This window comes from Mesorhizobium sp. (genome assembly GCF_017306585.1).
Lineage (GTDB): Bacteria > Pseudomonadota > Alphaproteobacteria > Rhizobiales > Rhizobiaceae > Mesorhizobium.
Genome location: NZ_JAFKIC010000125.1, coordinates 1 through 53617, shown reverse-complemented (window position 1 = coordinate 53617; position 53617 = coordinate 1). Strand labels below are relative to the sequence as shown.

Below are 53617 nucleotides of genomic sequence, written 5' to 3'. Positions count from 1 at the left end.
CAATTTCACTTGCGCTTTTCTTGTCGGTCATCCCAGCGGCCGCCTTTGCGAATTCATCCCCGACCATCATGGCCGCGATCGACGCGGCGTTGCCGTCCGCGACCCTCGCGGAGGCCGATATGACCAAGGTCAAAGAACTGCGTGCCCAAGGCGAGAAATTGCATGCGGCCGGCGATCATGCAGGATCAGAGGCTGCGCTCAACGAAGCCAAGAAGATGCTCGGCATTTAGTCACGACGAGCCCGCCTTTCGTGGCCGCGTGCGGCCTTGTCCGTTTGTCGAGACTTCACGCGGCACGGCGTCACCGTGGACCCACATCGGAGGTATCTGGCGAATGATACCAAGAGCCACGGCGCCGCGCGGCCAGCCCGATGAAGGTCGAATTGGAACTTAATGTTTTGCGCCCGGTGGGCTGTTGCAGCAAAGGTCGGCTCAAGATTGGCAAACGGCAAGGATTCGACCCCATCCGCTGCCTGATCTTTACGAGTGGCCAAACAGGAGTCAGAAGGATTTTGGGCTGACAGTTGTTGTCTTGGATTTTGAAAGAAGGCCTGGAAACGTTACGATGCGGCAGAACTTTCATTTCCGGCAAGAACGGTCAGCGGCAGCCGGACGATGAAGGTTGTCCCGGTCCCGGCCGACGCCTTGGCAAGTGTTCCTCCGAGCTGCTGGGCGAAAGCGGCTATGAACCGCGATCCCATGCCCGATTCGCCGCCGGCCGGATTCATGCCGACGCCGTTGTCCTCGACGGTAAGGGTGACCTCGCCATCACGCCGCTGGAAGCCCAGCGTGATGCGGCCCGTGCCTTTTGGAAACGCGTATTTGATCGCATTGGTCGCAAGCTCGTTGACCATCAGGCCGAGCGGAACAGCATGATCGGCCACGATCGTGAGCGGTTCCGCATCGACAGCGATCTCGATGCCGGAATTCGCGCCAAGAAGGCTTGAGGAGGATGCTCGACGCGATGCCCTCCAGGTAGGCCTCGATCTCGACTGGCCCGAAGGCACTCGATTTGGCGATCACGTCGTAGAGTTCCGCGACCGCGCTGATGCGTGCCTGCATGGCGCGATAGCCTTCCACGCACGGGTCGGCCGCCCGCCGGAGCTCGTAGCTCACAAAGGACGAGATGACCTGCAAGCTGTTTTTGATCCGATGTGCCAACTCGGCGGCCAGAACATTCCGGTGACGATCAAACAGCGTTTCCTTGGTAGCATCCTCGAAGACGAGGAGAAGCTGCGTGCCCAGGTTGCCTGGAACCTGTATCTTGCGTGCGTACAGCTTGAAGATGCGATGTCCGAGCAGCGGAAATTCGTCCTCGAGCAGGAAGTCGTCGAATGGCCGATCGTCAGGCACGACGTGGTCGAGCAAGGCGTGCAGCGCCGCGACATCCCACTGACCCTGCTTGAGGTCTTCGAGACGCTTGCCAACAACATCTTCCGCGCTGTCCCCGAACATAAGAACGAAGTTCCGGCTGGCGGTGACTATCCGCATGTCGGAATCCAGAATGACAAGAGGATCCCGCACCGTATCTGCGATGGTCTGGCCCAGGCGCAGATTGATCGTCGCCTTGCGTTGTTCATTCCGCAGTTCCGTCACGTCGTCGATCGTCAGGAGAAAGAAATCGAAGCTGATCCCGGGACGGTGAACCTTACGGGCGTTAAGAAGCATCGTCTTCGGACCCACATCCGGGAAGACGTGCTCGACCTCGTAAGCCTCAACGGTGGTTTTCCGCGGAAGGATCTCCTCCAGCAACACGCGCAACGCCGGGATGTCCCACTGGCCATTGCCCAGATCGTAGAGGCGGCGGCCAATGGTCGTCTCGGCCGCAGTCGCGAACATCGAATAAAAGGCGTTATTGGCCGAAACGACGGTTAGTTCGGCGTCAAGAACCAGAAGCCCGTCGCGAACGGTCTCGACGATATCCTGAGCTGAAACGTCGCTCAAATTGAAATCAGAAGTTGACATGGGGCCTCCCTCTGCGCGTCCACGCCACTGATTTAATTGAACATATCAGTGCTTACGGGATTGGGATAGCTTGCCCCACAGGCAAAAGCGCGAGGTCCCTTGCTATGCGATACAGCAAACGGGATCGATCGGAAGGCTGCTGAAGCCGATCGGGATCCGCCCGAGCCTCCTATCTCAACAACCGCATTGAGCAACATTCGCGCGATCATCTCAGATTTGGCAGTGCTTTCGTCTTGCCGGACAATCTGGCTCCGATCGTCAGACTGCTGGGGGAACCAGCCGAAAAAAGTAGCGCGAATGCTATCGGTTTCCGTTGAATTGTTACGGTCGTTGCATTAGGCTGAAGCCATGGTTGTCCCGACATGGCTTCTTCTGACGTACAAGGTACCTCCGGAGCCCGCGACGAAGCGCGTTGCGCTGTGGCGGCGGCTGAAGGGGATGGGCGCGATCTACCTGCAGAACGGCGTCTGCCTTTTGCCGAAGACCGACGATCACGTGCGCCGGCTGAAAATGCTGGAGAACGACGTTTCCAAGATGGGCGGCGAATCCGTCATCCTGGAAACGGTCGCCCTTGATCGCGCTCAAGAGGACAAGGTGGTCGCCCGCTTCAAGGCGGATCGCGACGACCAGTACCGCGAGTTTCTCGGTCGGTGCGCTGGTTTCGAGGTCGAGATCGCCAAGGAGATCTCTATCGACAAGTTCACCTATGCCGAACTCGAAGAGGAAGACACCGATCTGAAGAAGCTCCAAGGCTGGCTGGAGAAGATCAAAAAACTCGATTTCTACGGTGCGACACTTGCGGATGAAGCAGCCGAACGGCTGCGAGCCTGCGAGGCTTTGCTCGACAGCTACGCTCAGCGGGTCTTCGACGCTCATGATGAAAATCGGTGAGGTGAGCGGCTAGCATGACGGTGGGGCGATGACAGCCGAGACAGTGGATCGCTCCGGAGCCCGGCAAGGGATTCCCACCGGCATTTGGGTCCTCGGCTTCGTCTCGATGCTGATGGACATCTCGTCGGAGATGATCCACGCGCTGTTGCCCATCTACATGGTGACGGTGCTCGGAACCTCGGCTCTGACCGTCGGAATCATCGAGGGCATTGCCGAAGCAACCGCCTCGATCACCAAGGTCTTCTCCGGCGCTATCAGCGACTGGCTCGGCAAGCGCAAATTCCTCGCCGCGTTCGGTTATGGCCTGGCGGCCCTCACAAGGCCCATTTTCCCATTGGCGCATTCGATCGAATGGCTCATCGCAGCGCGTTTCATCGATCGTGTCGGCAAGGGCATTCGCGGCGCGCCACGCGATGCGCTTGTCGCCGACATCGCCCCGCCGCATCTGCGCGGCGCAAGTTTTGGCCTGCGCCAGTCGCTTGACACCGTCGGCGCTTTCATCGGTCCGCTCCTCGCCATCGGCCTGATGTGGCTCACGGCCAATCATTTTCAGGCGGTGTTCTGGATTGCCGTTATTCCGGCATTCCTGTCCTTTGGTCTGATCCTCGTCGCCGTGAAAGAACCGGAGCGCCCGAAGGAGCAGCGCCGTGTCCGTATGCCGCTGCATCGCGACGAACTACGCCGTCTGGGGGCGACCTATTGGTGGGTTGTGGCGATCGCGGCAGTGTTCACGCTTGCCCGCTTCAGCGAAGCCTTCCTCATTTTGCGCGCGCAATCGATCGGCCTGCCCCTGGTGCTAGCCCCTATTGTCCTGGTGATCATGAGCCTCGCCTATTCTCTGTCGGCCTATCCTATCGGCGTGCTGTCCGATCGCGTGAACCGCCTGACAATCCTGATCGTTGGCCTGTTTTTGCTCGTCGCAGCCGATCTGGTGCTCGCTTTTGCGCCGGGGACAATCGGACTTGTGATCGGAGTGGTCCTCTGGGGGCTGCACATGGGCTTCACCCAAGGATTGCTGGCGACGTTGATCGCCGACGCGGCTCCGGTGGAATTGCGCGGAACCGCCTTTGGCGTGTTCAACCTCGTCACCGGGTTGGCACTGCTCGTCGCCAGTGTCGTCGCTGGCGCGCTTTGGGACATGACAGGGCCGCAAGGCACTTTCCTCGCTGGCGCTGTCTTCACTTTGCTGACCTTGGCGGGCCTGCTCCCTGTCCGAGCGAGGTTGGGTAAGCGGAAGGCGTCATGACAGCAGGCCGTCTCGCGATTTCTTTTCGAAATGGAATGGTGATGGAATGGAAAAACTGGATGCGCAGGTTACGGGCTGGATCAACAACCTTTCAGGGCACAACAACCTGATCGATGTGTTCATGGTCGCCGTCACGCAGGCAGGCGTGCCCCTGTTGATCTTGGCCGTGGTGGCGTCCTGGTGGTGGGGTGGCGGCGGTCGTACCGAGAGGCACGTTGCGGTCGCCTGCGGCCTGTCGTTCCTGCTTGGACTGACTCTCAACCAGATCGTTCTGCTCCTAGTCCATCGCGTACGCCCTTATGACGCAGGTGTTTCACACCTCCTGATAGCGCGCAGCGCCGATCCGTCGTTTCCATCGGACCACGCCACCGCCAGCTTTGCCATTGTCTTCAGCTATGTGTTCAACGCCCGTGTCCGCAAGGCGCTGTGGTTCTTCGCTGCCGCCCTGCTCCTTGTGATTTCCCGTGTCTATGTCGGCACCCACTATGTCGGGGACATCCTGGGCGGGATCGCGACCGCGCTTATCGCCGCCGGGCTGGTCCGGATAGCTTATCGGGAGGGCACCCGGATCGATCGATGGGTGACCGGACTTCTCTAAATGAGCGTCGACGAAATCCTTGATGTCGGGGCAGGTGCCGCAGCTCGAAAATCGAGAGGGCTCAAAAATGGCGCACGAATCCTTTTCACCGAACCGGCTCAATTGCACCCGCTTGCGTGCCGTTGCCTACGTCGTGCTTGTCCTGTCGCTCGTGATCCCGGTTTCCACCAGCGCTGCTCTCGAAGCTAAAACGGCGGGCCTCGCGGATGCGACGGTGCTGATCATACGTCATGCCGAAAAGCCCGATAGCGGGACAGGGCTGTCTCCCGCGGGGGAGGCACGCGCGCAGGCGTATGTCGGATATTTTCAGCATCTGACACTGAACGGCGCCGTGTTTCGCCCTGATACGCTGATAGCGACCGCAGATTCCAAAAATAGCGCGCGCGAACGCCTGACCTTGGAGCCGTTAAGCCGGGCACTCGGGATTCCGCTGGACTTGAGATTCGACAACAAGAACATCGCGGGCCTCGTTCACGCACTGATGACCGAAAACCACCGAAAGTCTGTGCTCATTGCCTGGCATCACGGCACGTTGCCGCAGATCATAGAGGCGCTGGGTGGCGACCCGCACGCAGTCCTGCCGGATGGGTACTGGCCCGACAACGTCTTCGACGCCGTCGTGGCGCTTCGCTACGGCCATGACGGGAAATTCATTCCGGGCTCCGAGCAACTCATTCGCGAAGATTTCGCAAACCCGCCGGGCCTGGTCAGAGGAGCGAATTCCCAATGAGCCCCTCCCACGTAAAAAGCCTCCGCCGGGTGTTGCGGATCATCGGCCAAAACGAGGGACGATAATGTCTTTTTTCTTGGCGCTCACGGACTACATCGCTTCGCACCCGCATCTGGCGTATGCGGCGATCTTTCTTCTGGCTCTGTCGGAGTCCGTTCCGGTCATCGGCGCCATCGTTCCTGGAACGGCCATCATCGTCGGCCTTGCGGCTCTTGTCCCGAGCGGCGTGCTAATGCTCTGGCCGATGTTGATCGCAGCCTTTCTGGGCGCGATCGTCGGCGACGGGCTGTCCTTCTGGCTTGGCCATCGCTACCACCGTGAAATCCTCCTGCGGTGGCCGTTGAACCGTTATCGCGAACTCATCGCGCGCAGCGAGGCATTCTTCGAACGGCACGGCGGCAAGAGCGTCTTTATGGCGCGCTTCACGCCGGGCGTCCGCGCTTTCATCCCGCTCTTGGCAGGCATGTTGCGAATGCCGGCCCGTCGGTTCTACTACGCCAACATCCTCTCGGCATTCGTCTGGGCGCCTTCGCACATCTTGCCTGGCGTGTTCGTCGGCGCGTATTTCAGCTTTGCCGGCGCTGCCGCGGGTCGGCTCGCGGTGCTCCTTGTCGCGCTGATTATTATCCTGTGGGTCATCGTTTGGGTTGTGCGTCACATGGTACGCAGGGGCATTCCCATCCTTCTGGTCTATCTGGAGCGCCTTAGACGCTGGGCAGATGCTCGCGATACCTGGACGAGCCGTCAAATCCGCTCCTTGCTCGATCCGGCCCAGAAGGAAACGAAAATACTCGCGGCGCTGGCACTGCTGCTCGTCACCGCCGCCTGGACCTTCTTCGGCATCCTCGAGGATGTCGTCAGCGGCGATCCGCTGGTGCGCACCGATGCCGCAGTCTATCAAATCCTTCAGGATCTCCGAACGCCGTTGGGCGATTCCTTGATGGTCAGCTTCACGGAACTTGGTGACACGGCTGTCGTGATTGCGATTGCCGTCCTCGTGTTCCTTTGGCTGGCCTGGAAGCGCGCCTGGCGCACCGCCGCTTACTGGGTGGCAGCCATCGGCGGCGCCTCAGCCATCAACACGGGCATCAAGGTGGCCCTCCATCGCGCCCGTCCCACCGAGAACCTCTATTCCGGTTGGAGCGATTTTTCCTTTCCAAGCGGCCACAGTACAGAAAACGCCGTGCTGTACGGTTTTCTGGCTTTCCTGATCGCACGGCGCGTTCGGCCAGCTTGGGGTCTCCCGGTTGCGCTTGCGGCGGCCGTCTTGGTGGCCCTGATCGCCTTCTCCCGGCTCTATCTCGGTGCCCATTGGTTTTCCGACGTGGCGGGCGGACTGGCGTTCGCTACGGCATGGCTGGCCCTGCTCTGCATTGCCTACTTGCATCATCAACCGACCGAAAAGGGCGCCGGAGGTCTCCTGATCGTGGCGTGCGCAGGCCTGGTCGTCGCAGGCGGTGCCAATGTCTATCGCCGTCACGCTGCGGACATGGAGCGCTACGCAGTCCAATACGAGGCACCGTCGATCCTCGCGGCGGCTTGGTGGGCGCGCGATTGGCAGCAATCGCCTGTGCAGCGGATCGATCTCGCGGGCGAGGCCGAGGAACCGTTGACATTCCAATGGGCAGGCGGCCTGGAACGCCTCGAAGCAGATTTGGCGCAAAAAGGCTGGCGCTCGCCAGCTCCGTGGACGTTGGCCGGCGCTCTCGTTTGGTTCACGCCGCACCCCGGTCCGATAGACCTTCCAACGTCGCCCTATATCGAGCGCGGGCGCTTGCCGAGTCTCACGCTGGTCCATCCGCGCGCCGAGTCGGACGGGACCAGTTCGCGCTTCGTGCTTCGCATGTGGGCAACCGACATTGACCTGCGGAACGGCCATCTGACGGAACTCTGGATCGGGTCCGTTGTCGACGAGAGGCTGGGCAATCGCTTCCCGCTCTTCACGCTGGCACAGGCGCAGCCCGACGCGAACGGGCCCCGCGACCTTCTTGCTGCGTCTCTCGGCGCCGGCCGCTTGGTGACCCGGGCCGATCATAGGTCAACCCCCGTTTGGGATGGTCAGGTCCTGCTGGCCCGTGAAGGAAGTATTCCCGCCAATCCAGGAATGGGAGCTTTGCCGGAAGGGTCTGCCAGCCGATAACCCAGAGGACTCCTGGAGGTGACGCCTCGCAATTATCAGGTGCATGAGACGGGCAGAAGATACCAGTTTCACTCCTTAGCAAGTGGCACACATATGACAGTTTTGGTTCTCCTCAATGCAGGGGCTGGCTCGATCAAGGGCGCCGACAGCGGTGACATGGAAAACCGCCTTCGCAATGGATTCCAAGCGCGAGGGATCGAGACCGAGGTGCGCCTTGCGAAGGGCCGCGAGATCGCCGAGATGGCGCGTAAGTTCGCAGTCTCGAAGTCGCGTGGCAAGAAGTCGCGGACGCTCGTGGTCGGCGGCGGCGATGGCACCCTCGGTTCCATAGCGTCGGTTGTCGCGGGAACAGATGTCGTGCTTGGCGTCCTGCCGCTAGGCACCCTCAATCATTTCGCCAGGGATCTCGGTTTGCCGAACGATCTGGAAGCGGCCATGGACGTCATCGCGGCGGGCCACGTGCAGAAAATCGATGTTGCTGAGGTGAACGGCCGGGTCTTCCTCAACAACTCATCCATCGGCATCTATCCGTTTCTCGTCGCCGAACGGACCGCCGAGCAGAAGCGGCTGGGAGTCGGAAAACTTGCCGCGCTCGGTCCGGCGCTTGTCCGCACGCTCAAGGCTTCATCGTGGAAGAGGGTCAGAATCTCAATCGACGACAAGGGGCGAGAACAGCGGACCCTCTGCGTGTTCGTTGGCAACAATCTCTACGATTTGAGCAATCTCGGCCACCGCAGCAGCCTTACCTCCGGGGAACTGTGTGTCTATGTCGTGAAGCGACAGTCCTGGTGGGGACTTGCCCTACTACCCTTCAAGATCGCCTTCGGTTTGATCGACCCAGTCAACGATGTGGAACTATTCCGGGTGCAAAATCTTAAGATCAGGGCGCGCCGACGACACATTCGAATTGCGATGGACGGTGAAACCGTCGAGGCGACAACTCCTGTGCATTATCGGATACGGCCTGGTGCACTGCGGGTTCTCGCACCCGTCTTGACGAAGGCCACCCCTCGAAACGCATGATGCTGGTGAGGTATCGGATTGATGAAGACGATTGCCCATCTTTCCGATCTGCATTTTGGCAGGATCGACCAGATCGTTTCCGATGCACTCGCTGCCGAGGTTCGAGCATCCGATCCTGACATTGTTGTCGTCTCGGGAGACATGACGCAGCGCGCGCGCAAGGAAGAATTCGCGCAGGCACGTGCTTTTCTCGACACGTTGCCATGCCCGCAGCTCGTCGTGCCGGGCAACCATGATGTCCCGCTCTACAACCTGTTCGCGCGCGCCCTCACGCCGCTGTCGCGTTACAAACGCTATATCACGGCAGATACCGACCCGTTCTATGCCGATCCGGAGTTGGCCATCGCTGGGATAAACACCGCTCGGTCGTTAACGATCAAGGGAGGCCGTATCAACAGCGAGCAGCTCACGTGGGTGAGACGAAGTTTTGCCGATCAGCCGGATGAGACAACACGGATCGTGGTGACACACCATCCCTTCGAAGGGGCCAGTGCGAATGACGATGACGGTATCGTCGGGCGGGCGAGGATGGCGATGGGAGTATTTTCACAAAGCCGCGTCGATGTGATCCTGTCGGGACATCTGCATCTGAACCGCATGGGTTCGAGTGCGGTCCGATACAATATTGAGGGCTACTCCGCCTTGCTGATCCAAGCTGGCACAGCGATTTCCTTACGCCGCCGCCAAGAGGCAAATTCTTTCAATCTCATTCGCATCGAGCGGCCAGAGATCCATCTGGAGTGTCGGGCATGGGACCTCGACGAGGTGAGATTCGTCAGAGCGACGAGCAAAAGCTTCCGGCTAGGACGGTCGGGTTGGGCGCCAACAGGCGGGACAACTATCCCTACGCTTGTACAAAACGCTGACGACGAGATTGTACGGGCCGACGATCGGATACACGGATAGCCTTTAGCGACTATCGCCAATCTCGTCAGACTCGACGCAAGGGCATCTGCAAGGGAAACACCAGTTCCGCCGACTGTCCGACAGCACCTGACCTTGTCGACTAAGGCGAGCCGCCTTCAGCAAGGTGAGGCAGGACTCCATCGGTCGCCAGGCGCCTAAACATCCGATCCACCTCGGTGGGCGGCGGCTTCGCGCCGCGGTCGAGCCACCAGGTCAACACTGCCATGTAGGCGCCAACGACATACTGGACGACGAGTTCGCGCGGAATGGCGTCCGATGATTTCTTGTCGCCGGTTGCGGCAATTTCATCGCGGACCACATCGGACAGTATTTGGCGGATGATGCCAAGGGCAACCGTGCCGCCGCCGACGAGCCCCCGGTGAAGGTCGATATGGTCGCGGGCGTGCTCGAACAATGTCAGGCTGAACCCCAGGCTTCGATGGCTACGATCTCCTGGAGTTGCCAAAGCGTCCCGCTGCCGGTCAAGGAGCACCTGGCGCAAGTTCTCGATGCCGCTTCGCATCAGATCCTCCTTGCTCGTATAATGAGCGTAGAAGGTCGATCTACCGACGTTGGCCGCGTCGCAGATATCCCGGATGGTGATCGCTTCGTAGCCCTGTTTCAGGATCAGGGACATCAGGGTTTGGTGTAGCGTGGCCCTGGTGCGGGCGACGCGGCGGTCGATCGATGGCTTTGTCATATGCATCACCATTCACGCTCAAATCGAACAGACTGCCCGGTACTAGACGTTCGTATCGATTTGTCCGGCAAAAGGATTTTGGACTGGATGCCCATTAACGTACACCTTGTCCAATTGTGCAACACCACTGTGAGTGGGGGCCCGTCCACAACAACCGACCGATCGAGGATGATGTGACGAAGGCCGCCGAGCCCTCGGCACACACGGTGTGTTATCGCGACGCAAAGGAAGACCCCTCATGGATCACGATCGCTATCGTCGCATGCATGGCCGCTCAGGCGCTTCGATGAAGCCGGCCTCATTTGAAGTGGAGTTGAGGGGCAAGACGCAGATCGCGGAGGACAGCTGGGCTTTCGTCTTCGAGAGACCGGACGGTTTTCGGTTCAAGGCAGGACAGCATGTGCGGATGACGCTCATCGATCCTTCCGAAATGGACCGCGAGGGCAACAGCCGGTTTTTCTCACTCGCCAGTACGCCGGAGGACGCCGACCTGGTTATCGTCATGAGAATGCGTGACACCGCATTCAAGCGGGTTCTGGGCCGCCTACAAATCGGGGACAAGGCTCTCATCCAGGTGCTGCTGGATGTTCCGCACGGGGCGTTTGCGCTGCATGAGGATCCCTCGCGGCCGGCAGTTTTTCTCGCCGGAGGCATTGGCATCGTTCCGGCCTTCTCGATGATCAAGGACGCAATCGAGCGAGAGCTGCCGCACAGGCTGTTGCTGTTCTACTCGAACCGGCGGCCGGAGGACGCTGCCTATCTGGCGGACCTGCAAGAGCTGGCGGCGCGAAACCCGTCTTTCAAGCTGGTTGCGACGATGACCGAAATGGCAGGCTCGCAGCGTTCTTGGACGGGCGAAACCGGGCGTATAGACCATTTCATGCTTGCAAGGCACGTCGATGATCCGCTGCTTCCGGTCTATTACATTTCCGGGCTGCCGGAGATGGTCAGCGCCATGAAGACGATGCTCGGCGGCTCAGGCGTGAGCGAGGCCAGCATACAGGCCGAGGAATTCACCGGATTCGATCTCAACAAGATCGGCCCAAATGAGATTGGCCACGTCGCCGTTCATGGGCGCAGGCGGATCATTCCGATGGTAGCAACGGCGCTGGCTGCGACCGCGCTGGTCATCTTGCACGCGGGCGCAGCCGTCTCGATATTTCGCAACGGCCTTGGTGGAGTCTCAGCGGCGAACCCGATCTGGTATGTAGTGATGGGGATATTGCTTGTTCTTGGGATAATAAAGATCAGGTATTTTGCCGGTCACCATCTCTCAGGCAGGGAGCGTGCTGGCAACGCTTTCCGCAGGCACGGCGATCATGATGAAGAACATCAGCAGGATGGCCCTATGGGACCTTTGTAGACGGGCAACACAGCACGTGGTGCACCCATCGGAAGTCGTCTCGCGAATCCCGCCAGGCTACCGCCGCAACGGGGTCGAGCGAGCCAGGTCGTTGCGGATTGCAACGGCGGCGACACCGCCTTGTCCCATTGCATAGGAGAGCTGATCAAGCCCGCGCACCACGTCGCCCGCCGCATATAGACCGGCTACCGAGGTTCTCTGGTGTTTGTCGACGATAAGACATCCGTCACGCGATACTTCGGCGTCGATCGCAGCCGCAAGTTCCGATCGGACATCGGACCCTAACGCCGCATAGACCGTCGCGAACAAGCGGCGGCCAGTCGGTGTCGCGATCGCGATGCCATCCTGCAACAGTTCAAAACCGAGACACGGGCCGTCAACTGCTTGAATGGCGCCGTTATCGAGCCGCGATCTTTGCGCTGCGTCGAGCTCATGATCGCCCGTCGGTGCGATCAACGTCACATTGGCGGTGTAACTGCGCAGAAACTCCGCTTCGTTGGTTCCGTGTTCGCCGGTTCCTATCACCGCGACCGCGCTATCGGTCACCTCATAGCCATCGCAAATTGGACAATAACGCAATAAGCCACGCGACAGAGCCTCATCGTGGACATTGGCAGGCATGCTCGGTCTCCGGTTGAAGACGCCCGTTGCCATCAACACGGTGCGCGCTTGAAACATCCCTTCCATTGTGTGGGCCACAAACAAGCCCGGCCCTCCTTTCAAGGAAACGACCTTTCGAGGCCAATGGCGTACACCGTAGCGTTCTCCCTGTTCCCGCATGCGCGCGCGTAGCTCGGACCCTGCGATCCCATCGGGAAAGCCGGAAAAGTTACGGGTGAGGGGGATCAGATCAGCCCGGCTCTCACCACTATCTGCCACCAGGACGGAGAGGTGAAACCGAGCAAGGTATATCGCCGCTGTCAAACCGGCCGGTCCTCCTCCAACAATCAGACAATCGAGCAGCTCGGCTGCGTCGGAAGAAACACCAGAGACTGGGGGCATCGATCAAAAACCTCGGCCGACGCTAGTTAACATCGATGATCATCGTTAGCCCGCCGCCGCCCTTCTCCTCGACATTGTTGTTCGTCGTGTGATGCGGGATGTGGCAATGCAGCAGCCACTTGCCAGGCCGAAGCGCCCGCCACAGGACATCGAACCTTTGCCCAGGCCCGACATTGACGGTGTCAGCCGTATACCGTGCGCTCTGGGGCAGCGTCGCGCCGTCGATGGCGGCGACCTCGAACGGGCCACCGTGAATATGCATTGGATGGCTGGCAGTGGTGTTTGATCCCACGAAACGGATCTTGAGCAACTGACCCACCTTCATTTTGATCGTGTCCGTCGCCGGGTAAGACTTGCCGTTGATGGTGAAGAAATTAGGGAAGCCGCCGTCCATCGGCATGGACGGAAAGGTCAGTCCTTCCCGTTTCAGCCATTCCTGGAGTTGAACGGTGTATTCCAGGTCGGCGGTGATTGCGTCGGCCGGATTCTTCGGGTCGATGATCAGAGCGCCATAGAGGCCAAGCGCCTGCTGACGGTCGACATGATCATGGGTGTGATAGAAATAGGTGCCGGACTGTTCAACGGTATATTCGTAGGAGAAAGTTTCACCGGGTTCGATCGGCCTCTGCGTCACGTGGGCCGGTCCATCCATCGCATTGGGCACGTCGAGGCCATGCCAGTGCACGGTAGTGCTTTCGGGTAGTCGGTTGGTGACGTTGATGCGAACCCGATCCCCTTGGGTAACGCGCAGCGTAGGACCGGGAACCTGCTTGTTGTAGGCAAAGGCCTCGACTGTCACTCCGGGCAGAATCGACCAGCGGATAACCGAAGCCTCGAGATCGAATACCTTCACGCCGTTCTCGATTCGCGGTTCGAGGACCGTGCCTCCTTGCGCCGCAGGATCAGCCTTGAAGCTCACCAGCCTGGGATCGACCGCCGCCATGTCGCGCATTGCTGCGGCAGGCGTGTCGCGGTCCATGATCATGCCGGGTGGCATGATCGCCCCGCCGACATCGCGGGCCGACAGGGTCAGGTTCAACCAGTTCGCCGGCGCCATCATACCGATCGCGAGCGCGATCAGGGACACCACGCCGAGGGCGGTGATCTGCGGCGTCGTGGCGTCCGTCTCCATTTGATGGCCACCGCTCTTTTTGCCCGCGTGGGAAGCCATGTCATGACCTTGCTGGGCGTGATTGCCAGCCTGATGCATTTCCATCCCCGCATGTTGCCCCTTGGCGGGCTCAGCCTGTGCTGCATGGGAAGCCGATGCCTTCGCCTGTGACGGTGCTTTCGCTTTCGTCGGTGCTTTCGCAGGCGCGGTCTTCCCGGTATGTCCGGCATGGCCTTCTTCCGCCATGTCGGATGCCCCGCCATGCGCGTGCTTTGTCTCCTGACCGGGTTCGGCGGCTTGCGGGCGCACCGTCATCAGCCCATGCTTCAGCTCGCGTGCGACCAGCCAGACATTGGCAGGGTAGGCGAGCGCAAAGCCGGCAATGACGCCGATCGACATCACGCCCCAGAACAAGAGCTCTGTGGGTTCCATCGCGCGCATGTCGCGGCCCATCATCAGAAAACTCATCACCGGGGCCATGCCGGCCATCATGAAATTCATGGAGATGAACTCTGGCAGGAAGCTTTTGCGGACATTTTCCCAATAGGTGCCGCCCATCATCGATTTCATGAACAGCGACTGGAATATGAACAGGCCGAAGGCGAAGCCGGCGAGATATTCGACGATGAGATCGAGCCACATCGGTAGACCAAGTGCTGCCGTGATCACGGCAGCGAGGATGATGCCCGTCGCATCTCCGGCAACGCAGTGGATGGTCGATCCGACGCCCTGCTTCCACAGAGGCTTGGTGAAGTCCTCGTGCTCGCCCGGGCGGGGTTCCTTGTCGGCAAGCACATAAAGCAGCAGTCCAAGCGGACCCATATAGAGAGTGACGAGGATGAAACCCCATTTCATCACGACCGGTTCGGGGTTGTTGCGGTACTGATCGAAGCCGACATAGAGCGTCGAGGCGGCCGCAATCGCGAACCAGGCAACGAGAAAATAATCAATCGGTTGGATGAGCATGAGGATCCGCCCTTGGTTTCTCGCGCATTCTATCAGACGGCCCAACGTACCAAGCCTTGGTACAATGAACGTGGCCGGCGCGTTTATTATCCGCGCCGACCGCGCGTGTATCTTCAGGCCGCCAATTTCTCGTTGTCGTAGCCGGCAGACTTGATGACGTCGCGGATAGCGGCGTCGTTCGCCTTGGTTTCCACGGCGACCGTCGATGCGCCGAGGTCGACTATGACCTTAGCTGCAGGATCGACACTTTTTACGGCTTTTTCGATCGTGCTGGCACAATGGCCGCAGCTCATATCCGGAACTTTCAATTTCAACATAGCAGCTCTCCTTTTGTTGCTGATGAAGACGTTATGGGGCTTCCCATCGTTGGAAGGTCAAGGGCCTATTTTTTCGTCGATGTAATCGTCGCGGTTGCGTTGGAGTGCTGATTGAAATTTATCCCCTTGACCTTCCTATCGTGGGAACCTTTATATGGAGTAGCAACCACCCAGAATGGAGTTGCAAACCCATGAACGCCGTAACGCCGAACACGTCAGCTGGACCCGTTTCGGTTCCTGGTTCCGCAATTCAGATCGGCATCGAGGGCATGACGTGCGCCTCGTGTGTGCGGCGCGTCGAAAAGGCAATCGCCGCCGCGCCGGGTGTTGTTGGGACATCGGTCAATCTGGTGACCGAACGTGCCGAGGTGACTTTTGCCGGCAAGCCGAACATTGCTCCCGTTATCGCGGCAGTCTCGGCCGCTGGCTATGAGACGCGCGCGGACTCGATTGAGCTCGCCCTCGAAGGAATGACTTGCGCTTCCTGCGTCGCGCGCATCGAAAAGGCGCTGAAGGCTGTGCCGGGCGTGACCGATGCCAGCGTCAATCTGGCAACCGAGCGTGCCACCGTCCGGATCGTCGCGGGCACTATCGAGCCCGCGGCGCTTGAAAGAGCGGTGGCGGCAGTCGGCTACGAGGCGCGCCAGATCTTGCCGGGCGCAGACAAGGACCGCGACCGCGACGGGCGCGAGGCGGAGATTCGCGTCCTCGGCCGTCTGCTTGCGCTGGCTGCCCTTTTGACGCTGCCGGTTTTCATGCTCGAAATGGGGTCCCATCTCGTGCCCGCATTCCATCACTGGGTAATGATGACGCTCGGCGACTGGAACTGGCGGCTGCAATCCGTGCTGACTACGATTGTCCTGTTTGGCCCCGGCCTGCGGTTCTTCAGGAAAGGAATGCCGGCGCTTCTTAGGGGCGCGCCGGACATGAACGCGCTGGTGGCGCTTGGGTCGGGTGCCGCCTGGGCATACTCGCTTGTCGCGACCTTCCTCCCTGGTGTCCTGCCGGAAGGCACTGCCAACGTCTATTATGAAGCAGCGGCCGTGATCGTGACGCTGATCCTGCTCGGCCGCTTTCTCGAGGCACGGGCCAAGGGGCGGACCAGCGAGGCAATCAAGAAACTCGTCGGGCTGCAGCCCAAGACTGCGCGCGTCGTCAAGGACGGCGTTACCGTCGAGGTGCCGCTCGCCGAGATACGGGTCGGTGACGTGGTGGTGGTCCGCCCGGGCGAAAAGATCGCGGTCGACGGTGTGATCGTCGAAGGATCATCCTTCGTCGACGAGTCCATGATGACTGGCGAACCGCTACCTGTCGCCAAGGGCGTGGGCGCGGAGGTCGTCGGAGGCACCATTAACAAGACCGGCAGTTTCTCGTTCCGCGCCACAAAGGTCGGCTCGGCGACGTTGCTCGCCCAGATCATCCGCATGGTTGAATCGGCCCAAGGCTCGAAGCTGCCGATCCAGGCGCTCGTCGATAAGGTGACTGCGTGGTTCGTGCCGGCTGTTATCGCGGCCGCCTTGCTCACCTTCGGGGCCTGGCTTGTGCTAGGACCGGAGCCTGCGTTGTCCTTCGCGCTGGTCAACGCTGTTGCCGTGCTGATCATCGCCTGCCCGTGCGCTATGGGCCTCGCCACGCCGACCTCGATCATGGTCGGTACGGGGCGGGCGGCCGAACTGGGCGTGCTCTTCCGCAAGGGCGAGGCGCTGCAGACACTGCGTGATGCTACGGTCATCGCTCTCGACAAGACTGGAACGCTCACCGAAGGCCGGCCCGAACTGACCGATTTCGTGGTGGCGGACGGTTTTGTCGAAGCCGATGTGCTCCGGCTCGTTGGCTCGGTGGAGGTTCGCTCGGAGCATCCCGTCGCCGAGGCGATTGTGCGGGCGGCCGAACGGCGCGGCCTCGTGCCAACGGATATCAAGAACTTCGAGGCCTTTCCTGGTTTTGGGGTGAGTGCTGTCGTCGAAGGACGCAAGATCCAGATTGGTGCCGATCGTCTGATGACCCGGCTCGACCTGGACATTTCAACCTTCACTTCAGCCTCAGTGCGCCTTGCCGACGAAGGCAAGACTCCGCTTTATGCTGCCATCGACGGCAAGGTTGCCGCGATCATCGCCGTTGCCGATCCGATCAAAGCATCGACGCCAATGGCAATAGAGGCGTTGCATGCGCTTGGTCTTCGGGTTGCCATGGTGACCGGTGATAACCGCCGTACTGCTGAGGCGATCGGGCGGCGTATCGGTATCGACGAAATTGTCGCCGAGGTATTGCCCGACGGCAAGGTCGAGGCCGTCAGGCGGCTTGGCGAGCACGGCGCTCGCGTCGCCTTCGTAGGCGACGGCATTAACGATGCCCCGGCGCTTGCTGCGGCGGATGTTGGTATAGCGATCGGCACCGGCACGGATATCGCCATCGAAAGTGCCGACGTCGTTCTGATGTCGGGCGATCTCCGCGGTGTGGCCAACGCGATCGCGCTCTCCAAGGCAACGATCCGCAACATCGGCCAGAACCTGTTCTGGGCCTTTGCCTACAACATCGCGCTCATCCCAGTAGCCGCTGGCGTGCTTTATCCGCTGAGCGGCACGCTCCTGTCGCCGATGCTGGCGGCTGGCGCGATGGCACTGTCCAGCGTCTTCGTTTTGACCAATGCCTTGCGCCTCAGGCGTTTCCGGGCACCGATCGACGTCAGGACACAGGCCGATCAATTCTCCGTTCAAGTCGTATGACAGATTTGATGCCGATCCCTTTTGCCCTAAGTTCCGGATCTGATTTCGCCGGGACTGCCAACCTGCAGGGATGCAATTATGAACATAGGTGAAGCTGCCGCGGAATCGGGCGTCTCGGCCAAGATGATCCGCTACTATGAGTCGATCGGGCTGATCGCGAACGTTGCCCGAACCGACGCTGGCTACCGGGTCTATTCGGACGACGAGGTCCATGCGCTGCGCTTCATTCGCCGGGCGCGAGATCTTGGCTTTTCGGTCGACCAGATGACCGACCTGCTCGCTCTCTGGAGCGACCGCTCGCGGGCGAGCGCCGATGTCAAGCGGATCGCCATGGAACATGTCGCCGAACTCGAGCGGAAAATGCGAGAACTCCGCGACATGTCCAAAACGCTGCGTCATCTTGCAGAACATTGCCAGGGTGATGGTCGCCCGCATTGCCCGATCATCGAGGAGCTTTCCAGCGGTCAAGAGGCCGGACCAGCCAAGTCGTCCAAGCGCCCGAAGCTAGGCGGCGAGATCGCCAGGCAACGGCAGGCTTTCTGATCATACCGCGTGCCGACGCGCGCCAGTCTTTGACTTAGGAGATAACAGATGCATCGACGCGCTTTTCTGACGGCAGGTCTTGTGACGGTTTTTGCGAGCCCGCGCGCCATCGCTCAAATGAAGATGGATGACATGCCCGGAATGGATATGGGCGGTCACGACATGGGCGCAGCGCCGCAAGGCGCAAGCATGCTGCCCGAAGGGGAGGCGCTGCGCGAACTGCGCCTGCTTGCCAACGAAGCCGGCACGCCCGGCCTATTCAGGGCGAAGCTGACCGCCGAGCCGGCCACGGCGCGTTTCGCGGAAGGGTTCGACACGCCGATCCTTGGCTACAACGGTGTGAGTCCAGGGCCATTGATCGAAGCGACCGAGGGCGACCGCGTTGAGATCACATTCGCCAACCGAATTCCTGAAGAGACAAGCACCATCCATTGGCACGGCATGCCCGTTCCGGCTGACCAGGACGGCAATCCGATGGACCCTGTCGCCACCGGCGCCGACCGTACCTACAGCTTCGACCTACCGGAAGGCAGCGCCGGCTCCTACTGGTATCACCCGCATCCGCACGGCAAGACGGCAGAGCAAGTCTATCGCGGCCTTGCCGGGGCGTTTGTGGTCAAGCCGAAAATCGATCCCATTCCGGCCGGCTATGGCGACACGGTGCTGGTGTTCACCGACCTTCGCCTTGCTGCCGACGGCACCATGCCGGACAACACGATGGTCGACCTGATGAACGGGCGCGTCGGCGATCATGTGCTGGTCAACGGTCAGAAAAATCCTTCGCTAACGGTTCCCTTTGGCACGAAGCGGCGCTTCCGGCTCTACAACGCCACCAACGCCCGTTTCCTTCGACTGTCGTTTGAAGCGTCAATGACAGTTATCGGAACGGATGGCGGCCTGTTGGAAGCACCGATCGCAGCCGACGAGATCCTTCTCAGTCCTGCGGAACGCGTTGAACTGATTGTGTCTTTTGACAAGCCCGGCCCAGCTACGCTGTACACGCTCGATTACGATCGCGGCTGGATGGGCGCGGGCCGGCCTGCCGATGCAGGCCTGACACTGCTTACGGTCAATGTTTCGCAGACGCCTGCAGAGGCGCTCCCGCCGCTACCGGACAAGCTTCGGCCGATAGCGCGACTCAGCGCCCCCGCCGTCAGCCGGCGCTTCGTCTTCACCGAGACCATGGCCATGAATGCCAACGGCATGGAGATGGGATTCCTGATCAATGGCGCCGCCTTCGATATGAACCGCGTCGATATCGTCGCCAAGGCAGGCGACGTCGAGCTTTGGGAGATCATCAACAAGGCCGACATGGACCATCCATTCCATGTGCATGGGACGCAGTTCCAGGTGGTCGAGCACGAACGCGACGGCAAGGTCTCGAAGCCGGCCTACCTGGCCTGGAAGGACACCGTCAACGTCGCGCGCGGCGAGACTGTGCGGCTCCTGTTGCGCCAGGACCGGCCTGGGCCACGCATGTACCACTGCCACATCCTCGAGCACGAGCAACTTGGCATGATGGGCATTGTCGACGTGCAGGCATAGGCCGGCGTTCGACGTGGCAGTATTGGCAATCTACGGCGGTCTGTTCATCAGCGCGTTCCTAGCCGCAACGGTTCTGCCGGTCTCATCGGAGGTGGTGCTCGCGGGCCTGATCGTCTCGGGCCGTGGCGAGCCGGCGCTACTCTTTACGGTTGCCACGATCGGCAACACGCTCGGCTCGGTGGTGAACTGGATCCTGGGGCGAGGCATCGACTCGCTCCGGACCAGGCGCTGGTTCCGCGTAACTCCTGAGCGCTATGAGCAGGCAAGCCGGACGTTCCGACGCTTTGGCGAATGGACGCTGCTGTTCGCCTGGCTGCCGGTTGTCGGAGATGCCTTCACCATTGCGGCAGGCGCGGCACGCGTGAATCTCGGCGTGTTCGTTGCTCTCGTCGCATTGGGCAAAGCGGCCCGGTACGCTGTGATCATTGCGGGAGGATTATGGGCGCTCGCGTGAGCAGCCGGCTTCATCGCCGACCGCAAGCAGCGCTTGCTCTTGCCGCGAAGCGATGTCCGACCGCCCAAAGAACATGGTGCGCATGACACCATCGCGAAGCATCAGGAAATGCACCAGCGCACCAAGGATGTGAACGCCGACAAATCCAAGCAATATCCAGACCAGTTTTGCATGGACGAAAGCGAAAGCTCGTGCCGACAGCCCGCCGACCGAGGGCGCCAAAGGCAAATGCAAGTATCCGAAAAGTCGTGCGGGAGGCATGAAAGGCATAGGCCGGTAGCCGAGCCATCCCGTTAGCAGGACGGCAAGAATCATGACGTAGAGAAACATGTGGAAGAAAGCAGTCGCAAACCGCACCGAGCGTGAGGGTTGCCTGACAGGAGGCTGGGTAAAGATGCGCCAGCAAAGTCTAAGCACAATGATGGCAAGGATCGTCGCGCCGATCGACATGTGGAGCGGAAGCCAGTTCATCGTCGCCATGCCGGGCTCGTTCATGGGTCCGAAGGCAATGGCGATTTGCGTTGCGAGCGCAGCTACGGTCAGCCAGTGCAACAGACGAATGCCGAAATGCCAGCGTAGGCGAGGCTTCTCGCTCACCGGTGAGGCCCGCCGGTTATCAGATGCGTGCGCGAGGGTCTGATGTTTTTCGTCATCTCCAAGCTCATCGAGTTTTTCCTGCTCCCTTCCAATCTTGTCGCGCTTCTCGGCCTGGCCGGCATTCTGGCCATGCTCCTTGGAAAATCCCGCTTGGGACGGGCATGCATCGTAGCGTCCATTCTGGCGTTGACCATCTTTGGTTGGAGCCCACTTGGGCCAGCGGCGCTGATGGTGCTCGAGGATCGCTTCCCTCAACCCACTCTCGACAAGCCTGTCACCGGCATTATCCTCCTTGGCGGCGCCGTCGATACGCATATCAGCAGCGACCGTTACACCTTGGCGATCAATGAGGCAGGAGAACGGCTGACCGCAACCGTCGATCTCAGCAGGCGGTATCCGGATGCGCGAATCTTTCTGTCCGGAGGATCGGGTCATATCGGCGGAGCCGGCACATTGACTGAATCCCAAGTCGCCCGCGATATCCTCATCTCGCTAGGCGTCTCGCCGCAGCGTATCGACATGGAGGAACGATCCCGAAATACCTGCGAGAACGGCACCGAAAGTGCCACCTCGGTCCAACCGAAGCCAGGCGAACTCTGGCTTCTGGTCACGTCAGCCAGTCACATGCCCAGGGCGGTCGGATGCTTTCGCGCCGCTGGATTTGATGCAACCCCTTATCCGGTCGACTATCGAACGCGAGGAGCAGCGGATCTCAAACGCCCGACCAGTTCGATCAGCGTCGGATTGGCCGAGACCGATCTCGCTGCGCATGAATGGTTCGGATTGCTGAGCTACAGGATTGCCGGCCTGACGGCTGAAATGTTTCCTGCGTCACATTAGACCATAATTCCAGCTTGGGCTGAGCGATGGCGCCCCCCGATGGTGCTCTGACAGGGAACTGGATGTGGCGATCTACGTGTGAGAGCGGCCAGTTTCGTCTTCGCGCCACTGGCTTCGTCCGCCCAACGCGCATTTTCTCAGGCACCGCTCATCTCGACGTGATCTGCCAAAGCGCCACGCTCGCGAGCACCACCCCGGCGGCACCTTCGATGGTTCGGGAAATGATGTCGAACAGGCGTGGCCGGCTGTCGAAAAAATGCACCAGACGCTCGCGAAACAGGATCGACAGAACCGCGACGCAAGATAGTGTCAACGCCACCCCCGCCATCATGGTGATTGCAAATAGGATGCCAGCGACCGGAACGCCCCTGGAAATCGCGAAGGTCATCACAAAAAGCGTGAGCGGGCAGGGGATCAAGCCCGCCATGACACCGACGGCCTCGCCTTCATGCTTGTGGTGATGATGACCATGGCGGAAGGCGCGCCAGATCATCCAGACACCGATCAGGCCGAGCAGGCCGCGACTGACATCTTCCAAAAGCGGCGCACGACCAACGCTACCTAAGGCAATCGAGACCAGCGGCAGCGAGAGAGCTGCAATCAGCACGGCAATCGTCACATGCGTGAAGGATAGCGTCAGCGACACAGCAAGGCCTCGCCGGACGCTGTTGTCCGACCCTGCCAGATAAAGTGGCCAGCACGGCTTTGCTATGGCCGGGTGTCAAGGCATGCGCCGCACCGAACAGAATGCCCATGGGCAGAAAAGCCATGAAGGCCAGCCAGCCGCCTCCAGCAGACAAAAGTTTGATCTGCTCGCCGAGGGTCAGATAGATCGTGCGCTGGAATTCAACGAGGGTTTGGAACATCAGGCGAAGCTACCAGAAAAGACCCCGCCGGAGCGACCGTCAGTGCCCTCATGAGCGTGTGGTTGGTCACTGTGCTCATGCTCTGCCGAAAACTGGACGTTCGCCGCAGCCAAAGCCCGTATATGCTTGAACAGCTATCAAGTAATTTGAAAGCTCGCCGGCCGGGAGCCGCAGGATGAGTTCGTCGTACGACCCCAACGTTGCGGACGTTACAAGTTCAAGCTTGAATAATATAGGGGGGGATACTATTTGTGGGAAAAGGAGCGCTGCATGTCGCATACGACCCGCGAGAAAACGAAGCTCATCAACCGCGTGCGCCGCATCCGCGGCCAGATGGATGCCGTCGAGCGGGCGCTCCAGGACGAAAAGGGCTGCGCCGACGTTCTCCAACTGATCGCCGGCGTTCGCGGCGCCATCAACGGCCTGATGGCGGAAGTGGTCGAGGATCACATCCTGCTGCACGTCGCCGACGGCGACCTGGCCCAGGAAGAACGCAACGAAGGCGCCGCAGAACTCATCGACGTCGTGCGCGCCTACCTCAAGTAACAACGGAGTTCGCCGTCATGGCTACCCAGGATACCACCCATCGCCAGACGCTGGTCGACAGTGCGGAAGCTCGCAGCATCGCCCCAACCGTCGCGCCTCGTCACAACGACCATAATCACCATGAGCATGACCACGAAGATCATGAACACGGGCATGATAATGACCATCCGTTTGAATGGGCGGAAGCCGTGCGTATCGCCGTTGTAGCGATCGCGGCGGCCGCGGTGTGGTTCGGCGTCCGGGAGCCGTTCCCGGCGGGAAGCGTCATCGGCGTCGTCGGCCTATTGATCGGCGGCTGGCCGATCCTCAAGGAAGCCTTCGAGAACGTAGTCGAGCGCCGCATGACCATGGAGCTGTCGATGACGATCGCCATTGCTGCGGCCGCCGCAATCGGCGAGTTCTTCACTGCGCTGGTCATCACCTTGTTCGTTCTCGTGGCAGAGGTGTTGGAGGGATTGACCGTCGGTCGGGGCCGAAAAGCGATTCGCGACCTGCTCGAATTCCTGCCGCGCGAGGTCTCTGTCCGGCGATCCGGCTCAATCCGGTCCATCGCGGCGGAGGAGCTTTCCCTTGGCGATGCCATCCTGGTCGCGCCCGGCGAAAGAATCCCGGTCGATGGCGCGGTTCTCTCCGGCCATTCCTTCGTCGACGAATCCCGCATCACTGGCGAATCCATGCCAGTCGAGAAAACGGCCGGCACTCAGGTCTTCGCCGGCTCCATCAACCAGTCCGGCGCATTGGAAGTCACTGCGGAACGGATCGGCCGCGACACCAGCTACGGCAAGATCATCGAGGCGGTCGAGCGGGCCGAGAAATCCCGCGCTCCGGTCCAGCGTCTCGCCGATCGGCTGGCCGGTTATCTCGTCTATTTCGCGCTCGGCGCTGCCGTCCTGACATTCCTGATCACGCGCGACATCTATTCGACGATCTCGGTCATCATCGTCGCCGGCGCCTGCGGCATTGCCGCAGGCACGCCGCTTGCCATTCTCGGGGGCATCGGCCGATCCGCGCGCCTGGGCGCCATCGTCAAGGGTGGCGTGCACCTCGAGACCTTGGGCAAGGTCGATACGGTCGTGCTGGACAAGACTGGCACGCTGACCTTCGGCCGCCCGGAGGTGCAGCAGGTTGTGCCTGCACCCGGCACGACCGATGATGAACTTCTCGACGCCGCCGCGTCGGCAGAGCTTCGCTCCGAGCATCCGCTCGGAAAAGCGATCGTCGCCTACGCCCGCATCCAAGGGCGTAAAATAGTCGAGCCGACAAGTTTCGCCTATACGCCGGGCCGCGGCATCGCGACCAGTATTGTTGAGAGCACCGTCCTGGTCGGCAATCGGGCCTGGATGGCGGAAAATGGGATCGGCGTGCCCGCGTCCGGTCAGGACGTTGCGGCGGGTTCCGAGGTTTTTGTCGCCCGCGACGGACGCCTGCTTGGTTCGCTTGCCGTTGCTGACACTGTCCGCCCCGAAGCCAAGCGCGCCATCGAAGCGTTGCACCGGATGGGCATCAGAACGGTCCTGCTCACGGGGGACGCACGCCGTGTCGCAGCCGCCGTTGGCGGGGCGCTGGGCATCAAGGAGATCGAGGCGGAACTGCTGCCGGAGGACAAGCTCAAGCGCATCCAGGCGCTGGTGGCGCAAAAGCGCGTCGTTGCCATGGTCGGTGATGGCGTGAACGACGCGCCGGCGCTTGCCGAAGCCAGCGTCGGCGTCGCGATGGGCTCCGGCACCGACGTGGCGCAGGAGAGCGCAGACGTGGTGTTGCTCGGCAACGACCTTGCGCGCTTCGTCGAGACACTCGTAGTTGCCAGGCGGACGCGGGGTATCATTTGGCAGAACTTCGCCGGCACCATCGGCGTCGATGCGCTCGGCATCGCGCTTGCCGCCTTCGGCTTTCTCAACCCGCTGTTGGCGGCAGCCATCCATGTCGTCTCGGAGCTGGTGTTCATCCTCAACTCGGCCCGGTTGCTGCCGACGCCGGAGAAGACTGTCACGGCGACACCCGAACTCATACCCGAACTCGCGAAGGTTTAACCGTGTCCCTGGCATCACCATGTCTCGATATCTGCAAGTTCGACCGCAAGGCTGACCTCTGTGTCGGTTGCTTCCGCACCACGGCTGAAATCCGCCAATGGCGGAAGTTCACCGACCACAAGCGGCATCAGATTCTGGCCGAACAAACTCGACGCGAGGCCAAGCTTTGGGCTCGTCGGGGCAATCGCGACAAGGAGTGACATGGCGATGTTGCGGACAATACGGTGCAAGTGTGAAGAACTGGAGGTCGCGCTCGGCATGGACGAGGCCGGCCGCGGATCAACCGTTGTACTCTTGCCCGCGCTGAGCTCGATCTCGACGCGCGCGGAAATTCGCCCCCTTTTCGACAGGCTTGCGCCGGGCTTCCGCGTCGTCACGGTCGACTGGCCAGGATTCGGCGTCCTGCCGCGCCCGAGAGCCGATTGGACACCGGAAATCCTCTCAGCTTTCCTGAACTGGTTCCTGAGCGAGATAGTGCCCCCGCCGCACGCGGTCGTCGCCGCAGGCCATGCCGCAACTTATGCCCTCTTTCACGCGGCATATCGACCAAACGCCATCGATCGCCTCGTGCTGATCGCGCCGACATGGCGAGGGCCATTCCCGACGATGATGCGCGGATATCGTCCCTGGTTTGCCCGTGTCCGTGACGTCCTTGACTATGAAGGGATCGGCTCGCTCCTGTATAGGCTCAATGTCAGCCGCTTCGTCGTTCCAAGATGGCGCGTGAGCACGTCTACGACAATCCTCTCTGGCTATCCGGCGATCGCCTGCGCGCGAAACTCGCCATCGCGCGAGTTGCCGGAGCAAGTCACGCATCCGTCCGCTTCGTCACTGGCGGCCTCGACCGCGTGACCAGCCACACGGAATTTCCTGACCTCGCCCGGCAAACGAAGGTTCCGATCCTCATGGTCGACGGGGATAAGACGCCGCCGAAGTCGCGCGCTGAAATGGAAGCGCTGGCGGAGTTGCCGAACGTACAGGTCGCGCGGCTTCCGCGTGGCAAGCTGTCGATCCATGAAGAGTTCCCCGAGGCCGTCGAACAAGCGATCGTGCCGTTCTTGAGGTCAGAGACCTCTCAATGACAGTTAAGAGGCAATCGGCCGTGCCTAGTGGCAATCAGCAACTTTCCTACAGACGGCGCAATCGGTCGATACTGCAATGACTTAGGTCGACTCCGCAGATTGTCAAACGCGATCGCAACCGAGAGCTCCCATGAACGACTATTTCCTGCTGCCGCTGGCCTCCCTGCCGTTTCCCAACATCAACCCGATCCTCATCCAGATCGGGCCGCTGGCGGTGCACTGGTACGGCGTCGGCTATATCGTCGGCATCCTGTTTGCCTGGTGGTACGCCAAGCGGCTCGCCGCCAACCCGAAACTGTGGCCCGACGGCATCCTGCCGATGAAGCCGGAGGACCTCGACGATTTCATCGTCTGGGCGGCCATCGGCTTCGTGCTCGGCGGCCGCACCGGCTACGTCTTGTTCTACGAACTGCCGCGCTACATCGCCCACCCGCTCGACATTTTCGCGGTCTGGCAAGGCGGCATGTCGTTCCATGGCGGCCTGCTTGGCGTCATCCTCGCCATGACGCTGTTTTCCATCAAGCGCGGCATCCGCACCTGGTCGCTGTTCGATGTCGTGGCGGCCGGGGTGCCGGTCGGCCTTGGCCTGGTGCGCGTCGCCAACTTCATCAACTCCGAGCTCTGGGGCCGGCCGACCGACGTGCCGTGGGCATTCGAATTCCCGAATGGCGGGCCGTTTGCCCGTCATCCGAGCCAGCTCTACGAGGCGCTGCTCGAAGGCTTGGTGCTGTTTGTCGTGCTGCGCATCCTCACCCATTCGCGCCTCAAGCTGAAGACGCCGCGCTTCGTCGGCGGCGCCTTCATCTGCGGCTATGGCCTGTCGCGCATCTTCGTCGAGATCTTCCGCGAGCCCGACCAGCAGCTCGGCTACCTCCTCGGCACCAACTGGCTGACCATGGGCATGATCCTGTCGTCGCCGATGGTGCTGGCCGGCATCTGGGCGATGGCGATCGCCAAGCCGTGCCGCAGCCGCAGCCGGCATGACACGGCTGAAGACCCGCATCTCCCTTCGCCGCCCAAACGGACATCGTATGGACACTTTGCCCGCCCTAGGACTAATCTCCCGCTTGCAAGCGTCTGTGATTCGACAGACGCTCCCCGCCTTTAACCAAAAATCAACGCTGTGATGCGAACTGGAATTATGTGGACCACCGGTTCAAGATGGCAGGCTCGTCGCCTCATTTCGATAGCCATCGCGTTCGCGATGCTGCTGTCGGCGTTTGCCGCGCATCCGCCAAGGGCTGAGTCCGCCGACATTCTCGTTGCAGCGATCACTCATGTTCACGACCAAGGCTCCAAAGACGTCGGGACCGTGTCGCACAGCGCTCTGCATCACGATCATCATGCCGAAATGATCCATCAGTTTGCTGTTAACTTTGTCGGAACCATCAGTCGTCCGGCCTTTTCCCCCAGTCAGGACGGCGCTCGCGCTGTCCAGATATCCCTAGATCGCCCTCCAAGAGTCGCTTCGTGCTGATGCACTGAGCGTATCTTTGCTGACGCAGGACTGCGTCTGTCTCCATCCGCTCGGTGTTCGCCCGTCGATCGCAATGCGATCGACCGATCAAGCTAGAGCGGAATTTTCAGGATGTTTATCGCAGCTGCGCGCGCGCGCAAATCTATTCTAGGCAACTTTCAAACTATCGGATACGAGCCGGACGAGGCCGCATGGCGGTCGATAAGGATGGGCGTAAAACGGGATCTTCAGGCCCGCCGCCTGCGTCCCAACGTGCCGATTCCCTCACGGCGAAATCCGATTAAATATCTCGACGCCGTATATCGAGAGACGGGGTCGATCCGCGAGACCTTTGTTTCATTTCTCCATGACGGAGCGTGGACGTCCAGCGGCGGGTCCTTCCGGCTTGCCGAGGAGGTCGGCGTCGACCTTCTCCACGAAGCGGATCGCCGACTGCGGACAGACGGAGCCTTGCAATATCTGGAAGTTGGCGGCGGCTGGGCGGGATTGAGAAGCCCTCCACCGTCAAAGCCTCGCGACATCGCGAGCCTCGCCAGACATTTTGAAAATGGTCTCGGTCAAAACGTATTTTTCCACTTCACCAACTTGACGCAGTGGCATGCCGAGCTGCCCGCGGGCATCGTCGAGCATCCCTATGTCACAGCTGCCGGCCTTTCCATTCTGGACACCCACGGCCTTCAGGCCGGGACGGTCGACATTCTTTACTCACAAGCAGCAGCCTATTTCGAAACAGACGTAAAATCGTTCCTCGTGGCAGCTTCGGCCCTGCTGCGAAATGGCGGGCTGCTCGTATTCAACCTTCGACCGGAATTTGCGGGATTGGTTTCGGAGTGCGCGCGCGCCAACGGGCTGGCAATGCGCAAATGGTGCAACGCCGGTGGCATGAACGGCATCATTGTCGCATTCGAAAAGCAGCCGATTGCATGGAGGACAAAACCGCCAACTGGCAACGTCAAAATACACTTGCCCCGTGCGGAATTGCTACGGCCTGGGGAAAGCTCTGCCATGCTTGCTGAACTGGATCCTCATCCTGCAAATCAGCGGGACGCAGGAGAATTGGGCTTTCCGCAAATGCTGGAGGTTTTTCGATGAACCGACGCATGTTTTTGATCGGCGCTGGCGCAACGACTCTCGCGCCAGGCCGCGCAGTGGCGCAGACATCTCAAGCACTCGACGCTCGCATCGCGGACATTCAACGCGAGTTGCAAGCGCAGCGCGCCAACGGCGAAACGCCCTCTTGCAAGTGGATTGCCGAACAGCTGCAGGTCGGCCTGACCGCCCGAGATCGGCGGATCGCCGCATTCAAAATAGTGCAAGAGGTCCCGTACAAGCTGACCGCGTGGACCGGCAATCCGGACAGTCTGTTCGCGATCGATCGCGGGGATTGCCGCCACAAATCGGCAGCCTTGCTTCAGCTAATCCGATCGTGGAAGGTCGACGCTCGGCCGATCCGGGTTCCCTTTGACTGGGCCGACTTGCCAATACCGCAATCGGTGCTGCAACCCCTGGCCGAAACACGCGGCTTCCACGATACCGTGGAGGTCAATGTCGACGGGAAATGGATCCTGGTCGATGCGACTTGGGATCTGGCCCTGGGAAAAGCGGGCTTTCCGGTTCTTGCAAACTGGAACGGCGTTGAACCGACACCGGCCATTACCCCGCGTGCAAAGGTCGTTGTTCGCCAAGGAGATATCAAGGCAGGGACCGATCTCTACGCCTATTTCGGGTTCAAATGGCCCGAACGCAAACGGACATTGGCCTTCAACCGCGCCTTCAACGCCTGGACCGATGAACTGCGTGCGCGTGAAAATCCGGTCAAAGGCTAGTTTCATGAAAAATGCATCGGACGCTCGCCATCGGCCTGCCAAATACAGGGCTCGAATCTATGCCGTAATGGCGATGTTTGCCTTCTTCTTCGCTGCGATAGGCGTGCGCCTGGTAATGTTTGGAAACATGGATCGGCCCGATCGAGCCTACGCGGCCGTACCGCCGTCTGTTGCACGGCCGGACATAGTCGATCGGAACAACGTGATCCTCGCGATGGATACCGCGAGTTTTTCGGTCTACGCCGAGCCGCGCCGAATTATCGATGTCGACGAGGCGGCTGAGGGCCTGATGAGCGTTTTTCCGGACCTCGATATGATGGACCTTCACAAACGCCTAGGCAGCGACAGTGGCTTCACCTGGATCAAACGAAGCGTAACGCTCGCTGAAAAGGACCGGCTCTGGGGCCTAGGGATTCCAGGGGTTGGAGTTCGGGATGAAACGCGTCGCCTTTATCCCAATGGGCCTGCCGCTGCGCATGTTTTGGGATCAGTCAACATAGACAATGCCGGGATTGCTGGCATCGAACGCTGGATCGACGAACAAGGATTGCAGGATCTCAGATTGGCCGGCTTGAATTTCAATCGACGGGATCTCGAGCCGGTTGTTCTCAGCCTGGATTTGAGGGTCCAATATGCGTTGAGCGACGAGTTGAGGAAAGCTGTCGCCCGCTTCAGCGCCATCGCTGGGGCAGGGCTGGTATTGGATGTCACCAATGGGGAAGTGATTGCGCTCGTGTCGCTTCCCGATTTTGACCCCAACATTCCCGCTGATGCACTCAAACCAGACCGCATCAATCGCATCAGTGTCGGTACATACGAAATGGGGTCTACCTTTAAAGCGATGACCACCGCTATGGCGCTGGATTCGGGCGTGTTCAACATCCATTCCGTCCTTGACGCCAGTCGACCTTTGCGATTTGGCCGGTTTACGATCAACGACTACCGCGGCCAGGGAAGGCCGCTGACTGTTCCCGAGGCATTCATCTATTCATCGAACATTGCGATGGCCCGGATGGCCATGGGTGTAGGCGTCGAAAACCACAAAACCTTCCTAAAAAGGCTGGGTCAGTTCGATCGCCTAACCACCGAACTGCCCGAGAATGCAGAGCCGCTTATTCCTCCGAACTGGAGCGAACTGAGCACCGCCACGATCGCTTTTGGCCACGGTATGGCTGTGACACCGCTACAAGCGACGATGGCGGTCGCGTCGCTTGTTAACGGCGGGAGCCTTATCCGGCCAACTTTCATCAAGGGAACCCCCTTGGAGTCGCGAATTTTAGCCACGGACGTGGTGACATCAGAAACAGGGCAGGCGCTGCGGTTCCTCATGCGGCTGAACGCCGAAGTCGGTTCGGCAAAAAAAGCCGACTTTCCGGAGTATTTCATTGGAGGCAAGACGGGCACTTCTAACAAGGTGGTCAACGGGCGCTATTCTGGAGACCGGGTGCTGACGGCCTTTATGGGCATAGTTCCTGCGGACCAACCCCGCTATCTATTCCTGACAATTCTCGATGAGCCCCAGGCACTGCCGGAAACCAGCGGATTCAAAACGTCGGGCTGGAACGCGGTTCCGGTGACAGGGGACATCATGAAGCGGGTTTTGCCGCTTCTCCCGATCGCACCTTACGGGGAACGGCCAACCGATCCGTTTCCAACCATGGTGCGGATCGCAGCGTGGGGTTCCGAACGCTTTCGACCGGTTCTCCCAGTCGCCAACCAACCCACCGTAGAAGCTGTGGCTGCCCCAGTAAAACCGTAACGGAGTGAAAAAGATGGAAGAAACCATTCGAATTGGAAGAAACACGGAGGCGAAAGTGGCATTCACCTCATACATCAAGGGCGCGTTGGTTGCGATTGGTTCTTTCGCCATGCTCGGAACCGTTGCGGCGTTGTGGGCAAACCCCTTCTTCATACGCATGACGCCGACAAGCGGCTTCGAAGTGGGGCTGCTTGCGTTGCAGGCGCTTTTGCTCGGGATCTATGTCACGATTCCGGTTCCGGCATGTGCTCTGAAACTCGCCAGCCTTGGCGGCATCGCCAACTACATCGGCATCGCTTGCCCAATCTGCAACAAGCTTCTGCTCTTCCTGTTCGGCGCCAGCGCGCTGTTGACTTATCTGGAGCCCGTCCGGATTTATCTGGCGGCGGGCGGGGCGCTCGTGACGATGGTCGCTGTTTACGTCCGGTGGCGCAACTTTCGGCTCGTTTCGCCTCTGCCTACGCCTTCCTTTCGCGACCAGCCTCCCGCCACCGTCTAGGCAGGCTGCCGTCGGCTCGACGATGAGAAGCGGGGCGCTGTAATCGCGCCCCGCATTTGGTTTTGTGCCTATGCGGCCATCATGTTGCAGCTTTCGGCACATTGGCGGCAGGCGTCCACGCATTCTTCCATATCGCCGAGGCGTTCGCAGTCATTCGCGCACTGGCCGCAGATCTCGGCGCATTCACGGCAGACGTGCTTGTGATGCTCGGAGCCGAGCAACATGAAATGCGCCGATGTTCGACAGATTTCGGCGCAGGCCATCATCAAGGTGAAATGCTTCCTCTCGGTGTGCTTTCCACCCATCTCCAGACAATGGCCCATCGCGGTCGAAAGACACGTTGAATAGCAGCGTAAGCATTCCTCGATGCAGGCCCTCATTTTCGGGTTCAGTTGGTGCATTGAAATTCTCCTATGAAGGTTCGTGTCGAATGCAGTCGCGCCTGACTATTTCGCATTGGTCTTGAGCCACTTCGTGTAATCCTTGATCTCCTTCTTTTGAGCATCAATGACCATCTGCGCCTTTTTCTTAGCGTCGGCGTTGTCGCCGTATTTGAGCTCGACCTCCGCCATATCGATCGCGCCCTGGTGATGGGCGATCATTCCGCAGATGAAGGCCACGTCTGCATCCTTGGCTATGATCCCCTCCATCATGGCTGGTTCCATTTTCTCCATTGACGCCATGTATGCTTGGTGGGCCTCGTCCATGCCGGATGCGTCCATCTTTGGCGTATCCATGCCAGCCATTTGTTCGGTGCCGGTTTGACGGCATTGCTGTGGGAGGGGGTTCTCTTGGCTGAAGGCGGCTGAACTAGCCCCAGCGAGTAAAGTAGCGACCGCAAGGGTGGCGATGACGTTACGCATGGTCTTTCTCCTGTTTTGTCTGACTTCGAGGGGTACGCAGCTACGCTGCGGCTGTCCGATTAGGGAATGGGACCGAAAAGGACCGCTTGGGCGGTCGCTCCAACCGACCTGTTGATCGAGACGGAAATGACTCCTGCGCCTCTGCAACAGCCCTTGAACTCAACAGACGAAATCCAATGGTCGCGGACCCCGTGGCAATGCCGACCACGCAATGGAAAGCCACACAGCAATTGCCATTATTGCCGACTTTATCGCAATCAGGGGATCCGCTTGGTCCAGATATCGCACCGTCTTCTACCAAAATCCGATACTCAAACGGTTGCGAATAGGCGGCATGCACCGCCATAGCGACCGCAAACGTCCCTGGTCCCGCGATGCAGACCGCGATTAGGATGAGGAGGTTTGGCCGCCGATCGGTCACGAAGCTGATAGCATTCAATTCCGGGGCTAATGAGCACCTGACGATATTTGTTCCTACGGAAGCGAAGAAGACCGGAAATCGCCTCACTCGTGAGGCCTTGAAAAGGCCCACCGCTGCGTCCGGCCAGATGGTAACGCTGCCAGATCGACAGCCCAAAATCGAAGAGCCTATGACACCACATGCGGAAGATTCATAACGAGGAGACTGCCAAACGGGTGCTGTTTGACAGATCGTCGGTAAATCGAACTCAGAGATTGCCGAAGCATAGATACTTCATCTCCAAGTAATCGTCCGCGCCATGACGTGATCCCTCCCTTCCCATGCCGGACTGTTTCATACCTCCGAACGGAGCTGCTTCAGAGGACATTCTCCCGGTATTGATGCCGACCATCCCATATTCGAGAGCCTCGGCCACATGCCAAACCTTCTTTAGATCATTTGCATAGAAATAGGCGGCAAGCCCATAAATAGTGTCATTGGCCTGCTCGATGACATCCTCTACGGTGCTGAAACGGATGAGCGGTGCCACCGGACCAAAGGTCTCATCGCAAGCCACAAGCATATCGCGACGAACATTGGAAATGACGGTGGGCTCGAAGAACGTGCCTGATTTTCCGTGCCGATTGCCACCGCAGAGCAAACGAGCCCCTTTGGTGATGGCGTCATCAACGTGCGATTTCAGCTTTTTGATTGATCTGGCATCGATCATCGGGCCAATGGCCACGCCCGGCGTGACCCCATCGCCGACCGATAGTTTTCTAACCTTCTCGGTTAGCTTTTCGGCGAAACGGTCATAGATTCCATCCTGGATGTAAATCCGGTTTGCCGAAACGCAGGTCTGTCCCGCATTGCGAAATTTCGCCTGCATCGCGCCTTCGATAGCGGCGTCCAGATCGGCGTCATCGAAGACAATGAAGGGCGCGCTTCCACCGAGCTCGAGGCTGATTTTCTTGATATGTTCAGCGCATTGCCGCATCAAAAGCCGACCCACTTCGGTTGAGCCAGTAAAACTGATTTTTCGAACCTTGGTATTGGTGCAGAGCTCTTTTCCAACCGCATTTCCTTTAGCGGCTAATATCAGATTGAATACACCATCTGGGAACCCGGCCCTTTGAGCCAGTGTGTGCAGGGCAAGGGCCACAAGTGGCGTTTGCTCTGCAGGCTTAAGCACAACGCTACAGCCTACGGCAAGCGCCGGAGCGACTTTGCGGGCGACCATCGACGCCGGGAAATTCCAAGGTGTGATCGCCCCAACGACGCCGATCGGCTGCTTGATGACAAGCATGCGTTTATCCCTCGACGGTGCCGGGAACGTTTCGCCATAAATTCGCTTCGCCTCCTCAGCGTACCATTCCACATATGCTGCTGCGTGAAGCAGCTCGGATCTTGATTCCGGTAGCGGCTTACCCATCTCAGCCGTGAGAACGGCGGATAGATCGTGGACCTGAGCGATGATGAGGTTGCACCATCGCCGCATGATGTCACTGCGTTCCGCTGCCGGGCGTCCTGCCCACTCCTTCTGGGCGACGGCGGCTTTGTCGATGGTTGCCCTTAGAATCCCCAAGTCCATGTCGGGCAGGGATGCCAGTAGGAGACCGGTCGATGGGCTACGGACATCGAAGGTTGCAAGACTAGGAGCATTGACGAAACCGAGAGCGTCCGGCGTGCTAAGGCAATTGGTGAGGCTCGTTGTGAAGATCATTTGTACCCTTCGCCACCGGATGCGGTGTGATATTGCCTATTCAATTCCACGGAAATGTACTGGGACCGTCATCATCGCGCCGGCCTTGGATACTGGATTTGGCAAAATATCAGCCAGCGCCCGTTCAGAAACAAGCTCCAGCACAGGGGTGGCGTTAGCCCTGAAACCGGTCGCTGCAAGGGGAGGGAAGGGACGCGACCAGGTCTCCCTGTCAGGCCCTAGCGAACGCTGCCGACCACGTCGGCGCTGCCCTCATTGATCGTCACCCAAACGCCTGAATTCTCAGTCGACTGGCGCTTCAGGTAGGTGTAGTCGGTGTCCGCGAAGGACAGCACCCTCGAGTCCAGATTGTCGAGGATGAACTCGCCGAGGCTGGTGCGGACGGTCAACACGGCGTGCCCGTCGCCGCTCGGCAGACGCACCACTGTCATCAACAAGTCGCCAGCTGGAACACCCTCACTCATCAGTTCGCGGCGCTTTTCCAGAGCGTAATCCTCGCAGTCGCCGAACCCATTGTCGACGACAGTCCAATAGTCCTCGACCCCATTGTTTTCCAGGTCGGTCTTCGGTTTGATCCTCGTATTGATGCTGTTGTTGATCTCGACGATTTCGGCCCAAAGCTTGCGGGAGAGTACAACAGGCGGACCTTTCGGCGTCATCTGACGACACTCGCCAGGTCGTCGCAGGCAGAATTCGTAGTGGCCAACCGGCTGCGTGGTACGGCCGCCTGTGCTCATGAAGGCTGGTCCTGCCGCGTTTGCCGTTCCCCAGCCGGATAGCTGGATCGCCATTGTCAAAAGCAACAGCCTGCCCCTTGCCGTCTTCATTGTTTTTGTCTCCCCGTTTAAGGAGACAGTGACACAGCTGAACTTATTTGGCGCGAAATCAGGAAGTAGATATTAAGTGAAATACAGATTTAACAAGCATAAAAATTGTATTATTTCGGTAAAGAATTGTTTAGAAATTGCGCCAGCCTGGGGTTGGTGCGGTGGTTTCGGAAGGCCTGCGGTTGGTAAGCGCCTCCCAGGCAAGGATCGGAAACGCCCATGCAATCGATACTTGTTAATCCTTTGTGCCACAGGACAATTCAAGCTTCGTCGCAAATATCTTGCTCATATCAGTCCCAGCGGGATCATTGAAAAACGCGTCCGTCAGGGTTTTCTGATTCTGAGAAATGGCGTCGTCGGCATTCGGTCTGATGACAGAGCGAGTACAGGTCGCCGGCAGCTGATCGACCACCAGCTTGTCATCAGTCAAGAAATCGATGGCGGTGTAGAAGGTCGGATCGTACACGCCGAAATCAATCTTGCCGGCAAGCATCAGCCGGCTGTTTCGGCTTCGATTCGAAGGAGACGATCAGTTGATCATTCTCAAACTTTGTCGTGAGTGCGGGTGGAGGATCCATCAAAATGTCTTTTCCATCGACGGTTACGAGCTGAAAATAGTGATATTCAGCAAGGGACGCATAGACCGTTTCGGAGACAAGATTCATTTCTGCCTTGTCGAGCTTGAGATTCTTGTCGAACTCCATCATCACCGTGCTGGAAAAGATTTCGTCGAAGCGCCACAAGTGCTGCAGCGAGTTGACGGAGGACCGGTCAGGGGAAAGCGTGATGCTGAGGCTTGCTTCGGCAAAAACGTGTGGGTGTGCGCTTGCCTGGCCCGACAAGAAAAAGGCGACCATCGGCGCGATTGACGCGGTTCTAAATGCCGATTGGCGATTCATCGATACGCCTCCAAGGCAGGAGAGCAAAGCCTGGACTGTTGCGACAAAGCTTGTTTCTCACAGGCTCCCCAAACGGATGGCTCGATTTCAAACGGATACCTGGTGCCGACGGGCGTGCTGTATCTGTCGCAGAATCTTAGCAAATTGTTGCACAGTCGTCGCCCTTGACGCTTGCTACCCTCAAGTGATCGCTGTCTTCCTGTTTGAGCAGGTCGTCAATGCGCTGGCGCTCGCGCTTAAAGGCTACAAGGTCATCGCCCTTCAGCACCTTGCCGACCGGAAGGCGAACGCGCATCGCGTCGACCTTGGTGCCGTTGACGATCAACTCGTAGTGGAGATGGGGACCGGTGGAAAGACCGGTCGAGCCAAGATAGCCAATGACCTGTCCTTGCCTCACTTGAGCCCCCGGCACGATGCCCTTGGCGAAGCCGTTCTGGTGGTTGTAGGAGGTCTCATAGCCGTTGGCGTGACGTAGTATTGTCTGTTTGCCATAGCCGCTGGCCCATCCGGCTTTCTCGACGATGCCGTTTCCGGCCGCAATGATTGGCGTTCCGATCGGGGCTGCCCAATCTGTTCCGGTATGCATTTTGACGTAACCCAGGATCGGGTGGCGCCGAAGTCCAAAACCAGAGGTAAACCTGCCATTGGGAACCGGATTGCGTAGCAGGAACTGCTCGGCGCTGCTGCCCTTCTCGTCGAAATAGTCGGTGCTTCCATCCTGCATGTGGAAGCGGTAGAAATTGTGCACGGTGCCGCCAAAGGTCGATGAGACATAAAGCAGTTCGGACTTGTCGGAAGGTTGGTCGTCGCCGTCCGGCTGCGAGAACAGAACATCCATGCGGTCCGACGGGTTGAGCCGGGACTGGAAGTCGACGCCGGATGCCAAAAGCTTGACCAGTTGCTGGGTCATCTTCTTCGACATGCCGTAGGAATAAGCGGCGCGGTAGATCCCGTCATAGATGTTCGGCAAATTGCCGCGCACCGTCACCGGCGGCGAATCGTCGAACGCGGTCAGCAATTCGGGATTGGGTTCAGGCTCCTGCGCCGGCACATACTGGCCGTGATCGTCGAGCGCAATGGTCACGATGTGCTGGGTTTTGTCATAAACGCTGGTGCGGACAACCTTTGCCTGCTCGCCGCGAACCTCCAGCCCCACGCGCAGAACGGTTCCTGCCTTGAGCGCAGTCGCGTTCAACAGCTTGGCGATCGCTTCGGCCATGCCGGTAGCGTCTTCACCTGTGTAGCCGGAACCAGCAAAAGCCTCAGTGACGTCGAGGTCCTTGGTGAAGGGAATGATTTCTTCGGCGAAGGCAGGCGCTTTGTCGTCGGCGATGGCACGCGGCGACACCGAGACGTTTTCTGGCACGACCTTGACATCATAAGAGCCGGCCATGCTCTGCGTCAGTTGGTCTCCAAAGCGCTGAGGGTCCACATAGTGCAGCGACGCCACCTGCACCGCGCCATCGCTCAGTCCCGTGCCGGCGCCGCGCACAACCTTTTCCACCTCCTCGGCGGAGAGATCGCTCTTTTCGTCGAATGAAGCTGTCTCGATCGGGAAATCGACGGTCTTCAGGCTCATCTCGCTTTCGACCTTGGCGCCATAGATCTGACTGACGCCAGTGTCACTTGGCGCCGATTGCTCGGCACCGTCGTCGGCAAACACCTGCATGGGGTCGAAAGGCGGGTAGGGACGGCTGGTCGTGTGCCCGGCGGCAAGCGCCATCTTGATCTGCACGAAAGGTACGGTGTTAATGACGTCGCGGTCGCCGACCTTCGTCACCATCGACACTTCCATGCGCCGGCGGTCCTTGGCCTTGGCGATCTGGCGTAGCGCCACCAGCCTGGTCGTCTTGGAGACTTCGCCGGAATCGCCGCCGTTTTCGACGTGGGCCAACTCGGCGATCTCGGGTGGCGTCGCCAATTGCTGGCGGCCGTCAACAGCGGCGAACAGCGCCACGCCCATCAGCACACTCGAGGTGACGCCGGTGAGGAAGGTGCCCGACAGCCAGCGCGCCGAGATCTCGCGCCGGTCAGGCGGGCGGCTGCGGCCATCCGCGACCAGCGGCGGCTCATTGCCGAGCGCTGCGATGACATCGGCTGTATCGTGCATCCAGAAAGGCGCTTCTTCCCCGAGGCGGAATGGCTTTTCGCCGTATTGAGCCGAAACAGTTGCCCGTCACAGCCGGCAAAGTCAACGACGCGGCTGGCCAAAGCGGTGCTCTGTTGGTTCGGCCTCATCGTCCAGACCGGTTTCCAATGGCAATGAGGCGGCAGTTTGGTCCGAATGTGGCGGTCCCAGCTTTGCAATGAAGTTGGACCTTCGCCCTGATGCGGCGCTTAGTCGTTGAAACCTCTCACTCCACGGTTTTGAGCCTCGCGCTTAAAGGAACCTGCCCTTTCGGCGCGGGCAGGGCGTCCGATCCTGCAAGACGCGCCCAGTTTGGCCGTTCAAACAAGAAGGCACCAATGCCAGCGCGCTTGAGCAGCATGTAGAGCAGCACGGGGCCGGCCAAAGAAACAACGAGAACTGCGAGGCTGAGTGCTCCCGTTTCGGTGATCAGCCCAGTCCTTAAGGCAACCGCGCGAAAGACTGACATCGGAAGCGTGAAGGCGACGTAAATCACCAGGGAATGCTCGCCGAGCCAGCGCAGCCAATCCATGAAAGAAAGCCTGACAAGCAGCGCGCCCAGCACGCAAAGCGCCAGGGCGCCCAGTACGGCGAGGCCAAGATGCAGCGGTGGAAAGGTAGCCAGTCCCATATGTGTGACCGTTGGTTGGACCGAGAATCCCGGTGAAAAGACCAGCAAGCCGTTCGCGAGCGCCCAGACGAGCAAGCCTGCGACGGACAGGACAGTATGGCGCTGCGTCCATCCGACCAGGCGGAATACGAACGGCGCCGCCGCATAGCCGATATAGAAGAAAACGAAATAGGCAACGAATTGCGTCAGGATGTAGCTGGTCGCTTCGATGCCCGACATCTGCAGCACGGCCGCCAGTGCGATCACGATGGGATCGGGGATTTTCAACTGCCACAACAGCCTTGCCACAAGGCCGAATACAGCCAGCATGTAGATGAACCACAAGACGCCATACGGTTCGACGGCCGACATGGCGATGTCACGCAGCATCGAGCTGGGGTCCCGGCCATAGATGCCTATCTTCAGGCCGATCATGATGATCGCCCAGACGGCATAGAAATAGGCATAGTGTAAGATTCGCCGGTCGGCATAGCGGCGCCACGGTCGATCGATCACCTGCGAAAGGAAAAGCCCTGAAATCAGAAAGAACTCGGGCATCCGAAAGGGAGTCGCGAAACCGATGACGTAATGCAGGAACCCGACTTGCCCGGTATATTCCCCGGTGTTGTAAGCCGCGTACATCATCACAACCAGGATGATCGAAAGGCCTTTTGCCGTATCTACCCAAGGCATTCGCGCGGCGGCGCTCGCAGGCAAAGCTCCGAGTGGGTTGCGTATTCGCGGCGAGTGATCGTTCATGTTCGCACAGTCAATTTCCCCCTTCTTGATCCTCTTTGGTTAATGTAACTATCCAACGACGCGTGATTGGCTTGGAAAATCTTGTCCTGGTAAACGAACTCGCACTGCCCAAGGGTATCTAGTCGCCACGAGCCAGCGACCGTTTCGGGACGTTCGCATTGTATTTCGGCGCACACGAATGAGTTATTGGCTGGCCATCAGGCGGAACAATAATTTGCAGCCGAGGTAACAACGGCAGGTTTTTGACGAACTCGGGAGAAAGGGCTTTTGAGCGCCTTGGCCGAAGACGAACTCGCGCGGCTGTTGAGAGCCGCAATTGCTGGCGACGAAAACGCTTATGAGCGATTTCTTGACCAAGCAGCACGCTGTGTTCGAGGTTTCGTCCAGAAGAGGATTGTAAAGGGCGGCGTTGATCCAGAGGACGTGGTGCAGGAGACGCTGCTGGCTATCCATCTGAAACGTCATACTTGGCGGGAAGACGGACCCGTCATGCCATGGATTTATGCAATTGCGCGCCACAAACTGATAGACGCCTTTCGCCGGCAGGGTCGCCGGATCCACGTGGAGATAGGAGACGTCGCCGATAGTTACGCCGAGCCGGAACCCGATGCAGTCAGTGAACTTGAGATTGGTCGGGCACTTAAAACGCTTACTCCAGGTCAGCGAGCGGTAGTATCGGCCGTCTCAGTCGAGGGGCATTCGATCGGCGAGACGGCCATGTCCCTAGGCATGAGTGACACGGCGGTGCGAGTTGCGCTTCACCGTGGCCTGAAAGCCATCTTCCGGCGGTTTGGAACGAATTGAAATGAAGACAGATGATCTCATCAAGACGTTGACCATGGACGCAAGGCGCCCTGTGCTGTTGTTCCCCTCCATATGGTGGGGGGCGATAGGACTGGCAATTCTGGTTGCTGCATCGGTCTTTTTCGCTACGCTCGGCCTTCGACCAGACTTTGCCGCGGCAGCACAAACGCCGCGTTTTCTGTTCAAATTTGTCGTCACCATATCGCTCGCGGCGAGCGCGTTCGTTCCTGCCCGTGCACTGTCAACTCCAGGCGATGCGTGGCGAAAAACAATTCCGTATTTGGCGGTCGCTCCCCTGCTCATCGCCGTTGCGGTGATCGTCGAACTCTTCCTGCTTCCACCGGATATCTGGTCGGCGAGAACGATAGGCAGGAACAGCATGGTATGCCTAACCTACATACCGCTAATTGGCATCGGTCCCTTGGGCATTTTCCTGGCAGTCTTACGTCATGGCGCCTCGACACGGCCGACCCTAGCAGGCGCGGTCTGTGGGATATTTGCAGGAGCGATTGCGGCGACGCTCTACGCGGCCCAGTGCACGGACGATTCTCCGCTGTTCGTAGCGACCTGGTACACGATCGCTGTCGCGGGTCTGGCGGTGATCGGGGGCGTCGGCGCGAACGTAGTCGCTCGCTGGTAGCGACTCACTCTAATGTCGAACGGCAGGGCATCGCGCTCGTGGTCTTGAGCCTTTGCATAACGGCCGCTGCTCCAGCCACGTGGGTAACCATGCTGCCAATTCGGCTGCCGACGTAATTGACACGGATTGTAAATCTCCTTTAACATTTCGTTAACTAACAGGGGCTGGCGGGATAATGATTTCCTTTTCGACGGCGCGAGTGGTGCGCGCGTGTGCCGGGATTGCTGTCGGACTGGCTGTTTCGGCATGGTCGGCAGCGCCAGCGGCTGCTGCCCATCCGATGGCAACCGGCGGCCTGACCTCGCAACCGATCGGACACTATGATTTCTGCCGGACCAATCCTGCCGAATGCTCGATCCGTCCGAGCAACCTCGCTCCAGCGAGGATGACTGACGCACTCCTTCGGAAGCTGACCAGCGTCACCGTCAGGGTCAACGCCGCCGTCAAGCCGATGAGCGACTACGACATTTACGGCAGGGATGAAGTCTGGGCTTATCCAGACAAAGGTGTTGGCGACTGCGAAGATTATGTTCTGGAAAAGCGACGTGAGCTTTTCCGCACGGGATTGTCGTTTGCCGATCTTCTGATCACTGTCGTGCGCAAGCCGGACGGGGAGGGCCATGCTGTTCTGACCGTACGCACAGACAAAGGCGATTTTCTCCTCGACAATCTGACCGACAAGGTCCGTCTGTGGGATGAAACGGACTATAGTTTCCTGAAGCGTCAGGCGATCGATAACACGGGGCGCTGGGTTTCGATCCGCGCGAGCCAACCGATTTTGGTGGGCGCCGTACAGTAGGAACTTACGCTCCATATTTGCTCATGGACCATCTATGAACGGGTCAGCTACATCGCGCCGAGATCCGGATCGATAGCGGTTTTCAACGTTTCATAGGACTGCGCACCGACGAGCATTTGTGTACCGATGAGAAACGAGGGCCTTCCGCCGATCCCCATGGCATTGCCTTCGCCCGCGTCGGCTTTCAATGCCTTGCTTGCAGTCGGTCGCGGCTACCCATCAGGTTTCGACGCTCCTTTTGGCGGCAGTCTAGCGGCCGTCGCGTTTCATAGAGGTTGGTGCAATCGTCTTGAAGTCTCTGACGACGGCGAAATCGCCACCGCCTGATTTTCTTAGCCGTGGTTCCTAAATCCTCCAGATCAGCAAGTCTTCACCTGGTCTGGAAGCGGGCGATCGACATGAACCTGATGGCGTTGCCGGTAAATCTGTTGGCGTCGGCCATTTGATTGTTCGGCTGGAAACCGGCCGTATAGACCTCGCTCGGCGGGGTGTGCACGATATTGTAGGCATAGCGCGGCGCTGTCGTTGCGCTTGAGACTGTGGCGATATTTTCTCCGCTGTTCAGCGCCCAGCGTGCGGCTCGCGGCGCAGCGGCGACCACCACGGATTTGGGATTGTGCTTCGGGTCCCCTGCGGTTGCCCTGGCTTCCTTGGGCGTGGTCTTCACGCCTGCGCCAATCGCTGTAGCCGGATCGGAACCGGCCGGCAGGGCAGAGATCGCGCTACGCGGCGACGCGGGAATCACTCCAGCCGGATCGGAATCGGCGGGCAGGGCAGAAATCTGGCTGCGCGGCGACAAGACATTCACACCGGCCGGATCACTGAACGACGAGCTTGGCTCCGGCAAGGAGGCGACCTGATATTCATCGAGGACGGCCTTGACCTCGGCGTTGTCAAGCCGGGCAGTTGGCTTCACCCAAGATACATCACTGGCAGTCTGGTCATGTGAGGCGGTATCCGCCAGCGCCAGCAGCACATGCTTGTCTTGCGGTGCGAGGTCAGCCGGCAGCGATCGGTCGGGACGCCAGGCCGGTACCGGAATGTTGTTAACCGCGACCACAGCTGGATAGGCAACGATGGCAGGATCAGTCATGCCTGACGGAACGCTCGTCGGCGCTTGCGCCGTCGCCACCGTCTGCTTGAGGGCGGCAGTGGCATCCGCCATGCCGAGCGGAACATCTCTCGGCGGCTCCGCGCCGACATCGGCCTTCGGACGCGGTGCGAAATCAGGCAGCGGAATGCTGCGCGCCGGCAGCGCCGCGATAATGGTCTCGGGCGTGTCCTGCTGCGGCTGCGAATCGGCAGCGTTGTCATCGGCAATCTGCGTAATGTCGGCGCGTTGCGCATCCTGCGGCGCCACAACGGCTATGGCCGGGAGGTTGCTGCTCCTTGCGATCGCTGTCGGCTTCACGGCCCTCGGCTTGGGCGCAGGCGCGGCGGTCGCGACATCAGCGCTATCATCCGACTCGTCAGAACCGCTGCTGAAGAAAGCAGCCAGTAGACCACCGGATTTCTTGTAACCGCCGCTTGCGCTGGCCATCTCGATTGTCGGAGCGCCAGCGCCCTTACGTGCCTTATAGGCGGCGAGCGCAAGCTCATAGCCAGGCAGCGGCTTGCCATCGCTCGGCACATGCAGTGTCTTGCCGTTGGGGAACAGGCTGACGAGTTCCTGGCGGCTGATGCCAGGCCAGTGGCGCACGTTGCCGACATCCATGTGGACGAAGGGCGAACCGGATGACGGATAGTAGCCGACGCCGCCGCCCTGCAGCTTGAGGCCGATGTTGCGCAGCTTCTTCAGCGGCACGCCGGGAATGTAGAAATCTAAAGCCTTGCCGAGCATGTGCTGGCTTTCTTTGGCTACACCCCTGCTGCGGCTGCGAAGCATCGAGTTCGTCGCCGGCGAGCGATAGCCGCAGACGACCTGGATGTAGTCGGTGGCGCCGCTGGCGCGGTACGATTCCCAGACCAGATCCAGCAAACGCGGATCCATCTTGGTCGGCTCGTTGCGACGCCAGTCGCGCAGAATGATGTTGATCTTTCTCAGACCCTCCGGATCGTAGCGGCCATTGCGTTTGTAGACGATCTCGGCCTTTTCTTGTGTATGGAGGTGATAGAGTTTCAGCGAACGTGTTTCGGCGTTTGCGCCACCAGCCATCGTGGCAAGAACCCCAAAGGCAACAATCACAGCTGCCAGCCATCTCGGCCAGACGCTCATGTGATAGTGCCGACCGTCTGGGTGTCGTTCGATGCTGTTCAAATCAAAAGGCCTTGCAGGCTGCCGTTTGTCCCCGGATTTGCCCAAACGGATGCGTCGTTTTCACATCCGAATATCGATCCTAATGGTTAACCCTCGCTTATTAACCATCGCTTATTGAAAGCCGAAATGCGGTAATACCGTGGCCAAATCTGGCAAATGAGGAAACACTGCGATCCCGCCTCGACAGGATCGAACGGCATTCTGGGCTTCTGCATGTCATTCGCTCGGCGCGTGGGGATCCGCCAGCGCAGCATCCGGTCGACTAATCGGAACGTCATCCAATGATGTTTTCTGAGCAAGCACCGCAGGCCCCCGGCTTTTCAGCAGTTTCCGAAAACTTGGATGCATGCCGCCATCTGAATATGCATGGGCCGATATATTTGTGCCGGAGGCAAGGTCCGCTTCCATCTTGCGTTCATCTGAAACGCGTCGAGCGACCACGGCACCGTTTTCTGCATTTAGCATCGGTGGACATGAAGCCAGCGGGTCGCGAGGATCGCCACCCTCAAAGGTCGCGTCGAAGACATATCGTCTGCCGCAATAAGTCACCCTGGGTTGACGACCCGTGACCTCCAAAATGTCGTAGCCCTGTTTCAGGTTTGTCCAAAAATCGAAATTAGGGTCATTTCGATTCCGTGCCATGTTTTCAGGCGTCATCCGGAATGGAAAAGCCTGCACCTGAAAGGAGGACTGGCCGCCCCTGATGGCTTCACGGGCAACGGCGTAGATTTCCGCGACGCCTGCATCCGTGAGCGCAAAGCATCCTGAAGACGAACAGGCGCCGTGAACCATCAAGGCTTCGCCGCTATAGCCAAGGGCGCTTTCCAGTTTGTTCGGGTAGCCCAGATTGAAAGAGAGATAATATTGCGAGTTCGGATTCAGCATGCCTGCGGATACGTTGTAAAATCCTTCTGGAGCCTGCCGGTCCCCATTTCTCGTTTTTGGGCCGAGTTTCCCGGACCAGCGGCACATCGGAAAGGTCTTCAACAGGGCATAACGCCCGGTGCGATCACGTTTCCAGATCTCAAGCTCGCTTTCATCCTTGAAGATGCGGATCAGAATGGGATCGGCCGGCATCATTTTGCGCTTGCTCATATCGCTGATGAGGCTTGCCGCAATTGGTTGATTTGCCTTGTTGTCGACGTCAAGAACCGTCGACACGCAAGCTGACATAACCAGGGCGAGGGCGGGCAGGGTCAAAAAACCGAGCAGTCGCTGAAACAAATTCATCTCTGTCCCTTGTGGATCAGCCCCTGCTGTCTGCTCTGCCGTTGACAGCTCGATGTCGCGTTTCGCGTTAATAGCAATAACAGCATCGTTCGTCAGTAAGGTTAACAAAATTCGAATTTTGGCACGACGGCTTCGACTTTTCTTGGTTCCGTCCCGTTCAGCCAAACTCGAAGTCGCCGGGGTATTGAGCCTTGTTATGACGAAGGCGGGGCCGCGTGGTATGAACTTTATCGCGACGACGGGTCTAGGCGAGGGAGACGAGTGAACCGATAAGGGCGCGATAGCGAGTCATTTCGCGAAATCGATTGCTTACCATCACATCTCGGCGAGTGGGACTGTTTCAATGTTGCAGACTCTTGTTTTGACTTGCCAAACGCACATTTCGAGACCAGCCTGAGGGCTATGATGGCATGCTCGTCGCCAAAACACGTCCTTGTCATGCTGCTCGCGGTCTTCCTGACTGTCGGGTTTAGCTTTTCTGCCGCTCAGGCCAGCGTGATGTCGGCCAAGATGACGATGATGACCGGCAGCGGCATGACCATGCCCGCCGACGTCGGCATGGCCACCGGTTCCGCCATGAATGGCGATTGCAAGGCTTGCCTCAAGGGCACGAGCGACAGCGGCAACCCGATTCACTGTCCGCCGGTATGCGTCGCACCTGTCCTGGCTGTGTTGCCGCAAGATCTCGCCATCAGGATGGTTCTGCGGGCGCAGCAGCCATCGGCGCTACCAGCCCGGTTCCTGCGCGGGCGAAGTTCCGTGCCCGACCCATTCCCTCCAAGACCCATCGATCTCGTCTGACGCTGGTTTAGCCGTCCTGCGGCTGATTTCTGGCGTTTGGTCGCCCGCTACGCGCGCTTGAGCGGCGGGCGCGGACAGCAATCAATCGACGGCCGCCGTCGATTGAGATCGCAGAGGGCACAAGGGTGAATTCCGATTTCAGTCATTTCATGTCGCGCCGCGGATTTCTCGTTGCGGCGGCAGGCGCTGCCTCGACAACCCTGTTTACCGCCAGGTCACTCCGGGCATCCGAGGTCGATGAGCGCGAGCTGAAGGCAACACACGGCCGTGCCAGCCTTGCTGGTCCGGATAGTCCATGGACCGCTGTCTGGGCTTATGACGGAACGGTGCCCGGCCCGATACTACGTGTGCAGCAGGGCAGGCCGGTTCGCATCACGGTCCAGAATTGGCTTTCCGAGGATACCACGGTTCACTGGCATGGCATCCGGCTGCAAAACGCCATGGACGGCGTGCCTGGCCTGACCCAAGCACCGATCAAGCCGGGAACAAGCTTTGTCTATGAGTTCACGCCGCCCGACGCCGGCACCTTCTGGTACCATCCGCATGCCGACAGCCTCGTGCAGCTCGGCCGCGGACTTGCCGGCGCGTTCATCGTCGAGGAGGCCGAGCCTATTGTTGTGGATCGCGACCTTGTGTGGATGCTCCAGGACTGGCGGCTGACCGCCGATAAGCAGATCGTTCCCGGCTCCGGCAGCACGATGGACGCGGCCATGTCCGGCCGCGTCGGCAATGTCGTTACCATCAACGGCACGGTGCCGGCCGACCAACTGGTGAAGGCGGGCGAGCGCGTCAGGCTGCGGATTATCAACGCCTCGCTTGCCCGCATCATGGCACTGCGCTTCGAAGGCCATCACCCGATCATTGTGGCGATCGACGGCCAGCCCTGTGACCCGTACGAAGCGGAAGACGGCCGGCTGGTTCTCGCGCCTGCCATGCGCATCGATGTCGTGATCGACATGCAGGGCGACCCAGGCACGCGTTACGCGGTGACCGACGACTTCTATGACGGTCTCGTCTACACGCTGACCAAGCTTGCCTATGACAACGCACCGCCGCTGCGGAACCATCCGCTCGATGCGCCTGTTGACCTACCCCGCAATCCCTTGCCCGAACCCGACCTCACCAGGGCCGAACGTCAGGAGATCATCCTGCAAGGCGGCATGATGGGTGGAGGCAAGCTCGCCGGCGTCGGCGGCATGATGGGCATGGCGACGCCCGGCATAAACGGCGTCGCTGCCTGGGCGATCAACGGCATGTCGATGACCGGCGACGGCCACGCCGGCATGGCGCCGCAGTTCACGCTGAAACGCGGCGCCACTTGTCATCTCACCATGCGCAACGAAACCGCCTGGTGGCATCCCATGCACATCCACGGTTTCAGCATGTTGGTGCTTTCCCGCAACGGTTCGCCGGTGCCGCACCGGCAATGGCAGGACACGGTGCTGCTCGCCCCCAAGGACACGATCGAATGCGCCTTCGTCGCCGACAATCCCGGCGACTGGATGTTGCACTGCCATGTCGCCGACCATCAGATGGCCGGCCTGATGACCGTGTTCCGAGTCACCTGAGTCCTTCGCCAATCGCTGAACCTTTTCGCCAACCAGACCAACCAATGAACCAAGGAGAACTGCAATGAAACTGACTTACTCCCTCGCCGCCTTCGCTATTGCGATCGCCATGCCGCTGCCTGCTGTCGCGGCGACCATCAACGCGGTGATGTACAAGAATCCGCAATGTAGCTGCTGCGAATCCTACGCCAGATATCTGGAACACAACGGCTTCAAGGTCGACATCAAGCCGGTCAACAACCTATCCCAGATCAGCAGTGATGCCGGCGTGCCGGCCGACCTCGAAGGCTGTCACACGCTGATGGTCGACGGCTATGTCGTCGACGGCCTGGTACCAGTCGATATCGTCAAGAAGCTGTTGACCGAACGGCCTGCCATCACCGGCATCACGCTGGCCGGCATGCCGACCGGCGCTCCCGGCATGGGTGGCGAGAAGGCTGGGACCTGGACGATCTACGCTTTCACGAAGGACGGCAAAGCACCTACCGTTTACGCAACAGAGTGAGGCATTGCGATGATGGCCAATATGTCCGATTGCCCTGCCAAAACCTGGCTGGCCATGACGTTTCTGTCCGTTGCGGGCTTTCTTGTCCTAGTCGTTCTGTTGCTCACAGTGGCAGCGCTCGCAAGATACGTGCGAACGGGGCAGGGAATCACATTTGGGCGGTGGCATGATGACCCGCGGTGAGATTCTTGGATCAGATCGGCCGGCCAGCCGGCCCGTTTGGCGGCTGCTGCTGGTGGTCCTGCCTGTGGTGGTTTTTGCAGGGCTCGCCATTGTGCTTGCCTGGGGACTTACCCGCAATGCGTCGGACATTCCCTCGGCGCTGATCGGTAAGCCGGTGCCCGCCTTCAGCCTGGCACCTGTTAAGGGACGCACGCTCGGCTTGTCGGGCGGCGACCTCCAGGGCGAGGTTTCGCTCGTCAACGTCTTTGCGTCATGGTGCCTCGCCTGCCGCGAGGAGCATCCCGTGTTCATGCAGCTGGCGGCCGACAGCAAGGTGCCGCTCCACGGCCTCAACTACAAGGACAGGCCCGACGGCGCTGCAAGATGGCTCGACACGATGGGCGATCCTTACACGCGTGCCGGAGCGGACCTGAACGGCCGCGTCGCCATCGACTGGGGCGTCTACGGTGTACCTGAAACCTTCGTGGTGAGCGCCGACGGCCGCATTGCCTACAAGTACATTGGCGCGGTGACCCAAGAGGCGCTTGGGAAGACGATCCTGCCGCTGGTCGAGCGCCTGAGGGCAGAGGCGAAGGAGCAGCAACCATGAAGATACTTGCTCTCGCCCTCTTCGGCGCAATACTCGCGGTGGAGCCCGCAACCGCTATCGAGGCGCCGCAGAATTTTGCCGTTCACGAGGCTCCCCTGCCGGTGCCGGAAATCAGCTTCGAGGACGCCGAGGGCGGGCGCAGAACACTCGCCGAATTTTCCGGCAAGGCCGTGCTGCTTAACATCTGGGCGACATGGTGCGCGCCCTGCCGGAAAGAGATGCCGACGCTCGACCGGCTGCAGGCCAAACTCGGCGGGCCAGATTTCGAGGTCGTCGCGCTGTCGATAGATCGTAGCCCGGACATGGTGAAACAGTTCTTCACGGAGATCGGCATCGCTCATCTCGCCCTCAACATCGACACATCGAGCAAGGCAATGTTCGCGCTCGGCGTCTTCGGCCTGCCGACAACCTTGCTGATCGACAGCAAGGGCATGGAAGTCGGTCGGCTGATCGGTCCGGCGGAATGGGACGCGCCCGAAATGGTCGCGTTCATCCGCCGCCATGTCGCCGCAGACTGAGAAAGGAAAATGAGATGACCGCTACGGAACTGACCCGAACCAAGGCCTCGCCCGGTGGCGACTTCGCCATCCGCAACTATCTCGGCGGTTGGCGGGGCCTGAGCGCTGCAGGCGCGGTCATTGCCATTGCCGGCCTCGCCTTCAACTGGACCTTGCTGGTCGCGGTCGGCGTCGCGCCGCTGTTGCTCAGCGTCCTGCCCTGCGTCGCCATGTGCGCGCTTGGCCTCTGCATGAACAGGATGACCGGCCGCGCCTGCTCGACCGAAAATGTTGTCCCAAAAGCCGACGGTGAGGGCGATGGCGCCAACGCGGTGCCCATCAACCCGAAAGACAATAGGTGATGTTCGTCCGGGTCCAAAAAGAGCCGAAGGCTTCGCTGGGGATGCACCTGCTGCGCAGCCTCATCGCGCTGACGGCACTGGTTTTCAGCTTTGTCCAGAGTGCGGAAGCGCACTCGCTGGATGAAGTCGACGCAATGCTTCAGGGCGACGAGAAGTATTTCCAGCAGATCGACAAGCCAGCGCCCGATTTTGCGCTGCGCTCCGCCGAAGGGCACGTCGTGCGAATGGCCGATCTGCGTGGCAAGGTCGTCGTCCTTCACTTCATCTACACCTCGTGTCCGGATGTGTGCCCTCTCCATGCCGAGAAGATTGCCGAGATCCAGACGATGGTGAACGGCACGCCGATGAAGGATCAGGTCACCTTCGTGACCATCACGACGGATCCCACGAGAGACACGCCGGACGTGCTGCGCAATTACGGGCCGGCCCATGGGCTCGACCCGGTGAACTGGTTGCCCCTGACCACGACCCAGGAACAGCCGGAGGACACGACCCGCAAATTGGCGGAGGCCTTCGGCCACAAGTTTGCCCTGACCGATGACGGCTATCAGATGCACGGCACCGTCACTCATGTGATCGACAAGCAGGGCCGCTGGCGGGCGAATTTCCACGGCCTGAATTTTGCGCCGATCAATCTCGTCACCTTCGTCAACGCGCTCACCAACGACGTCGAGCGTCCGCACCATGAGCAGGACGAGGGCTGGCTGGCAAAACTGAAAGACCTCTTTGACGCAGTTTTCATCGGGGGCCATGCCGACCCGGCCTCCTTAACGGATAACAAGGAGAGACGTACATGATCAGCAGGCTAAAACAGGCAAATCGATACGGGGGCTGGCTTGTCCGCACGCTTCTGCTTGCCGGAGTGACGGGATGGCTCCTGCTCAACCCGGGCTTTCAGGGCGCACAGCGATCGGCGATCGCGGCCGGTGAAATGTCCCAGGACCAGTTCGACCAACGGGTGCACGACTACATTATCGCGCATCCCGAGGTCATCATGGAGGCGATACAAGGGTTGGAGGCACGCCAGCGCGAGGCCGATGCGGCCGAGGCAAAGGCGACGCTTGCGTCGCGTGCCGACGATATCCTTCGAGACAAGCAAAGCCCCGTTGGCGGCAACGTGGAAGGCAACGTCACCATGGTCGAATTCTTCGACTACAACTGTCCCTATTGCCGCCAGGTAGCACCTATCATGGCGCAAGCCGTGGCCGACGATCCGCAACTCAAGATCGTCTACAAGGAATTCCCCATCCTCGGGCCGGCTTCCGTGTTCGCGGCCAAGGCAGCACTCGCGGCCGACCGACAAGGGAAGTACGTGGAGTTCCACAAGGCGTTGTTCGGCGCCAAGACACGGGTGACCGAGGCGGTGGTGCTCAAGGTCGCGGCCGAGGCAGGCCTCGATGTCCCGCGCATGCAGACCGACATGCAGAGCCCGGAAATCCAGGCGTCGATCGACCGCAATATGGAACTAGCCCAAGCGCTAAAAATAACCGGAACTCCAGGTTTTATTGTTGGGGATCAGATTTTTCCCGGCGCCACCGATCTTGAGACGATGAAAAAACTGATCGAGCGGGCGCGGGGGCTGCAGAAATGAGGTAGCTGATCGATGCCCGAACTCTCCAACATCGGCGTGCTGACCGCGTTTGCGGCGGGCATCGTCTCGTTTCTCTCTCCCTGCGTGCTGCCACTGGTGCCCGGCTATGTTTCCTATGTCGCCGGTCGAACGCAGCCTGACGGGCCGGCCGATCGGACGGCCCGCTTGTCGGCGGCGGGCCTCAGTTTGTGCTTCGTGCTCGGGTTCTCGACCGTCTTCATTGTGCTGGGCGCCAGCGCCACGGCGCTCGGGCGGCTGTTGCTTAGCTACCGCATCGAACTCAACCTCGTCGGCGGCACCGTCGTCATCCTGTTCGGCCTGTTCCTGATCGGTCTCGTCCGACCGGGCTGGATGATGCGCGAAGCGCGGTTTCATGCCGCCGCGCCGGGCGGCCGTGCGATGTCTGCTTACGCGCTCGGTCTGGCCTTCGCCTTTGGCTGGACGCCTTGCATCGGTCCGATTCTTGGCTCGATCCTGACCGTGGGTGCTGCCTCCGCCACGGTCGCCGACGGCGTTGCCCTGCTTGCGATCTACTCGCTTGGCCTTGGCGTTCCGTTCCTGCTTGCCGCGCTGTTCACCGACAGCCTAGCGCGGCGGCTAAAGGCGATGCGCCGGGCAGGCCGGCTGCTGCAACCGGCCGCCGGCGCGATCATGGTCGTCATGGGGCTCGCCATGATCACCGGACAGATGTCGACATTCTCGTTCTGGCTTCTCGAGCAGTTTCCGATATTCACGCGCATCGGCTGAAGGCCGGGAAAGGAATTTTCAAATGGCCCCTATTTCGAACCTCGCGGGAAAAACGCTCGCCATGGCGGTCGCGGTCGCCGGGCTGATGGTCTTCCTGAGCGCCAACACAGCGGTCGCTGCCAGCGATCCGTGGTTGATTAAGCGTTTCGAGGATCTCAGCCACAATGGCAACAGCTCCTGCTTGAGCAAGTTCACGGACTCGATCGCCACCATGCCGGCCATATCGCGGATCAAGGGCTCGTGTTGCAGTCCGATGGACCTGAAGCGCTATTCAGAACAAACGGATGGCCTGACCAAATACGGCGACATCGCGATGATCCCGCAGGATCCCTACGACATACCGGTGGCGACCGCGCAACAGGCGACGGCCTACTATGACATGCAGCTCACCGGCGATGAGCAGAAGGCTTACGACTACGCAATGGCCAATTCAAACGAGAAAGGCCCGTGCTGCTGCCAATGCTGGCGCTGGAAGATGTATGGCGGACTGGCGAAATACCTGATCCATGAACACGGTTTTACCGGCAAGCAGATCGTGGATGTTTGGAACCTGTCCGACGGCTGCGGCGGGGGTATGTGAAATTGTAGTGGCGGCACGGCCGAGTGAATCGGATTGCCGCCGTAGCGATCCATCCATCAGGCCAGGACCGACATTAGGGCGCGAGGTCGATGAGACCGAGATCAACAGGAGGGCGGCATGATCCTCCTCACTGGCGAACTGTGCGAGCGCCTGATCGCAAATGTCCGCGAGCGCAACGCCGATCACCTGCCGGTCGTCAAGTTCTTCAATCTGCTCGGCGAAGGAGTTTGGATTGCGATCGAATTGAATGCCAATGGCGACGAAATGTTCGGTCTCGCCGATCTCGGCTATCCCGAGCTGGGCAGTTTCTCGTGAGCGGCTGTGGCTCAACAGTATCTGTTTGATTTCTATCGCTTAGCAAGTTCCAATGTAGGCAGTTTCGTCTATTGTTGCATTCTCTATCACCAAAAAATGCATGTATTTTCAATGGATTATGGGATTTATTCGCCGCACCTGTTGGATAAGGCATTGCAGCGATGTTCTCTGGGCGATCGTTGCAATCAGGATG

Annotated in this window: 54 protein-coding genes and 4 pseudogenes; 39 read left to right on the top strand and 19 right to left on the bottom strand. The window is 59.7% G+C overall.

Annotated elements, in window-relative coordinates; genetic code table 11:
- The first annotated feature begins 2 nt into the window (after positions 1-2).
- Positions 3-230, top strand: a complete 228-nt coding sequence (locus tag J0I79_RS11400; RefSeq protein ID WP_292857796.1) for a hypothetical protein — start codon at positions 3-5, stop codon at positions 228-230.
- Between the two features lie 329 nt (positions 231-559).
- On the opposite strand, the gene J0I79_RS11395 is transcribed toward J0I79_RS11400, so the two are convergent.
- The gene (locus J0I79_RS11395) at positions 560-853 is read right to left on the bottom strand and encodes a sensor histidine kinase (protein ID WP_292857793.1); all 294 of its coding nucleotides are present in this window, start codon (positions 851-853) and stop codon (positions 560-562) included.
- A complete protein-coding gene (locus J0I79_RS11390; protein WP_292857790.1) occupies positions 768-1964 on the bottom strand; it encodes a PAS domain-containing protein in 1197 nt (398 codons plus the stop codon). The genes J0I79_RS11395 and J0I79_RS11390 overlap by 86 nt, the downstream gene beginning before the upstream one ends.
- A gap of 348 nt (positions 1965-2312) precedes the next feature.
- On the opposite strand from J0I79_RS11390, the gene J0I79_RS11385 reads away from it, so the two are divergent.
- The 7 genes from J0I79_RS11385 (at position 2313) to J0I79_RS11355 (ending at position 9498) form a co-directional block, all read left to right on the top strand.
- The gene (locus J0I79_RS11385) at positions 2313-2855 is read left to right on the top strand and encodes a Chromate resistance protein ChrB (RefSeq protein ID WP_136620802.1); all 543 of its coding nucleotides are present in this window, start codon (positions 2313-2315) and stop codon (positions 2853-2855) included.
- 28 nt (positions 2856-2883) lie between these two features.
- A complete protein-coding gene (locus J0I79_RS11380) occupies positions 2884-4101 on the top strand; it encodes an MFS transporter (protein WP_127385890.1) in 1218 nt (405 codons plus the stop codon).
- Positions 4102-4147: 46 nt separating this feature from the next.
- Entirely contained in the window at positions 4148-4699 is a 552-nt protein-coding gene (locus J0I79_RS11375; RefSeq protein ID WP_127385889.1) for a phosphatase PAP2 family protein, read from the top strand.
- Between the two features lie 22 nt (positions 4700-4721).
- Positions 4722-5429 carry a hypothetical protein gene (locus J0I79_RS11370; RefSeq protein ID WP_292857782.1) on the top strand — a complete coding sequence of 236 codons (708 nt, stop codon included), beginning with the start codon at positions 4722-4724 and terminating at the stop codon, positions 5427-5429.
- Positions 5430-5493: 64 nt separating this feature from the next.
- On the top strand, positions 5494-7569 hold the full coding sequence (locus J0I79_RS11365; protein WP_292857779.1) for a bifunctional DedA family/phosphatase PAP2 family protein: 2076 nt from the start codon (positions 5494-5496) through the stop codon (positions 7567-7569).
- Between the two features lie 93 nt (positions 7570-7662).
- Positions 7663-8592: a diacylglycerol kinase family protein gene (locus tag J0I79_RS11360; protein WP_292857776.1), complete on the top strand. Its 930-nt coding sequence runs from the start codon at positions 7663-7665 to the stop codon at positions 8590-8592.
- A 21-nt stretch (positions 8593-8613) separates the two neighbouring features.
- Positions 8614-9498 (top strand): metallophosphoesterase, encoded by an 885-nt coding sequence (locus J0I79_RS11355; protein WP_292857773.1) that lies wholly within the window; start codon positions 8614-8616, stop codon positions 9496-9498.
- A gap of 100 nt (positions 9499-9598) precedes the next feature.
- Here J0I79_RS11355 and J0I79_RS11350 read toward each other — a convergent pair whose 3' ends face one another.
- Positions 9599-10198 carry a TetR/AcrR family transcriptional regulator gene (locus tag J0I79_RS11350; protein WP_292857770.1) on the bottom strand — a complete coding sequence of 200 codons (600 nt, stop codon included), beginning with the start codon at positions 10196-10198 and terminating at the stop codon, positions 9599-9601.
- Between the two features lie 238 nt (positions 10199-10436).
- Between J0I79_RS11350 and J0I79_RS11345 the strand changes: the two genes are divergently transcribed.
- Complete coding sequence (locus J0I79_RS11345) at positions 10437-11561, top strand: FAD-dependent oxidoreductase (protein ID WP_292857767.1); 1125 nt, start codon at positions 10437-10439, stop codon at positions 11559-11561.
- Positions 11562-11618: 57 nt separating this feature from the next.
- Here the strand turns inward: J0I79_RS11345 and J0I79_RS11340 are convergent, their stop codons facing one another.
- The 3 genes from J0I79_RS11340 to J0I79_RS11330 form a co-directional block, all read right to left on the bottom strand.
- On the bottom strand, positions 11619-12563 hold the full coding sequence (locus J0I79_RS11340) for an NAD(P)/FAD-dependent oxidoreductase (protein WP_292857764.1): 945 nt from the start codon (positions 12561-12563) through the stop codon (positions 11619-11621).
- A 22-nt stretch (positions 12564-12585) separates the two neighbouring features.
- On the bottom strand, positions 12586-14640 hold the full coding sequence (locus J0I79_RS11335) for a multicopper oxidase domain-containing protein (protein WP_292857761.1): 2055 nt from the start codon (positions 14638-14640) through the stop codon (positions 12586-12588).
- Between the two features lie 113 nt (positions 14641-14753).
- On the bottom strand, positions 14754-14957 hold the full coding sequence (locus J0I79_RS11330) for a heavy-metal-associated domain-containing protein (protein ID WP_292857758.1): 204 nt from the start codon (positions 14955-14957) through the stop codon (positions 14754-14756).
- 191 nt (positions 14958-15148) lie between these two features.
- Between J0I79_RS11330 and J0I79_RS11325 the strand changes: the two genes are divergently transcribed.
- From J0I79_RS11325 to J0I79_RS11310, 4 genes are all read left to right on the top strand, one after another.
- Positions 15149-17683 carry a heavy metal translocating P-type ATPase gene (locus tag J0I79_RS11325; protein ID WP_292857755.1) on the top strand — a complete coding sequence of 845 codons (2535 nt, stop codon included), beginning with the start codon at positions 15149-15151 and terminating at the stop codon, positions 17681-17683.
- A gap of 78 nt (positions 17684-17761) precedes the next feature.
- Positions 17762-18226 carry a Cu(I)-responsive transcriptional regulator gene (gene cueR / locus J0I79_RS11320; RefSeq protein ID WP_127385548.1) on the top strand — a complete coding sequence of 155 codons (465 nt, stop codon included), beginning with the start codon at positions 17762-17764 and terminating at the stop codon, positions 18224-18226.
- A gap of 132 nt (positions 18227-18358) precedes the next feature.
- On the top strand, positions 18359-19771 hold the full coding sequence (locus tag J0I79_RS11315; RefSeq protein ID WP_292857750.1) for a multicopper oxidase family protein: 1413 nt from the start codon (positions 18359-18361) through the stop codon (positions 19769-19771).
- A 13-nt stretch (positions 19772-19784) separates the two neighbouring features.
- A complete protein-coding gene (locus J0I79_RS11310) occupies positions 19785-20225 on the top strand; it encodes a YqaA family protein (RefSeq protein WP_292857747.1) in 441 nt (146 codons plus the stop codon).
- On the opposite strand, the gene J0I79_RS11305 is transcribed toward J0I79_RS11310, so the two are convergent.
- Positions 20208-20822, bottom strand: coding sequence for a cytochrome b (locus tag J0I79_RS11305; RefSeq protein WP_292857743.1), 615 nt, complete (start codon positions 20820-20822; stop codon positions 20208-20210). The genes J0I79_RS11310 and J0I79_RS11305 overlap by 18 nt on opposite strands.
- A gap of 42 nt (positions 20823-20864) precedes the next feature.
- Between J0I79_RS11305 and J0I79_RS11300 the strand changes: the two genes are divergently transcribed.
- Positions 20865-21662, top strand: a complete 798-nt coding sequence (locus J0I79_RS11300) for a YdcF family protein (RefSeq protein ID WP_292857740.1) — start codon at positions 20865-20867, stop codon at positions 21660-21662.
- Positions 21663-21810: 148 nt separating this feature from the next.
- Here J0I79_RS11300 and J0I79_RS11295 read toward each other — a convergent pair.
- Positions 21811-22471, bottom strand: a pseudogene (locus J0I79_RS11295) (ABC transporter permease).
- On the opposite strand from J0I79_RS11295, the gene J0I79_RS11290 reads away from it, so the two are divergent.
- The 7 genes and pseudogenes from J0I79_RS11290 to lgt all read left to right on the top strand — a co-directional run.
- Positions 22391-22582 carry a hypothetical protein gene (locus tag J0I79_RS11290; protein WP_292857808.1) on the top strand — a complete coding sequence of 64 codons (192 nt, stop codon included), beginning with the start codon at positions 22391-22393 and terminating at the stop codon, positions 22580-22582. The pseudogene J0I79_RS11295 and the gene J0I79_RS11290 sit on opposite strands and share 81 nt — an antisense overlap.
- A gap of 216 nt (positions 22583-22798) precedes the next feature.
- Positions 22799-23074, top strand: a complete 276-nt coding sequence (locus J0I79_RS11285) for a metal/formaldehyde-sensitive transcriptional repressor (protein WP_292857737.1) — start codon at positions 22799-22801, stop codon at positions 23072-23074.
- A gap of 17 nt (positions 23075-23091) precedes the next feature.
- On the top strand, positions 23092-25104 hold the full coding sequence (locus tag J0I79_RS11280; RefSeq protein ID WP_292857734.1) for a cation-translocating P-type ATPase: 2013 nt from the start codon (positions 23092-23094) through the stop codon (positions 25102-25104).
- A gap of 2 nt (positions 25105-25106) precedes the next feature.
- Positions 25107-25304 (top strand): DUF1289 domain-containing protein, encoded by a 198-nt coding sequence (locus tag J0I79_RS11275; protein WP_292857731.1) that lies wholly within the window; start codon positions 25107-25109, stop codon positions 25302-25304.
- Between the two features lies 1 nt (position 25305).
- Positions 25306-25956 carry an alpha/beta hydrolase gene (locus J0I79_RS11270; protein WP_292857728.1) on the top strand — a complete coding sequence of 217 codons (651 nt, stop codon included), beginning with the start codon at positions 25306-25308 and terminating at the stop codon, positions 25954-25956.
- Positions 25953-26186, top strand: a complete 234-nt coding sequence (locus tag J0I79_RS11265) for an alpha/beta hydrolase (protein WP_292857725.1) — start codon at positions 25953-25955, stop codon at positions 26184-26186. The genes J0I79_RS11270 and J0I79_RS11265 overlap by 4 nt, the downstream gene beginning before the upstream one ends.
- A gap of 130 nt (positions 26187-26316) precedes the next feature.
- A pseudogene (gene lgt, locus J0I79_RS11260) lies at positions 26317-27147 on the top strand (prolipoprotein diacylglyceryl transferase); the annotation flags it as partial.
- A 195-nt stretch (positions 27148-27342) separates the two neighbouring features.
- Here lgt and J0I79_RS11255 read toward each other — a convergent pair.
- Positions 27343-27546 carry a hypothetical protein gene (locus J0I79_RS11255; protein WP_292857723.1) on the bottom strand — a complete coding sequence of 68 codons (204 nt, stop codon included), beginning with the start codon at positions 27544-27546 and terminating at the stop codon, positions 27343-27345.
- A 228-nt stretch (positions 27547-27774) separates the two neighbouring features.
- Between J0I79_RS11255 and J0I79_RS11250 the strand changes: the two genes are divergently transcribed.
- From J0I79_RS11250 to J0I79_RS11235, 4 genes are read left to right on the top strand one after another with little or no spacing between them, the layout of a single operon-like run.
- Positions 27775-28755, top strand: coding sequence for a hypothetical protein (locus tag J0I79_RS11250; RefSeq protein WP_292857720.1), 981 nt, complete (start codon positions 27775-27777; stop codon positions 28753-28755).
- Complete coding sequence (locus J0I79_RS11245) at positions 28752-29489, top strand: transglutaminase family protein (protein ID WP_292857717.1); 738 nt, start codon at positions 28752-28754, stop codon at positions 29487-29489. The genes J0I79_RS11250 and J0I79_RS11245 overlap by 4 nt, the downstream gene beginning before the upstream one ends.
- Positions 29490-29493: 4 nt before the next feature.
- Entirely contained in the window at positions 29494-31248 is a 1755-nt protein-coding gene (locus J0I79_RS11240; protein WP_292857714.1) for a penicillin-binding protein 2, read from the top strand.
- Between the two features lie 13 nt (positions 31249-31261).
- Positions 31262-31747 carry a hypothetical protein gene (locus J0I79_RS11235; protein ID WP_292857711.1) on the top strand — a complete coding sequence of 162 codons (486 nt, stop codon included), beginning with the start codon at positions 31262-31264 and terminating at the stop codon, positions 31745-31747.
- Between the two features lie 68 nt (positions 31748-31815).
- Here J0I79_RS11235 and J0I79_RS11230 read toward each other — a convergent pair whose 3' ends face one another.
- From J0I79_RS11230 to J0I79_RS11200, 7 genes and pseudogenes are all read right to left on the bottom strand, one after another.
- On the bottom strand, positions 31816-32148 hold the full coding sequence (locus J0I79_RS11230; RefSeq protein WP_292857708.1) for a four-helix bundle copper-binding protein: 333 nt from the start codon (positions 32146-32148) through the stop codon (positions 31816-31818).
- Positions 32149-32193: 45 nt separating this feature from the next.
- Entirely contained in the window at positions 32194-32610 is a 417-nt protein-coding gene (locus J0I79_RS11225) for a DUF305 domain-containing protein (RefSeq protein ID WP_292857705.1), read from the bottom strand.
- Positions 32611-33278: 668 nt separating this feature from the next.
- On the bottom strand, positions 33279-34733 hold the full coding sequence (locus J0I79_RS11220; protein ID WP_292857702.1) for an NAD-dependent succinate-semialdehyde dehydrogenase: 1455 nt from the start codon (positions 34731-34733) through the stop codon (positions 33279-33281).
- 218 nt (positions 34734-34951) lie between these two features.
- Positions 34952-35560 (bottom strand): transglutaminase-like cysteine peptidase, encoded by a 609-nt coding sequence (locus tag J0I79_RS11215; RefSeq protein WP_292857699.1) that lies wholly within the window; start codon positions 35558-35560, stop codon positions 34952-34954.
- A gap of 235 nt (positions 35561-35795) precedes the next feature.
- A pseudogene (locus J0I79_RS11210) lies at positions 35796-36417 on the bottom strand (DUF1007 family protein).
- Between the two features lie 178 nt (positions 36418-36595).
- On the bottom strand, positions 36596-38569 hold the full coding sequence (locus J0I79_RS11205; RefSeq protein ID WP_292857696.1) for a M23 family metallopeptidase: 1974 nt from the start codon (positions 38567-38569) through the stop codon (positions 36596-36598).
- A 244-nt stretch (positions 38570-38813) separates the two neighbouring features.
- The gene (locus J0I79_RS11200) at positions 38814-39956 is read right to left on the bottom strand and encodes an acyltransferase family protein (RefSeq protein WP_292857693.1); all 1143 of its coding nucleotides are present in this window, start codon (positions 39954-39956) and stop codon (positions 38814-38816) included.
- A gap of 267 nt (positions 39957-40223) precedes the next feature.
- Between J0I79_RS11200 and J0I79_RS11195 the strand changes: the two genes are divergently transcribed.
- The 3 genes from J0I79_RS11195 to J0I79_RS11185 all read left to right on the top strand — a co-directional run bounded on the left by J0I79_RS11195 (position 40224) and on the right by J0I79_RS11185 (position 42199).
- Positions 40224-40760: a sigma-70 family RNA polymerase sigma factor gene (locus tag J0I79_RS11195; protein WP_292857691.1), complete on the top strand. Its 537-nt coding sequence runs from the start codon at positions 40224-40226 to the stop codon at positions 40758-40760.
- A gap of 1 nt (position 40761) precedes the next feature.
- On the top strand, positions 40762-41400 hold the full coding sequence (locus J0I79_RS11190; protein WP_292857688.1) for an NrsF family protein: 639 nt from the start codon (positions 40762-40764) through the stop codon (positions 41398-41400).
- A 175-nt stretch (positions 41401-41575) separates the two neighbouring features.
- Positions 41576-42199, top strand: a complete 624-nt coding sequence (locus J0I79_RS11185; RefSeq protein WP_292857685.1) for a transglutaminase-like cysteine peptidase — start codon at positions 41576-41578, stop codon at positions 42197-42199.
- Between the two features lie 47 nt (positions 42200-42246).
- Here J0I79_RS11185 and J0I79_RS11180 read toward each other — a convergent pair whose 3' ends face one another.
- From J0I79_RS11180 to J0I79_RS11170, 3 genes are all read right to left on the bottom strand, one after another.
- A complete protein-coding gene (locus J0I79_RS11180; protein WP_292857682.1) occupies positions 42247-42387 on the bottom strand; it encodes a hypothetical protein in 141 nt (46 codons plus the stop codon).
- 182 nt (positions 42388-42569) lie between these two features.
- On the bottom strand, positions 42570-44414 hold the full coding sequence (locus J0I79_RS11175; RefSeq protein WP_292857679.1) for a DUF882 domain-containing protein: 1845 nt from the start codon (positions 44412-44414) through the stop codon (positions 42570-42572).
- A gap of 258 nt (positions 44415-44672) precedes the next feature.
- Positions 44673-45629, bottom strand: coding sequence for a murein L,D-transpeptidase family protein (locus tag J0I79_RS11170; protein WP_292857805.1), 957 nt, complete (start codon positions 45627-45629; stop codon positions 44673-44675).
- A 495-nt stretch (positions 45630-46124) separates the two neighbouring features.
- On the opposite strand from J0I79_RS11170, the gene J0I79_RS11165 reads away from it, so the two are divergent.
- The 11 genes and pseudogenes from J0I79_RS11165 to J0I79_RS11115 form a co-directional block, all read left to right on the top strand.
- A complete protein-coding gene (locus J0I79_RS11165; protein ID WP_292857676.1) occupies positions 46125-46487 on the top strand; it encodes a hypothetical protein in 363 nt (120 codons plus the stop codon).
- A gap of 125 nt (positions 46488-46612) precedes the next feature.
- Positions 46613-48055 (top strand): multicopper oxidase family protein, encoded by a 1443-nt coding sequence (locus tag J0I79_RS11160; protein WP_292857673.1) that lies wholly within the window; start codon positions 46613-46615, stop codon positions 48053-48055.
- 64 nt (positions 48056-48119) lie between these two features.
- Entirely contained in the window at positions 48120-48560 is a 441-nt protein-coding gene (locus J0I79_RS11155; RefSeq protein ID WP_127384980.1) for a DUF411 domain-containing protein, read from the top strand.
- Between the two features lie 169 nt (positions 48561-48729).
- On the top strand, positions 48730-49332 hold the full coding sequence (locus J0I79_RS11150; protein ID WP_292857802.1) for a DsbE family thiol:disulfide interchange protein: 603 nt from the start codon (positions 48730-48732) through the stop codon (positions 49330-49332).
- On the top strand, positions 49329-49850 hold the full coding sequence (locus J0I79_RS11145; protein ID WP_292857668.1) for a TlpA disulfide reductase family protein: 522 nt from the start codon (positions 49329-49331) through the stop codon (positions 49848-49850). Before J0I79_RS11150 ends, J0I79_RS11145 begins: the two co-directional genes overlap by 4 nt.
- 14 nt (positions 49851-49864) lie before the next feature.
- Positions 49865-50191: a hypothetical protein gene (locus tag J0I79_RS11140; RefSeq protein ID WP_292857665.1), complete on the top strand. Its 327-nt coding sequence runs from the start codon at positions 49865-49867 to the stop codon at positions 50189-50191.
- A gap of 41 nt (positions 50192-50232) precedes the next feature.
- Positions 50233-50988, top strand: coding sequence for an SCO family protein (locus tag J0I79_RS11135; protein WP_292857799.1), 756 nt, complete (start codon positions 50233-50235; stop codon positions 50986-50988).
- Positions 50985-51782, top strand: a complete 798-nt coding sequence (locus tag J0I79_RS11130; RefSeq protein WP_292857662.1) for a DsbA family protein — start codon at positions 50985-50987, stop codon at positions 51780-51782. The genes J0I79_RS11135 and J0I79_RS11130 overlap by 4 nt, the downstream gene beginning before the upstream one ends.
- Before the next feature lie 12 nt (positions 51783-51794).
- Positions 51795-52529, top strand: a complete 735-nt coding sequence (locus J0I79_RS11125) for a cytochrome c biogenesis protein CcdA (RefSeq protein ID WP_292857659.1) — start codon at positions 51795-51797, stop codon at positions 52527-52529.
- Between the two features lie 61 nt (positions 52530-52590).
- The gene (locus J0I79_RS11120) at positions 52591-53109 is read left to right on the top strand and encodes a hypothetical protein (RefSeq protein WP_292857656.1); all 519 of its coding nucleotides are present in this window, start codon (positions 52591-52593) and stop codon (positions 53107-53109) included.
- A 117-nt stretch (positions 53110-53226) separates the two neighbouring features.
- A pseudogene (locus J0I79_RS11115) lies at positions 53227-53421 on the top strand (DUF2958 domain-containing protein); the annotation flags it as partial.
- Between the last annotated feature and the right edge of the window lie 196 nt (positions 53422-53617).

Excerpts from the sequence above, each read along its gene's own strand:
- J0I79_RS11350 (WP_292857770.1), bottom strand. The coding sequence starts at position 10,198 with ATGACAAAGCCATCGATCGACCGCCGCGTCGCCCGCACCAGGGCCACG.
- J0I79_RS11185 (WP_292857685.1), top strand. The coding sequence starts at position 41,576 with ATGATTTCCTTTTCGACGGCGCGAGTGGTGCGCGCGTGTGCCGGGATT.
- J0I79_RS11235 (WP_292857711.1), top strand. The coding sequence starts at position 31,262 with ATGGAAGAAACCATTCGAATTGGAAGAAACACGGAGGCGAAAGTGGCA.
- J0I79_RS11120 (WP_292857656.1), top strand. The coding sequence starts at position 52,591 with ATGGCGGTCGCGGTCGCCGGGCTGATGGTCTTCCTGAGCGCCAACACA.
- J0I79_RS11365 (WP_292857779.1), top strand. The coding sequence starts at position 5,494 with ATGTCTTTTTTCTTGGCGCTCACGGACTACATCGCTTCGCACCCGCAT.
- J0I79_RS11175 (WP_292857679.1), bottom strand. The coding sequence starts at position 44,414 with ATGAGCGTCTGGCCGAGATGGCTGGCAGCTGTGATTGTTGCCTTTGGG.
- J0I79_RS11135 (WP_292857799.1), top strand. The coding sequence starts at position 50,233 with ATGCACCTGCTGCGCAGCCTCATCGCGCTGACGGCACTGGTTTTCAGC.
- J0I79_RS11385 (WP_136620802.1), top strand. The coding sequence starts at position 2,313 with ATGGTTGTCCCGACATGGCTTCTTCTGACGTACAAGGTACCTCCGGAG.
- J0I79_RS11240 (WP_292857714.1), top strand. The coding sequence starts at position 29,494 with ATGAAAAATGCATCGGACGCTCGCCATCGGCCTGCCAAATACAGGGCT.
- J0I79_RS11225 (WP_292857705.1), bottom strand. The coding sequence starts at position 32,610 with ATGCGTAACGTCATCGCCACCCTTGCGGTCGCTACTTTACTCGCTGGG.
- J0I79_RS11255 (WP_292857723.1), bottom strand. The coding sequence starts at position 27,546 with ATGGATCATTTCGGCATGATGATCGTGATGCAGAGCGCTGTGCGACAC.
- J0I79_RS11250 (WP_292857720.1), top strand. The coding sequence starts at position 27,775 with ATGTTTATCGCAGCTGCGCGCGCGCGCAAATCTATTCTAGGCAACTTT.
- J0I79_RS11345 (WP_292857767.1), top strand. The coding sequence starts at position 10,437 with ATGGATCACGATCGCTATCGTCGCATGCATGGCCGCTCAGGCGCTTCG.
- J0I79_RS11245 (WP_292857717.1), top strand. The coding sequence starts at position 28,752 with ATGAACCGACGCATGTTTTTGATCGGCGCTGGCGCAACGACTCTCGCG.
- J0I79_RS11300 (WP_292857740.1), top strand. The coding sequence starts at position 20,865 with ATGTTTTTCGTCATCTCCAAGCTCATCGAGTTTTTCCTGCTCCCTTCC.
- J0I79_RS11290 (WP_292857808.1), top strand. The coding sequence starts at position 22,391 with ATGCGCCGCACCGAACAGAATGCCCATGGGCAGAAAAGCCATGAAGGC.
- J0I79_RS11325 (WP_292857755.1), top strand. The coding sequence starts at position 15,149 with ATGAACGCCGTAACGCCGAACACGTCAGCTGGACCCGTTTCGGTTCCT.
- J0I79_RS11205 (WP_292857696.1), bottom strand. The coding sequence starts at position 38,569 with ATGCACGATACAGCCGATGTCATCGCAGCGCTCGGCAATGAGCCGCCG.
- J0I79_RS11150 (WP_292857802.1), top strand. The coding sequence starts at position 48,730 with ATGACCCGCGGTGAGATTCTTGGATCAGATCGGCCGGCCAGCCGGCCC.
- J0I79_RS11375 (WP_127385889.1), top strand. The coding sequence starts at position 4,148 with ATGGAAAAACTGGATGCGCAGGTTACGGGCTGGATCAACAACCTTTCA.
- J0I79_RS11145 (WP_292857668.1), top strand. The coding sequence starts at position 49,329 with ATGAAGATACTTGCTCTCGCCCTCTTCGGCGCAATACTCGCGGTGGAG.
- J0I79_RS11355 (WP_292857773.1), top strand. The coding sequence starts at position 8,614 with ATGAAGACGATTGCCCATCTTTCCGATCTGCATTTTGGCAGGATCGAC.
- cueR (WP_127385548.1), top strand. The coding sequence starts at position 17,762 with ATGAACATAGGTGAAGCTGCCGCGGAATCGGGCGTCTCGGCCAAGATG.
- J0I79_RS11360 (WP_292857776.1), top strand. The coding sequence starts at position 7,663 with ATGACAGTTTTGGTTCTCCTCAATGCAGGGGCTGGCTCGATCAAGGGC.
- J0I79_RS11315 (WP_292857750.1), top strand. The coding sequence starts at position 18,359 with ATGCCCGGAATGGATATGGGCGGTCACGACATGGGCGCAGCGCCGCAA.
- J0I79_RS11165 (WP_292857676.1), top strand. The coding sequence starts at position 46,125 with ATGCTGCTCGCGGTCTTCCTGACTGTCGGGTTTAGCTTTTCTGCCGCT.
- J0I79_RS11335 (WP_292857761.1), bottom strand. The coding sequence starts at position 14,640 with ATGCTCATCCAACCGATTGATTATTTTCTCGTTGCCTGGTTCGCGATT.
- J0I79_RS11280 (WP_292857734.1), top strand. The coding sequence starts at position 23,092 with ATGGCTACCCAGGATACCACCCATCGCCAGACGCTGGTCGACAGTGCG.
- J0I79_RS11270 (WP_292857728.1), top strand. The coding sequence starts at position 25,306 with ATGGCGATGTTGCGGACAATACGGTGCAAGTGTGAAGAACTGGAGGTC.
- J0I79_RS11220 (WP_292857702.1), bottom strand. The coding sequence starts at position 34,733 with ATGATCTTCACAACGAGCCTCACCAATTGCCTTAGCACGCCGGACGCT.
- J0I79_RS11390 (WP_292857790.1), bottom strand. The coding sequence starts at position 1,964 with ATGTCAACTTCTGATTTCAATTTGAGCGACGTTTCAGCTCAGGATATC.
- J0I79_RS11200 (WP_292857693.1), bottom strand. The coding sequence starts at position 39,956 with ATGAACGATCACTCGCCGCGAATACGCAACCCACTCGGAGCTTTGCCT.
- J0I79_RS11155 (WP_127384980.1), top strand. The coding sequence starts at position 48,120 with ATGAAACTGACTTACTCCCTCGCCGCCTTCGCTATTGCGATCGCCATG.
- J0I79_RS11230 (WP_292857708.1), bottom strand. The coding sequence starts at position 32,148 with ATGCACCAACTGAACCCGAAAATGAGGGCCTGCATCGAGGAATGCTTA.
- J0I79_RS11140 (WP_292857665.1), top strand. The coding sequence starts at position 49,865 with ATGACCGCTACGGAACTGACCCGAACCAAGGCCTCGCCCGGTGGCGAC.
- J0I79_RS11130 (WP_292857662.1), top strand. The coding sequence starts at position 50,985 with ATGATCAGCAGGCTAAAACAGGCAAATCGATACGGGGGCTGGCTTGTC.
- J0I79_RS11285 (WP_292857737.1), top strand. The coding sequence starts at position 22,799 with ATGTCGCATACGACCCGCGAGAAAACGAAGCTCATCAACCGCGTGCGC.
- J0I79_RS11190 (WP_292857688.1), top strand. The coding sequence starts at position 40,762 with ATGAAGACAGATGATCTCATCAAGACGTTGACCATGGACGCAAGGCGC.
- J0I79_RS11330 (WP_292857758.1), bottom strand. The coding sequence starts at position 14,957 with ATGTTGAAATTGAAAGTTCCGGATATGAGCTGCGGCCATTGTGCCAGC.
- J0I79_RS11125 (WP_292857659.1), top strand. The coding sequence starts at position 51,795 with ATGCCCGAACTCTCCAACATCGGCGTGCTGACCGCGTTTGCGGCGGGC.
- J0I79_RS11380 (WP_127385890.1), top strand. The coding sequence starts at position 2,884 with ATGACAGCCGAGACAGTGGATCGCTCCGGAGCCCGGCAAGGGATTCCC.
- J0I79_RS11395 (WP_292857793.1), bottom strand. The coding sequence starts at position 853 with ATGGTCAACGAGCTTGCGACCAATGCGATCAAATACGCGTTTCCAAAA.
- J0I79_RS11215 (WP_292857699.1), bottom strand. The coding sequence starts at position 35,560 with ATGAAGACGGCAAGGGGCAGGCTGTTGCTTTTGACAATGGCGATCCAG.
- J0I79_RS11170 (WP_292857805.1), bottom strand. The coding sequence starts at position 45,629 with ATGTCAGCTTGCGTGTCGACGGTTCTTGACGTCGACAACAAGGCAAAT.
- J0I79_RS11370 (WP_292857782.1), top strand. The coding sequence starts at position 4,722 with ATGTCGGGGCAGGTGCCGCAGCTCGAAAATCGAGAGGGCTCAAAAATG.
- J0I79_RS11340 (WP_292857764.1), bottom strand. The coding sequence starts at position 12,563 with ATGCCCCCAGTCTCTGGTGTTTCTTCCGACGCAGCCGAGCTGCTCGAT.